53 protein-coding genes and 1 pseudogene (2 of these 54 cut by a window edge) are annotated in these 56269 nt (G+C 61.2%); 29 read left to right on the plus strand and 25 right to left on the minus strand.

Translation table 11 applies throughout. The annotated features are described in order from the left end of the window. From AOA61_RS03840 to AOA61_RS03850, 3 genes are all read left to right on the plus strand, one after another. On the plus strand, positions 1-1053 hold the 3' portion of the coding sequence (locus AOA61_RS03840; RefSeq protein ID WP_032886381.1) for an amino acid ABC transporter permease. The gene continues 45 nt to the left of window position 1, outside the view; 1053 of the gene's 1098 nt are visible here — the last part of the coding sequence; its start codon lies beyond the left edge, outside the window; its stop codon occupies positions 1051-1053. Between the two features lie 11 nt (positions 1054-1064). After that, the gene (locus AOA61_RS03845; protein WP_003171943.1) at positions 1065-1829 is read left to right on the plus strand and encodes an amino acid ABC transporter ATP-binding protein; all 765 of its coding nucleotides are present in this window, start codon (positions 1065-1067) and stop codon (positions 1827-1829) included. Between the two features lie 200 nt (positions 1830-2029). Beyond that, entirely contained in the window at positions 2030-3295 is a 1266-nt protein-coding gene (locus AOA61_RS03850; protein WP_099601166.1) for a CynX/NimT family MFS transporter, read from the plus strand. Here AOA61_RS03850 and AOA61_RS03855 read toward each other — a convergent pair. From AOA61_RS03855 to AOA61_RS03890, 8 genes and pseudogenes are all read right to left on the minus strand, one after another. Next, the gene (locus tag AOA61_RS03855) at positions 3292-3939 is read right to left on the minus strand and encodes a DUF1120 domain-containing protein (RefSeq protein WP_099601167.1); all 648 of its coding nucleotides are present in this window, start codon (positions 3937-3939) and stop codon (positions 3292-3294) included. The genes AOA61_RS03850 and AOA61_RS03855 overlap by 4 nt on opposite strands. A 17-nt stretch (positions 3940-3956) precedes the next feature. Continuing rightward, entirely contained in the window at positions 3957-5075 is a 1119-nt protein-coding gene (locus tag AOA61_RS03860; RefSeq protein WP_099601168.1) for a DUF1120 domain-containing protein, read from the minus strand. 3 nt (positions 5076-5078) lie between these two features. Continuing rightward, positions 5079-7527 (minus strand): annotated as a pseudogene (locus AOA61_RS03865) (fimbria/pilus outer membrane usher protein). An 83-nt stretch (positions 7528-7610) separates the two neighbouring features. Continuing rightward, entirely contained in the window at positions 7611-8306 is a 696-nt protein-coding gene (locus AOA61_RS03870; RefSeq protein ID WP_099601169.1) for a fimbria/pilus chaperone family protein, read from the minus strand. A 28-nt stretch (positions 8307-8334) separates the two neighbouring features. Then, a complete protein-coding gene (locus tag AOA61_RS03875) occupies positions 8335-8958 on the minus strand; it encodes a DUF1120 domain-containing protein (RefSeq protein ID WP_099601170.1) in 624 nt (207 codons plus the stop codon). A gap of 69 nt (positions 8959-9027) precedes the next feature. After that, on the minus strand, positions 9028-9648 hold the full coding sequence (locus AOA61_RS03880) for a DUF1120 domain-containing protein (RefSeq protein ID WP_099601171.1): 621 nt from the start codon (positions 9646-9648) through the stop codon (positions 9028-9030). 30 nt (positions 9649-9678) lie between these two features. Then, positions 9679-10293 carry a DUF1120 domain-containing protein gene (locus AOA61_RS03885; protein ID WP_032886389.1) on the minus strand — a complete coding sequence of 205 codons (615 nt, stop codon included), beginning with the start codon at positions 10291-10293 and terminating at the stop codon, positions 9679-9681. Between the two features lie 45 nt (positions 10294-10338). Further along, positions 10339-10962, minus strand: a complete 624-nt coding sequence (locus tag AOA61_RS03890) for a DUF1120 domain-containing protein (protein WP_032886390.1) — start codon at positions 10960-10962, stop codon at positions 10339-10341. Between the two features lie 521 nt (positions 10963-11483). On the opposite strand from AOA61_RS03890, the gene AOA61_RS03895 reads away from it, so the two are divergent. The 7 genes from AOA61_RS03895 (at position 11484) to dacB (ending at position 18787) form a co-directional block, all read left to right on the plus strand. After that, positions 11484-11840, plus strand: a complete 357-nt coding sequence (locus tag AOA61_RS03895; protein ID WP_050442825.1) for a hypothetical protein — start codon at positions 11484-11486, stop codon at positions 11838-11840. 206 nt (positions 11841-12046) lie between these two features. Further along, complete coding sequence (locus AOA61_RS03900; RefSeq protein WP_032886391.1) at positions 12047-12682, plus strand: response regulator transcription factor; 636 nt, start codon at positions 12047-12049, stop codon at positions 12680-12682. Between the two features lie 96 nt (positions 12683-12778). Next, positions 12779-13249, plus strand: a complete 471-nt coding sequence (locus AOA61_RS03905) for a nuclear transport factor 2 family protein (protein WP_032886392.1) — start codon at positions 12779-12781, stop codon at positions 13247-13249. 36 nt (positions 13250-13285) lie between these two features. Beyond that, a complete protein-coding gene (locus AOA61_RS03910) occupies positions 13286-13561 on the plus strand; it encodes a GIY-YIG nuclease family protein (protein ID WP_032886393.1) in 276 nt (91 codons plus the stop codon). A 76-nt stretch (positions 13562-13637) separates the two neighbouring features. Continuing rightward, entirely contained in the window at positions 13638-14573 is a 936-nt protein-coding gene (locus tag AOA61_RS03915; protein WP_032886394.1) for a glutathione S-transferase family protein, read from the plus strand. Between the two features lie 108 nt (positions 14574-14681). Further along, the gene (locus tag AOA61_RS03920; protein ID WP_032886395.1) at positions 14682-17099 is read left to right on the plus strand and encodes a TonB-dependent receptor; all 2418 of its coding nucleotides are present in this window, start codon (positions 14682-14684) and stop codon (positions 17097-17099) included. Between the two features lie 242 nt (positions 17100-17341). Beyond that, positions 17342-18787, plus strand: a complete 1446-nt coding sequence (dacB, locus tag AOA61_RS03925; protein WP_099601250.1) for a D-alanyl-D-alanine carboxypeptidase/D-alanyl-D-alanine-endopeptidase — start codon at positions 17342-17344, stop codon at positions 18785-18787. Between the two features lies 1 nt (position 18788). Here dacB and AOA61_RS03930 read toward each other — a convergent pair whose 3' ends face one another. Beyond that, complete coding sequence (locus AOA61_RS03930) at positions 18789-19568, minus strand: IclR family transcriptional regulator (RefSeq protein WP_099601172.1); 780 nt, start codon at positions 19566-19568, stop codon at positions 18789-18791. 120 nt (positions 19569-19688) lie between these two features. Between AOA61_RS03930 and hmgA the strand changes: the two genes are divergently transcribed. From hmgA to AOA61_RS03950, 4 genes are all read left to right on the plus strand, one after another. After that, complete coding sequence (hmgA, locus tag AOA61_RS03935) at positions 19689-20972, plus strand: homogentisate 1,2-dioxygenase (protein WP_099601173.1); 1284 nt, start codon at positions 19689-19691, stop codon at positions 20970-20972. Between the two features lie 3 nt (positions 20973-20975). Then, a complete protein-coding gene (gene fahA, locus AOA61_RS03940) occupies positions 20976-22262 on the plus strand; it encodes a fumarylacetoacetase (protein WP_099601174.1) in 1287 nt (428 codons plus the stop codon). Positions 22263-22274: 12 nt separating this feature from the next. Then, on the plus strand, positions 22275-22910 hold the full coding sequence (gene maiA / locus AOA61_RS03945; RefSeq protein ID WP_099601175.1) for a maleylacetoacetate isomerase: 636 nt from the start codon (positions 22275-22277) through the stop codon (positions 22908-22910). Positions 22911-23006: 96 nt separating this feature from the next. Next, positions 23007-24377, plus strand: coding sequence for an aromatic acid/H+ symport family MFS transporter (locus AOA61_RS03950; protein ID WP_099601176.1), 1371 nt, complete (start codon positions 23007-23009; stop codon positions 24375-24377). Positions 24378-24401: 24 nt separating this feature from the next. On the opposite strand, the gene AOA61_RS03955 is transcribed toward AOA61_RS03950, so the two are convergent. Then, positions 24402-25205 carry a SirB1 family protein gene (locus tag AOA61_RS03955; protein WP_032886404.1) on the minus strand — a complete coding sequence of 268 codons (804 nt, stop codon included), beginning with the start codon at positions 25203-25205 and terminating at the stop codon, positions 24402-24404. A gap of 185 nt (positions 25206-25390) precedes the next feature. On the opposite strand from AOA61_RS03955, the gene AOA61_RS03960 reads away from it, so the two are divergent. Continuing rightward, positions 25391-26410, plus strand: a complete 1020-nt coding sequence (locus tag AOA61_RS03960) for a Glu/Leu/Phe/Val dehydrogenase dimerization domain-containing protein (protein WP_032886406.1) — start codon at positions 25391-25393, stop codon at positions 26408-26410. Between the two features lie 54 nt (positions 26411-26464). Here AOA61_RS03960 and AOA61_RS03965 read toward each other — a convergent pair whose 3' ends face one another. Further along, complete coding sequence (locus AOA61_RS03965) at positions 26465-26725, minus strand: YebG family protein (protein WP_003171979.1); 261 nt, start codon at positions 26723-26725, stop codon at positions 26465-26467. Between the two features lie 248 nt (positions 26726-26973). Between AOA61_RS03965 and AOA61_RS03970 the strand changes: the two genes are divergently transcribed. Further along, positions 26974-27462, plus strand: coding sequence for a phosphate-starvation-inducible protein PsiE (locus AOA61_RS03970; RefSeq protein WP_057724703.1), 489 nt, complete (start codon positions 26974-26976; stop codon positions 27460-27462). Here the strand turns inward: AOA61_RS03970 and AOA61_RS03975 are convergent. The 3 genes from AOA61_RS03975 to AOA61_RS03985 form a co-directional block, all read right to left on the minus strand. After that, complete coding sequence (locus AOA61_RS03975; RefSeq protein WP_032886408.1) at positions 27459-27773, minus strand: DUF3509 domain-containing protein; 315 nt, start codon at positions 27771-27773, stop codon at positions 27459-27461. The genes AOA61_RS03970 and AOA61_RS03975 overlap by 4 nt on opposite strands. 299 nt (positions 27774-28072) lie before the next feature. Then, entirely contained in the window at positions 28073-29362 is a 1290-nt protein-coding gene (locus AOA61_RS03980; protein ID WP_099601177.1) for a serine/threonine transporter, read from the minus strand. Positions 29363-29422: 60 nt separating this feature from the next. Then, positions 29423-30799 carry an L-serine ammonia-lyase gene (locus tag AOA61_RS03985; RefSeq protein ID WP_099601178.1) on the minus strand — a complete coding sequence of 459 codons (1377 nt, stop codon included), beginning with the start codon at positions 30797-30799 and terminating at the stop codon, positions 29423-29425. Positions 30800-30936: 137 nt separating this feature from the next. Between AOA61_RS03985 and AOA61_RS03990 the strand changes: the two genes are divergently transcribed. Together AOA61_RS03990 and AOA61_RS03995 are read left to right on the plus strand one after the other, a co-directional pair. Beyond that, positions 30937-31884 carry a LysR substrate-binding domain-containing protein gene (locus AOA61_RS03990; protein ID WP_095183904.1) on the plus strand — a complete coding sequence of 316 codons (948 nt, stop codon included), beginning with the start codon at positions 30937-30939 and terminating at the stop codon, positions 31882-31884. A gap of 213 nt (positions 31885-32097) precedes the next feature. Further along, positions 32098-32508 (plus strand): HPF/RaiA family ribosome-associated protein, encoded by a 411-nt coding sequence (locus AOA61_RS03995; protein WP_027604683.1) that lies wholly within the window; start codon positions 32098-32100, stop codon positions 32506-32508. A gap of 50 nt (positions 32509-32558) precedes the next feature. Here the strand turns inward: AOA61_RS03995 and AOA61_RS04000 are convergent, their stop codons facing one another. Beyond that, on the minus strand, positions 32559-34070 hold the full coding sequence (locus AOA61_RS04000) for an MFS transporter (protein ID WP_099601179.1): 1512 nt from the start codon (positions 34068-34070) through the stop codon (positions 32559-32561). 104 nt (positions 34071-34174) lie between these two features. Here AOA61_RS04000 and AOA61_RS04005 point away from each other — a divergent pair, with 104 nt between their 5' ends. Then, entirely contained in the window at positions 34175-35047 is an 873-nt protein-coding gene (locus AOA61_RS04005) for a LysR family transcriptional regulator (protein ID WP_099601180.1), read from the plus strand. 176 nt (positions 35048-35223) lie between these two features. Here AOA61_RS04005 and fecA read toward each other — a convergent pair whose 3' ends face one another. The 3 genes from fecA to AOA61_RS04020 all read right to left on the minus strand — a co-directional run bounded on the left by fecA (position 35224) and on the right by AOA61_RS04020 (position 39081). Further along, complete coding sequence (gene fecA / locus AOA61_RS04010) at positions 35224-37563, minus strand: TonB-dependent Fe(3+) dicitrate receptor FecA (protein WP_099601181.1); 2340 nt, start codon at positions 37561-37563, stop codon at positions 35224-35226. A gap of 91 nt (positions 37564-37654) precedes the next feature. Continuing rightward, positions 37655-38596 carry a FecR domain-containing protein gene (locus AOA61_RS04015; protein WP_032886417.1) on the minus strand — a complete coding sequence of 314 codons (942 nt, stop codon included), beginning with the start codon at positions 38594-38596 and terminating at the stop codon, positions 37655-37657. Beyond that, on the minus strand, positions 38593-39081 hold the full coding sequence (locus tag AOA61_RS04020; RefSeq protein WP_095183908.1) for a sigma-70 family RNA polymerase sigma factor: 489 nt from the start codon (positions 39079-39081) through the stop codon (positions 38593-38595). The genes AOA61_RS04015 and AOA61_RS04020 overlap by 4 nt, the downstream gene beginning before the upstream one ends. A 170-nt stretch (positions 39082-39251) precedes the next feature. Here AOA61_RS04020 and AOA61_RS04025 point away from each other — a divergent pair, with 170 nt between their 5' ends. From AOA61_RS04025 to AOA61_RS04045, 5 genes are read left to right on the plus strand one after another with little or no spacing between them, the layout of a single operon-like run. Further along, on the plus strand, positions 39252-39554 hold the full coding sequence (locus AOA61_RS04025; protein ID WP_099601182.1) for a DUF3649 domain-containing protein: 303 nt from the start codon (positions 39252-39254) through the stop codon (positions 39552-39554). Further along, entirely contained in the window at positions 39551-41125 is a 1575-nt protein-coding gene (locus tag AOA61_RS04030) for a PepSY domain-containing protein (RefSeq protein WP_099601183.1), read from the plus strand. The genes AOA61_RS04025 and AOA61_RS04030 overlap by 4 nt, the downstream gene beginning before the upstream one ends. Continuing rightward, a complete protein-coding gene (locus AOA61_RS04035; protein WP_099601184.1) occupies positions 41126-41452 on the plus strand; it encodes a DUF3325 domain-containing protein in 327 nt (108 codons plus the stop codon). 9 nt (positions 41453-41461) lie between these two features. Continuing rightward, positions 41462-42040, plus strand: a complete 579-nt coding sequence (locus AOA61_RS04040) for an RNA polymerase sigma factor (RefSeq protein ID WP_032886425.1) — start codon at positions 41462-41464, stop codon at positions 42038-42040. Continuing rightward, on the plus strand, positions 42037-43014 hold the full coding sequence (locus AOA61_RS04045) for a FecR family protein (RefSeq protein ID WP_099601185.1): 978 nt from the start codon (positions 42037-42039) through the stop codon (positions 43012-43014). Before AOA61_RS04040 ends, AOA61_RS04045 begins: the two co-directional genes overlap by 4 nt. Here AOA61_RS04045 and AOA61_RS04050 read toward each other — a convergent pair whose 3' ends face one another. Both AOA61_RS04050 and yejK read right to left on the minus strand, forming a co-directional pair. Beyond that, a complete protein-coding gene (locus tag AOA61_RS04050; protein WP_032886428.1) occupies positions 43015-43365 on the minus strand; it encodes a glutaredoxin family protein in 351 nt (116 codons plus the stop codon). Further along, positions 43365-44369, minus strand: coding sequence for a nucleoid-associated protein YejK (yejK, locus tag AOA61_RS04055; protein ID WP_032886429.1), 1005 nt, complete (start codon positions 44367-44369; stop codon positions 43365-43367). Before yejK ends, AOA61_RS04050 begins: the two co-directional genes overlap by 1 nt. Positions 44370-44766: 397 nt before the next feature. Here yejK and AOA61_RS04060 point away from each other — a divergent pair, with 397 nt between their 5' ends. Further along, positions 44767-45048: an HU family DNA-binding protein gene (locus AOA61_RS04060; RefSeq protein WP_003188840.1), complete on the plus strand. Its 282-nt coding sequence runs from the start codon at positions 44767-44769 to the stop codon at positions 45046-45048. A gap of 65 nt (positions 45049-45113) precedes the next feature. Here the strand turns inward: AOA61_RS04060 and rlmF are convergent, their stop codons facing one another. From rlmF to AOA61_RS04085, 5 genes are all read right to left on the minus strand, one after another. Further along, complete coding sequence (rlmF, locus tag AOA61_RS04065; RefSeq protein ID WP_095183912.1) at positions 45114-46133, minus strand: 23S rRNA (adenine(1618)-N(6))-methyltransferase RlmF; 1020 nt, start codon at positions 46131-46133, stop codon at positions 45114-45116. A gap of 216 nt (positions 46134-46349) precedes the next feature. Next, positions 46350-49196 (minus strand): valine--tRNA ligase, encoded by a 2847-nt coding sequence (locus AOA61_RS04070; protein WP_099601186.1) that lies wholly within the window; start codon positions 49194-49196, stop codon positions 46350-46352. 212 nt (positions 49197-49408) lie between these two features. Then, positions 49409-49798 carry a hypothetical protein gene (locus AOA61_RS04075; protein ID WP_032886434.1) on the minus strand — a complete coding sequence of 130 codons (390 nt, stop codon included), beginning with the start codon at positions 49796-49798 and terminating at the stop codon, positions 49409-49411. Between the two features lie 7 nt (positions 49799-49805). Further along, complete coding sequence (locus AOA61_RS04080; RefSeq protein WP_095183913.1) at positions 49806-50234, minus strand: DNA polymerase III subunit chi; 429 nt, start codon at positions 50232-50234, stop codon at positions 49806-49808. 51 nt (positions 50235-50285) lie between these two features. After that, complete coding sequence (locus AOA61_RS04085; RefSeq protein ID WP_099601187.1) at positions 50286-51776, minus strand: leucyl aminopeptidase; 1491 nt, start codon at positions 51774-51776, stop codon at positions 50286-50288. A 284-nt stretch (positions 51777-52060) separates the two neighbouring features. Between AOA61_RS04085 and lptF the strand changes: the two genes are divergently transcribed. The 4 genes from lptF to lepB form a co-directional block, all read left to right on the plus strand. Next, positions 52061-53179 (plus strand): LPS export ABC transporter permease LptF, encoded by a 1119-nt coding sequence (gene lptF / locus AOA61_RS04090; RefSeq protein ID WP_032886439.1) that lies wholly within the window; start codon positions 52061-52063, stop codon positions 53177-53179. After that, positions 53172-54251, plus strand: a complete 1080-nt coding sequence (lptG, locus tag AOA61_RS04095) for an LPS export ABC transporter permease LptG (protein ID WP_032886442.1) — start codon at positions 53172-53174, stop codon at positions 54249-54251. Before lptF ends, lptG begins: the two co-directional genes overlap by 8 nt. Positions 54252-54402: 151 nt before the next feature. Next, positions 54403-56202 (plus strand): translation elongation factor 4, encoded by a 1800-nt coding sequence (gene lepA / locus AOA61_RS04100; protein ID WP_003210439.1) that lies wholly within the window; start codon positions 54403-54405, stop codon positions 56200-56202. 5 nt (positions 56203-56207) lie between these two features. Beyond that, positions 56208-56269: the beginning of a signal peptidase I gene (gene lepB, locus AOA61_RS04105; protein ID WP_032886444.1), read on the plus strand. 793 nt of this gene lie beyond the right edge of the window; only the first 62 of its 855 coding nucleotides appear in the window; the start codon lies at positions 56208-56210; its stop codon lies beyond the right edge, outside the window.

Here is a 56269-nt window from a genome sequence, read left to right on the forward strand (position 1 = left end):
GTCTTCGGGCCGGTGGCATGGATGCGCGCCAACTTGTTTTCCAGTTGGCTCAACACCCTGCTGACGCTGTTGGCGTTCTACCTGATCTACCTGGTGGTGCCGCCGATCCTGCACTGGGCCATCCTCGACGCCAACTGGGTTGGGACGACCCGCGCCGATTGCACGAAAGAAGGCGCCTGCTGGGTGTTCATCCAACAGCGCTTTGGGCAGTTCATGTACGGCTACTACCCCGGCGACCTGCGCTGGCGTGTAGACCTGACCGTGTGGCTGGCCATCGTTGGCGTGGCACCGTTGTTCATCTCGCGTTTCCAACGCAAGGCGATCTACGGCCTGAGCTTTCTGGTGCTGTACCCGATCATTGCGTTCTTCCTGTTGCACGGCGGGATCTTCGGCCTGACCAACGTGGCGACCAGCCAATGGGGCGGCTTGATGCTGACCCTGGTGATCGCCACCGTCGGTATCGCCGGCGCCTTGCCTCTGGGCATCGTGCTGGCGCTGGGACGGCGTTCGAACATGCCGGCAATTCGTGTGATCTGCGTGACGTTCATCGAGTTCTGGCGCGGCGTGCCGTTGATCACCGTGCTGTTCATGTCCTCGGTGATGCTGCCGCTGTTCCTGCCTGAAGGCATGGGCATCGACAAGCTGCTGCGGGCGTTGATCGGCGTGATCCTGTTCCAGTCGGCCTATGTGGCCGAAGTGGTGCGTGGTGGTTTGCAGGCGATCCCTAAAGGTCAGTACGAAGCGGCTGCCGCGATGGGCCTGGGTTACTGGCGCAGCATGGGCCTGGTGATTCTGCCGCAAGCCTTGAAGCTGGTGATCCCCGGTATCGTCAACACGTTTATCGCGTTGTTCAAGGACACCAGCCTTGTGATCATCATCGGCCTGTTCGACCTGCTCAACAGCGTCAAGCAAGCCGCCGCCGACCCGAAATGGTTGGGCATGGCCACTGAAGGCTACGTGTTCGCCGCCCTGGTGTTCTGGATTTTCTGTTTTGGTATGTCGCGCTATTCCATTCATTTGGAACACAAGCTCGACACAGGCCACAAGCGTTAGGAGTTGTTGTTATGAGCGAAGCAATCAAACAGCCTGTGAGCCCTGAAGGCATTATCCAGATGCAGGGCGTCAACAAGTGGTACGGCCAGTTCCACGTGTTGAAAGACATCAACCTCAACGTCAAGCAGGGCGAGCGTATCGTGCTGTGCGGCCCGTCGGGTTCGGGCAAGTCCACCACCATCCGCTGCCTCAACCGTCTGGAAGAGCACCAGCAAGGCCGCATCGTGGTCGATGGCGTGGAACTGACCAACGACCTCAAGCAGATCGAAGCGATCCGCCGTGAAGTCGGCATGGTGTTCCAGCACTTCAACCTGTTCCCGCACCTGACCATCCTGCAGAACTGCACGCTGGCGCCGATGTGGGTGCGCAAGATGCCTAAGCGCAAGGCCGAAGAAATCGCCATGCACTACTTGGAGCGCGTGCGCATTCCGGAGCAGGCCCACAAGTTTCCGGGGCAACTGTCCGGCGGCCAGCAACAGCGTGTGGCGATTGCCCGGGCGCTGTGCATGAAGCCGAAAATCATGCTGTTCGACGAACCGACCTCGGCCCTCGACCCGGAAATGGTGAAGGAAGTACTCGACACCATGATCGGCCTGGCTGAAGACGGCATGACCATGTTGTGCGTAACCCACGAAATGGGCTTCGCCCGCACCGTGGCCAATCGCGTGATCTTCATGGACAAAGGCGAAATCGTTGAGCAAGCGGCGCCGAATGACTTCTTCGACAACCCGCAGAACGATCGGACCAAGTTGTTCTTGAGCCAGATTCTGCATTGATCGATCGGTGATGCTTAACCATAAACCCGGCCTGGCGCCGGGTTTATTTTTGCCTGTTCAAAAAAACCGTTGCCTTGCCCTCGTAGGAAACTCCGAATAGCCTGTGGGCAAATTCATCCAATGATTGGACGAAGCGCGCAACCCCGCCTTGAGCGAGTTGTACCACTCCTTCTACGCCATCCTCGGCGCCCAGTTGATCCATGAACCTTGAAGCCAAACGCACGACTGAACTTGAAGAACTGTTGATCGACGCCGAAGCAGACGACGACATCGTGCAGCAGGCGCCCGCGCCGCTGAACCGCCCTTGGTTGTTACTGCTGGGCCTGGTCCTGGTGGCGTTGAACCTGCGTCCGGCGCTGTCGAGCATGGCGCCGGTGCTCGGTGAAGTGTCCAGCAGCCTGGGCTTGTCAGCCGCCAGGGCCGGTCTGCTGACCACCTTGCCAGTGTTGTGCCTGGGGCTCTTCGCGCCCCTGGCGCCGATCCTGGCGCGGCGTTTTGGCGCCGAGCGCGTGGTGCTGGGAATTCTGTTGACCCTGGCGGCGGGCATCCTGCTACGCAGTTCGTTCGGTGAAGTGGGCCTGTTCGCCGGCAGCCTGATTGCCGGCGCAAGCATTGGGATTATCGGCGTGTTGTTGCCAGGCATCGTCAAGCGTGATTTCGCTCGACAGGCCGGCGCCATGACCGGCGTGTACACCATGGCGCTGTGCCTGGGCGCGGCGCTGGCGGCAGGCGCAACGGTGCCGTTGAGTCATTACTTCGGCGACAGTTGGCCGATAGGCCTGGGCTTCTGGATCTTGCCGGCGCTGATGGCGGCCGTGTTCTGGTTGCCCCAGGTCGGGCATAAACAGGGCGCGCATCAGGTGGCGTACCGGGTCAAGGGCTTGCTGCGTGACCCACTGGCCTGGCAGGTGACCTTGTACATGGGCCTGCAATCGTCCCTGGCGTACATCGTGTTTGGCTGGCTGCCGTCGATCCTGATCGGTCGTGGCCTGAGCGCCACCGAGGCCGGGTTGGCGCTGTCCGGCTCGATCATTGTGCAATTGGTCAGTTCGCTGGCCGCGCCGTGGCTGGCCACCCGGGGCAAGGACCAGCGCCTGGCGATTGTGGTGGTGATGCTGCTGACCCTCGGCGGGCTGTTCGGTTGCCTCTATGCACCGCTCGATGGCTTGTGGGGCTGGGCGATTTTGCTTGGGCTGGGGCAGGGCGGCACGTTCAGCCTGGCGTTGACCCTGATCGTGCTGCGTTCCCCTGATGCCCACGTGGCGGCCAACCTGTCGAGCATGGCCCAGGGCTTCGGTTACACCCTGGCCTCGCTCGGCCCATTGGCCGTGGGCCTGGTGCATGACTGGACCTGCGGCTGGTCGGCCATTGGCTGGATCTTCGCGGTGCTTGGTGTTGGTGCGATCGCCGCGGGCCTTGGCGCCGGGCGGGCGCGGTATGTGCAGGTGACCAGCGAGAAAATCTAGAGGTACACCACCTCCAGCGTGGCGAGGCCGTCGAGCGCGATGTCGCGGCTCAGGTCGAGGTTTTGCGTGGCGTTGATCACGGTCTCGACCTGCACCGTGCTGGTCAATTCTTGAATCGCCGAAGGGCCGGCCGTGCTGCCGGCGATGTCCGTGAACCCAAGGTAACTCTTGGCGCCGATGTTGATCGGGTTGAGGTTGGCAGTGCGCCAGGCCAGGCCACCGGTGGTGGACTCGGTGCCATACACCAGCGTGCTGCCGTCGACGATGGTCTGGCGCGGGTCGAAGGCCATCGAGTACAGACCGATGCGGTTACCGCTATGGTCCAAGCCCAGGCCGTAGTAAATCTCGCTGTTGACCATCGCCGAACCGTCACGATTGTCCCGCATGCGCAAGGCGAAGCGGTTCGCGCCGTTGCAGGCAATGCTGACTTGCAACGGCTTGATGGGCAGACGCGTGCCCTTGTCCACGTTGAGGTCCTGACGGGAGATCTTGCCGTAGTCGATGACTGCACCGTTGGACAGCAGCGGCGTACAGGCGGTGGGCGTGAGACGGCCTGTGACCGCCAGATCCACCTGCGAGGCCGCCTGAACGGTGGTGCCTGCGGCCAGCAGCAGGGAAAGAAGGGCGATGTTGTGCGTTTTCATGAGGCTGATCCCTTGGGTTACAGGTAAATGATTTCGAGGGTGCCGGCGCCGTTGATGTGCACCATGTTGCGCAAGTCCAGCGATTCCATCGGCGCCAGGTAGGCCTTGATGCGCAGCGTGCCGGAGAGGTTCTGGATCGGCACCGGCCCCAGCGTGCTGGCGGTGCGGTCGGTAAAGCCCATTAGGCTGTTGGCGGCGATGGGGATTTGGCGCGGGCTGGAGCTGCTCCACGCCGCCCCGCCACTGGTGGAGTCGGTGCGATACAGCGGGCCGAGGGCATCAGCGCTGAACTCGGCCGGGTCGATGTTCACGTAGTAGCGCCCGATCTTGTTGTGGCTGTAGTCCACGTCCAGGCCGTAGGCAGTTTCATCGGTGCCGCCGGTGGCGGAACCGTTGCGGTTGTCATGCATTTTCAGGGCGAAGGGCGTGGCGGCGTCGCAGCTCACGGAAAACTGCAAGGTCCGCGTGGGCAGCGGCGTTTCACTGGTGGCGCTCAAGTCCTTGGCCAGCAGCCTGCCGTAATTCACCAGCCCGCCATTAGACAATAGCGGCACGCACGCCACAGGGGCGAAGTGCGCTTGCAGGGTCAGCTCTCGCTCGCTTTGCGGGTGGGAGACGCGGCCGGTCACTTCCCAAGTGGTCGCGTCCCGCACGCGTGTGGCGGCAGCATCGGCCCAGGCGCTCACGCTCAGTTGCAGCGTGAAATGCTTGCCGGTCAGCGGTGTGCCGTTGAGCATCGGGGCGATCCCGTGCCCCGGCCGCCAGCCGAGTGCGGCGCCGGTGGCCACGGGCGGCTGACCGTTGGCGGGCAGCAACCCTAGGTTGACCGCCTGGCCATCCAGCATTCCGTCGCTGACCTGTATGGCGTAGCTGCCGTGCTCGGTGAATTGCAGGCGCTCGGCACTTGCGGCGACAGCGCGATAGAACAGGCTCATGTCGCCGGGTTGCGCGCAGTTGAGCGTCAGGCTCAGACGGCGCTCGCCGAGTAGGCGCTGGGGGGCGCTGTCGTGCTGCGCGGCGCGGTTCATTGAGCCGAAATCCAGGCGCGCCTCGCTGAAGTTTAACTGGCATTCATCCGCGGCCAAGGCGCAGTTGGACACTATCAGCAGCAGGCAGGCAACTCTCAGGATGGGCATCGGTCATTCTCCAGGGGTATGGCAGCGGGCGTCGGCGGTTTCGAAATACACCGTGGGGTCGGGCTTGGTCGGCAGGTCGAAGCGCAGTTCACAGCGCCCGATGTCGGCGTTGCTGACCCACAGCGTGGTGTGCTCCAGCACGTTGGGCAGGAACACCTGGCTTCCATCCTGGACCAGGGTGATGAACTCGCCCTCGGCAGTGCTTACCACCGCGCCGCGCGGCAGCGGTTGGCCCTGATCAGTGCGTGCGGTGAGCAGCAACCGACGGGTGAGCGCCACGCCGAACTCGACACGATCCACCGCACCGCGCCCGGCCGAAATCATCGCCAGGCCGTTGTTGATGTCGGCATTGCGCGGTAGCGAACGGGTCTGCACTTCGACCGGACTGCGGCCATAGGCGTTGACCTGGGACACTACCGCTTGCCCCTGCCAGTCGGTCCAGACCGGGCCGCTGGGGGGTGCTGAGTTTGATGCCGCTCATGTCGCCCACTGACACCAGTGCGAACGTGTCGCGCACGGGATACGGCGAGAAGGTCAGACCGCTACCGTGGGCCACCACGGCGCCGCGCGCGCCGCCCTGGTAGCTCGAACGTTCACTGTCGCTGCGGCTGTAGCTCAGGTCCAACTGGCTGTAGCGGGGCAGGGTGGACACGCCGACGGTGGTCTCGACTTGGCGGTCGCGGGTGTCGTATTCGGCGCTGACGCGGTAGCTGAGTTGATCGTCGATCTGCTCGTTGAGCCCGACTCCCGAGCGATGCTCGCCTCCCGAATTGCGCACCCACGCGCGGCCCCGGCGACGCTCGCCGAGGGGCAGGCTGAGGTTCAGGTACACCGCGTTGTCCTGCTGTTGGCGACCGCCCATCTGCCATTCGGCGCTGGCGGACAGCGATACGCCGCCGACACTGGTGCCCCACGAGGCCAGGGCACGGCTGCTGGTCTCGTCGTCAAAATTGCTGGAACGCGACACCCCGGCGCTGAACGCCCCTAGCGATGGGTGCGACCAGCCGAGAGTGACGCTTTGCTGGTCGCGGTAACGTGAGCGGCGATGGTGGTCGGGTTGGGTGTCGTAAGTGGTTTCTTCCAGATCGCGATAGCCCGGCGTGCGCCAGGAATTGGCTGCGCTGAATGACCATTGCTCACCCAGGCGCTGGGACCATGCGAGGTCGGTCTGCATGCCTTGGGCCTTGTCGTGGGACTGCGCATCGGAGAACTGGCTGGCCAGTTGCACTTGGCTGTCGAGCCCTGGCAGCCAGGCCAGGCTTGCGCCCACGCCGCGATATTCGCTGGCCGCGAGCAGGCCGCCGCCCACCGAGACTTGCGGGTGCACGGCGCCGTTCCAGCCGGCGCTGACGACCCAGGGGTCATCGCCTTTGGCGTCACCTATATTGCGTACGCGACCTGCGCCCACCGAATAACCGGCTGCCGGCAGGCCCAGGCCAAGCATCGCTGCCGGCACGGTAAAACGGCGCTCCTCGCCGGTGCTTTCCCGAACAGTCACTTCGACGTCCGAGCGGGTGTTCAAGCGCCGCACATCGCGCAAGGCGAACGGGCCGTCGGGGACTACCGTTGAGTGGATTAACGCGCCGTTCTGCCGCACTTCGACCTGCGCCGGGCTGTTGGCGATGCCCTCGATGGTTGCACCTTGCTCCTGGTCCAGCAGTGCCTGCTCGGTGAACACCTGCACGCCATTGATCTGCGCCCCGGACAGCACCGGGTTGTAGAGGCTGATCTGCCCGGCTTGCAGCACCGCCTGATGCTGGGCGAAGGTGCGCTGGGCGTAGGCTTCCAGGTGGGTACTGCGCGACAGGCCGTCCTGCCAGGTCTGCACCTGGCGGCTGCGCACGATCCAGTCGCCGGCGTTGAAGCCAACTTCGGTATTGGCCGAGCCGAAGCGGTTGGTGTCATCGCCCAACTGATTGTAGAAACCGCTCAGGTCATAGTTGAGCAAGGCCGCGACGCCGCCGGCTTGATACCCCGAGACATCCTGCTTCAGCGGTCGCAGGGCCTCGGTCGGCACCACCAGCGACACCGTCAGGGTGGCCGGGTCGGGTTCGATCAGGCTCTGGGGAAATTGGGTGAGAAAGTCGTGGCATTTGCCGCTGTCGTCCGGGATCACCAGGTTGGCGGCGTCCAGTAACGTGCGGTCGAAACACAGGGCACCCTGTTGATCGAAACGGGCTTGCAGACGACCACGGTTTTGGCCGTTGACCCGCAGCGTCACCGCGTGTTTGCCAGCGGTAAAGCGCGGAGCTTCCAGCAGCAGGCTGGCCAGTTGCGGATCAATGCCGCGCTGGCTCAGGGTCTTGGAATCGAAACCGGAATCGGCATCGGCCCAGGTCACTTCAGGGAGCAGGGCGCAGGTTAACAGCCACGCCGGCAGGGCAAGGTGGGTGGGTGCGGCGGGCACGGCTTTGCCGTCACGATCATTCACGACTGTTTTCACCAAAGGCATTAAGTGTTGGACGTCTGTGCGTCGCGGTGACGGTCATTGCGCCGTCACTTCGTATTTACAGGCGCGAGCGTCTGTTTTTTTCGTTAGAGCACGGTGATAGGGGCTTCGTAGGCGGCCACCGCGAAGCCATAGAGGGTGGCCGGTTGCAGCCGGACAGTTTGGGCGCCGGTGCCGGTTACCGGTACACGCAATCGCTCGCCCGGCAACACGTAGGTGCGCGGCAGCATCGCCTTGCCGTTACCCGGAAGCAGGCTCAGTTCCTGGGCCAGTCGCACCACATACGGCGTGTCATTACTGACCTGCAATTGGTTGTTCTCAAGGGCCCAGGTCAAACCGGTCCAGGGCGTGCGATTGGGCGCCAGCCCTTCGGGATGAATGATCACCGGCAGGTTCTGACGCACGGTCACGCCGACGCGGGCATGCCCTGCTTTGGTGGCGGCTCGGCCGGTGGGCATGCCTTCGAAAATCACCCGTTTGAGCCGCTGCGCCATCAGCGGCTGCTGCGCCTGCAAAATGAAACGCACCAGTTGCGATTTGCCGGGGTCGACGCGCGCCAGCGGGGGAGTGACCACCAACAACGGCTCTGTGTCTTCCGGAATGTTTTCCAGGGTGACGTGCAGCAGGGCCAGTTGGCTGTCGGTGTTAGTCACCGAAACGCTGGCCTCGCCCTCGCTTTCATGCACGATCACCACGGAGGTGTCGGGGACCATTCCGTCGGCCCTGGCATTCAGGCTGAACAGAAGTGTCAGGGCCGCGATGTTCAAAAGTAACGTCGTCATGACGGGGTTCCATTGGGCAAAAGAAGAATCAGAAGTAGCGCAGATCCAGGACGATCGACCCGTCCAAGGGCACCTCTTGATCCAGGGTCAGGTAGTTTGAAAAGTTGATGGACGTTTCTACGTGCAATTGGGCGTCCAGTTGGCGGATGAAATCCGGCTGACGGTCACCCGGTAGCGCGAAACCGGCGTAGGCCTTTGGCTCGGCGTCGGGCCGCGCGGCCCAGGTTTCACCACCATCGGTGGACACCAGCACCTGCATGGGCTGCCCATCGCCCACCGCGTTGCGATAGGAAAGCGCCACACTGCCCATGCGCTCATCGGGGGCATGAATATTTCGACCCAGGCCGAAAACATCCGGCGTCAGTGCTGATTCCGCGCGATTGTCGATGCCCGCCAGCGCAAACAGCATGGGCCGCGCGCATTGCACGGAGAGTTCCAGTAGCTGGCTTGGCAGCACGGTGAATTCATCGCTGTTGAGGGTATGCGTGGGAATCTTGCCGTGGTCGACAATGCCTTCTTCCGACAGCTCGACGTGGCAGGCGTCCGGGGTGAGCCTGCCGGTCACCGTGACGTCGACTATCGATGCTGCGCTTGTCGGTGCGGCGAAGGTCAGTGTGAGCAGGACGGCAAAAAGATTGGGCTGCAGGTTCATGGGGATCACTGGCTGGAGGACGGTGGCCGTACGTAAAGGCGACCATGCCTGGGCATGGTCGCCCTGGCGTTACAGGTACTTCACTTCCAGGGTGGCCGAACCATCCAGGGTGACCTCGTTGGTCAGGTCCAGGCCGTCGGTGCGGGCGATCGAGGTGTTCACCTGCAGGTCAGCCACCAATTCCGTGGCGGGTACTGGCGTCGAGGTGTCACTTGTGGCTGCTACCGACATGTAGAGGCCAGGGTCCCAGAACCTTTCTTCGTACCACGTCTTGCCGCCATCCTCGGAGGCGATGGTTTTCACTGGGGCGCCGTCGGCGATGGCGTTCTCCAAAATCAGCGTGAACCACCCCAGTTTTTGCGTGCCGTTGATCAGGCCCAGGCCGTACAGCGTGCTCATCAGTGCCGATTCTGCCCGGTTATCGATTGAGTTCAGGGCAAACGTGGTCGGACCATCACAATTCACTTCGATAATGAGGGTGTGCGTGCCGATGAGCGTGGGGTTGTTCGGGCGCAGGTCCTTGGCGGAGATTTTGCCGTGATCGATGATGCCGCCGCCGGATAGGGTGGGCGTGCAGGCACTGGGAACGATCAGGCCCTTGACCGCCAGGTCGACGGTGGAGGCTGCGAAGGCGGTCGCGCCGGTCACCAGCATCACGCTGGCTGCGACGGTACTGAGCAGGGTTTTCATGGCGAACTGATTCCTTTCGATAATGGGTAATTACAGGTACTTGAGTTGGATGGTGGCGTGACCGTCGATGGGGACTTCGTCCAACAGGGTCAAGCGCTCCGAAGGGGCAACGTGGGTATACAGACGGATCTCGGCGTCAAACTCCTGGGCGGCGATGGGCGTCTCTTCACCGCTTTTCGCAATCGTGGTCAGCCACAGGTGATTCAACTCATTGGCGGGTCTCCAGGTGACGCCGCCATCCTCTGAATTAATCATGCGTACCGCGACGCCATCCGCAACGGGGGTGTAAAGGTGAAAGCTTGCCCCACCGATTTTTTCGTCACTGGGCGTCATCCCCAAGCCATGCCACCGATCATGGTTGGCCGACGTGCCGGCGCGGTTATCGATGGTGTTGAGGGTGAAAAAAGTGGGGCCTTCACAGCGCACACTCACATGCATGCTTTGGTTGGGCAGGGAGGTGTGCTGGTCGGCATTGAGCGACTTTGCCGACATTTTTCCGAAGTCGACCATGCCGCCATCGGAAATCAGCGGCGCGCAGGCGCTGGGCGTAATCGTGCCGCTCACGCTGAGGTCGGTATTGCTGGAGGCAAACACGACGGGAGTGAACAGCAATAGCAGCGCAGTGCGAGTGGCACATAGGTTCATAGGGCAATCACCATTTGAGCGGGGTGGAAGGACGTTGGGTGGGCGTTACAGGTACTTCACTTCAAAGGTCGCCGAACCATCCAACTGCACCTCGTTGGTGAGTGTTAGAGATTTGGCCGGCGCGATGGCGGTGTTGAGCACCACTTCCACACTCATGTCTTGCAATGGGTGCGGCAGCCAGCCGTTGGTAGCGTCGAAGCTACCCAGTGCGATCAAGGCGTTAGGCACGACCGCATCGTCTTCATACAGCTCTCCCCAGCGACCTTCGCCGCGCGTACTCAGCAAGGTTGAGGCTACGTCAGCCACTGGGTTGCGCATGGTCAGGAAATACCTGCCCAGTTTCTCGGTGTCGTTGATCAGGCCCAGGCCAAAAGCACTGTTTTGGGTAGAGGAACCGGTGCGGTTGTCGAAGGGCGTGATGGCAAACAGTGTCGAACCCTCGCAACTGACCGACAGTTTTATGGTTTGGTCAGGAAGCCGGGTTTGGACGTCGGCATTCAGGTCTTTGGCTGAGATCTTTCCGAAATCGACAGCTCCCGGCAGGCTGGGCGTACAGGCGCTGGGCGTGATTACGCCCGTTACTGTCATGTCCACGCTGCTGGCGGCAAACGTCGGCAGCGCATTGGCGAGCAGCAGGACAGAGCTCAACAGGGTCAGGGATTTGTTCATTTCAATACATTCCACTACAGGGCTGGCTGATAAAGGCGCGCACACGGCATCGTCCGATCTTTCAAGGAGGACGATGATCAGGGCGGCTGGTTGTGTTTGATTGGGCTCGCCGGTGGCAGCAAGTCCATTCCCTCTTTGCGGGGTGACGGCAATTTAGCTGCCGGGCGGGGGCGGGGAAATACAACTTTTACGACAATCCTGGCCGGCGTTATTCCTACCTAAGTGCGTGGGAATTAATGATCAAATTTGTAGGAAAGTTAGTGTTTTTCGTAGTTGTTGTATCGCCAGGTTCATAGGTAAACCGTTATTTGTCGCTGCTTATTAATGGTCATGTGAGTGTCACGCAAGTGTCGCACGTTGTTCTCGGTTGGCTGTTAAAGCCTTTCACCCACTCACGATGTGTGCCGAGAACCCATGGGCTTGAAAATTAATGTAAGCGCATTGAGGTGAGTCTGGTGACAAGGGTATTTTTTAATCCAGTACCTGTCCTGAAGTTGACACCTTTACTCTCGCCACCGTTGATGGAGGGCCCCGCTGATGGTGCGCGCCATACCGCCTGGCCGACACGCAGCAGCCTGATCGAGATTTTCGGCAGTGATGAGGTGGTGAACCGCGTGCTGGTCAGTCTGATCAACGAAGCACGGGAAGATGACGCTTTGCTTGATCAGGCCCGGGCCAGCGCCGATGCGCCATTGGTGGTAGAGCGCCTGCACCGTTTGGTGGGGAGTCTGGCGTTCGTGGGGGGCGCCGACCTGGAATTGAGTGGCGAGCAACTGATCGCGCATGTCAAAGCCCGAGGCGTCTTGGCCAGTACCCCGCATTTGCAAGCGTTTCAGCGCAACTTGCATGTCTACATCCGTTATCTGAGTCGGTTATGAATAGTGCTGCCTGGAAGTTCGCAAGATGCTGTTCGGATGTGTACTAGGTTTTGGATGTAGGTAATTTCTTTTTATCTTGTAGGCATGAAGTTATTGGCTATCAATTGCTGGGCGCGGTCCGAAACGTGTCACGTCAGGTAGTTGTTGAGCCGCTTGGACAGGGGTATTTTTGCGCGAATTCATTTTGCCATCATTCGTGGGTATTTATGCTTCGTGTAATTGTTGCCGACGATCATCCCATTGTGCGTATCGGCCAACGGGTGGTGATTGAGGCGGGCGGTAAATGCAAAGTGGTTGGCGAGGCCGATGGGCCCGATGAATTGCTCCGGTTATTGGAGACCGTCGCCTGTGATGTGCTGGTGACCGACTTCGCCATGCCGGGCGGTCAGCAGGCGGACGGTTACGGACTGCTGGGCCTGTTGCGCCGCCAGTATCCGGATTTGCCGGTGATCCTGGTCACGATGTTTGCCAATGTCGCGACGCTGCGTGCGTCGTTCGCCCATGGCGCGCGGGCGATCGTCGCCAAGAGCGCGTCGGCCCGGGAGCTGCCGGTTGCGATCAGCACCGTGATCAAAGGCCAGACCTTCGCCAGTGAATGCCTGCGCGCGCAGATGGAGGAGGCAGGCACGGGGGATCAGTCGCAACAGCCGCAATTGTCGAGCAAGGAACGCGAAGTGGTGCGCATGCTCGCCAGCGGCATGACCGTCAGCCAGATCGCCGCGCGGGTCAATCGCAGTATTTCCACGATCAGTAAACAGAAAAGCACGGCCATGAGCCGGCTGTGCATTTCCACCGACGTCGACCTGTTCGCCTACGCCCGCAGTTGCGGCATGGTGCCCTAGGGTTTGGGCCGTCATCACCTGTGCAAATGCCGATAGAGTTTTGCCGGTGCGCAGACTATCTTGAGCGGCCTACAACCCCAGGTTTGGAAGCTGCCCATGAGTGATGCCCACAACGCCTTGATTACTGAGTTTTACAGCGCCTTCCAGCGCCTGGACGCCGAGGCCATGGCCGCCTGCTACACCGACGACGTTGTGTTCAGCGACCCGGCCTTCGGCGAATTGCGCGGCCGTGATGCGGGCGACATGTGGCGCATGCTGACCACGCGGGCCAAGGATTTCTCCCTGACGTTCGACCATGTACGCAGCGATGACACCACCGGCAGTGCGCATTGGGTGGCGACTTACCTGTTCAGTGCCACCGGCAACACGGTGGTCAACGATATCGGCGCGCGGTTCGTGTTCCGCGACGGCAAGATCTGTGAGCACCACGACCACTTCGACCTGTGGCGCTGGTCGCGCCAGGCGTTGGGCATCAAGGGCCTGTTGCTGGGCTGGTCGCCGGCCTTGAAAAATGCCGTCCGCGCCCAGGCACGCAAAGGCCTCAAGGCATTTCAGGCTGGGCGTTGATAAGATTGGCGCTCCTCTGGCTTGCCGACATGACCTGTGACTGATCTTCCTCCACCCAAGCCCTGGTTCGTCTACCTGGTGCGCGCCGCCAATGGCTCGCTGTATTGCGGCATCAGCAATGATCCGCTGCGCCGCTTCGCCACGCACCAGAGCGGCAAGGGCGCGCGGTTCTTCCTGTCCAGCCCGGCCGTGGCGCTGGTATACACCGAGCAATGCGCAAGCAAGGGCGAGGCGCTGCGCCAGGAGCGGTTGATCAAGAAGCTGAAGAAGAGTGCCAAGGAGTGTTTGGCGGCGCAGGGCTCATTGATCTGACTGATGGGTTCCCATCACGCCGCCATAGCCCGTTGCGCGCTAAGCTGCGGGTTCATTTTTCCAAGTGGACCCCGGCATGTCTGAACTCATCCTGCACCACTACCCAACCTCCCCATTCGCGGAAAAAGCTCGGCTGCTGCTGGGTTTCAAAGGTTTGTCCTGGCATTCGGTGCATATCTCGCCGGTGATGCCCAAGCCGGACCTGACGGCCCTCACCGGTGGCTATCGCAAAACCCCAGTGCTGCAAGTGGGCGCCGATATCTATTGCGACACCGCCTTGATTGCCCGTCGCCTTGAGCAGGAAAAAGCCGCGCCGGCGCTGTTCCCGCTGGGCCAGGAAATGATCACCCAAACCTTCGCCACCTGGGCCGACAGCGTGGTGTTTGCCCACGCGGTGAGCCTGGTGTTCCAGCCAGAATCGGTGGCGGTGCGTTTTGGCAAGCTGCCACCGGAAGCGATCAAGGCGTTTCTTGCCGACCGCGCCGCGCTGTTCAGTGGCGGCACCGCGAGCAAGCTGCCGACTGAGCTGGCCAAGCACCAATGGCCGGCGATTATGGCGCGGCTGGAGCAGCAACTGCAGCGTGAGTCGGGGGACTTCCTGTTTGGCGAGCCGTCGATTGCCGACTTTGCTATGGCCCATCCGTTGTGGTTCCTCAAGGCCACGCCGGTAACCGCGCCGTTGGTAGACGCGTATCCGGCCGTATCTGCGTGGCTGGGGCGTGTGCTTGGTTTTGGTCACGGCACGTCCAGCCAGATGACTGCCGAGCAGGCGTTGGAGATTGCGCGCGACGCCACACCGGCGCCGCTGCCGGACGAGGTGTTCGAGGACTTGAATGGCTTCAAGGCCGGCCAGCAGGTGACCATCGGCGCCATCGACTACGGCGTCGACCCGGTCGCCGGCGAATTGCTCTTTGCCGGGCGAGAAGAGCTGATCCTGCGCCGCACCGACCCGCGTGGCGGCACCGTGCACGTGCACTTCCCGCGCTTTGGCTTTCGCATTCAGGCGCAGTAAGAAAAATATTTGCAAATAAACGTGAGGTAAACCGGTGGCCCATCCGTGTAGTGCTTGAAACTGCGATCTATTCGCATTAACAGCGTTTTCTACACGGGTTCTCACAGCATGAAGTCGACGGCGGGCGGTTTGGTTAAACAGTGGCTGGGAGCCTCGGTATTGGCGGTATCGGGGTTGGCCTTGCTGCCCCTTTGCGTGGCTCAGGCGCAGGAGCAGCAAAGCGCTCAGTTCACGTTTGCCCTGGCTGCCAAGCCGCTGCCCCAGGCTCTGAGTGATTTCAGCCGGGTCACCGGAATCAGCGTGATCTACACCGATGAAGCGCCCTACGGCCTCAGCGCCCCGGCCGTGAGCGGGCAGATGAGCGCGACCCAGGCCCTGCAACGCTTGTTGGGCAACTCCGGCTTCACCTTCCGCCAGATCGACGCCCGCACGCTGGCGCTTGAGCCGGTGCCGACCGATGGCGCAGTCAACCTTGGCGCTACCACCATCAGTGGCGTCGGCCAAACCCAGGACAGCACCAGCTACCAGCCGCCACCCACCAGTTCGGTGATGCGCTCCCGTGCCCTGCTGCTGGAAACCCCGCAAACCGTCAACGTGGTGCCGGCCCAAGTGCTGCGCGACCAGACCCCACGCAACCTGGATGACGCCCTGGGCAACATCAGCGGCATCACCCAGGCCAACACCTTGGCCAGCACCCAGGACGCCGTGATGCTGCGCGGCTTTGGCGACAACCGTAACGGCTCGATCATGCGTGACGGCATGCCGGTGGTGCAGGGCCGCGCCTTGAATGCCACGGCGGAGCGTGTCGAAGTGCTCAAGGGCCCGTCGTCGCTGCTGTATGGCATCCAGGATCCGGGGGGCGTGGTGAACATCGTCAGCAAAAAGCCCGAACTGACCCAATCCACTGCCCTGACCGTGCGCGGCTCGACCTTCGGCAACGGCAAGAACGGCAGCGGTGGCGGCCTCGACACCACCGGCCCCATCGGTGACTCGGGCCTGGCCTATCGGCTGATCGTCGATCATGAAGACGAAGACTACTGGCGCAATTTCGGCACTCACCGCGAGACCTTGGTCGCGCCGTCCCTGGCCTGGTACGGCGACAGCACCCAGCTCTTGTTCGCCTACGAACACCGCGAGTTTCTCTCGCCGTTCGACCGTGGCACCGCCATCGACAAGTCCAATCATCCGCTGGACATTCCATCCACCCGGCGCCTGGATGAGCCGTTCAACAACATGGAAGGCCGCTCCGACCTTTACCGCTTCGAAGCCGACCACGACCTGAACGACGACTGGAAAGCCCACTTCGGCTACAGCTGGAATCGCGAAACCTACGACGCCAGCCAAGTGCGCGTCAGCGCGGTGAACACGGATGGAACCCTGACCCGCAAGATGGACGGCACTCAGGGCGCGATCACCACCGATCGCTTCACCACCGTCAGCCTGGAAGGCAAGGTCAATGTGTTCGGCCTGCAGAATGATCTGGTATTCGGCATGGACGATGAGTACCGCAAGATCTACCGCGCCGACCTGATTCGCCAGGCCTCGCGCACGACGTTCAACTACAACAACCCGGTGTACGGCAACGAAGTCGCGGGCACCACGGTCAGCGCCGCCGACAGCGCCCAGACCGACCTGTTGCGCAGCGACTCGCTGTTCTTCCAGGACGCGATTCATCTCACCGACCAGTGGATTTTTGTCGCGGGCGCGCGCTACCAGATGTACGACCAATACGCCGGCAAAGGCGTGCCGTTCAAGGCCAACACCAATGGCAACGGCCAGGCCTGGGTGCCGCGTGCGGGGCTGGTGTATCGCTACACCGATGAGTTATCGTTCTACGGCAGCTACACCGAGTCGTTCAAACCCAACTCCACCATCGCCGCCCTGGCCGATGGCAGCACGCTGACCGGTGACCTCACGCCAGAAGAATCCAAGTCGTGGGAGTTGGGCGCCAAGCTCGATATTCCAGGACGTATCACAGCCAGCGCGGCACTGTTCAATATCGACAAGCGCAACGTACTGGTGTCGGTGGGATCCCTCGCGAACACCATCTACAGCATCGCTGGCCAGGTGCGGTCCCGTGGTCTGGAACTGGATGCCAGCGGCCAGTTGACCGACAAGTGGAGCGTGATCGGCAGCTACGCCTACACCGACGCCGAAGACATCAAGGACAAAGACCCGACCCTGCAAGGCAACCGCCTGCAAAACGTGGCCAAGCACACCGGCTCGCTGTCGGTGGCCTATGACTTCGGCAGCATTTTTGGTGGCGATCAATTGCGCGTGGGCACGGGTGCACGCTACGTCGGCGAACGCGCCGGCGACGCCGCCAACGATTTCGATCTGCCGGGTTACACCGTGGCCGACGCGTTTGCCACCTACGACACCAAGATCGAAGGGCAGAAGGTCAAGTTCCAGCTCAACGTGAAGAACATGTTCGACCGCACCTACTACACCTCCGCGGCCAGCCGGTTGTTTGTGTCCATTGGTGATGCGCGGCAGGTGTCGGTGTCCAGTACCCTGGAGTTCTAAAACCTGACGGGCTCCCTATGGCAAGTGTGCTCCTTGTGGTGGGCAGGCTTCCTGTGGTGAGCGGGCTTGCCCCGCGTTGGGCTGCGAAGCAGTCCCAAAACAGACTCTGCGGTGTTCCTGAAAGAACGCGGCGGCATCAGTAAGGGCGGCTTTGCCACCCAGCGCGGGGCAAGCCCGCTCGCCACAAAGGTACGGAGCTGTTAGCGTTGCGGCCATTAATGGCTTTGCGGAACACAGTACTGATGCACTTTGGAAGATGGCTACACCTGCTGTGCCTGAGCGTTTTACTGGGCGGTTGTGCGAGTGTTTCGCCGCCGTCCACGCCTTCAACACTGGATCACCTGCTGGCCGATCCTGTCCTCAACGGCGCCACGGTTTCCGTCATGGTGCGCGACGCCCGCAGTGGCAGCACCCTGTATCAGCACAACCCGCGCACACGCCTGGTTCCTGCGTCCAACCTCAAATTGCTGACCACGGCGGCGGCGATGGATGTGCTGGGGCCCCAGTACCGGTTCTCCACGCAACTGTTGAGCGACGGCCCGCAACAAGGTGAGCGCCTGACCGGTAACCTGTACCTGCGTGGCCTTGGCGACCCGACCACACAGTTTTCCGACTACCAGGCATTGGCCGCCCAACTGGCGAGCCAGGGCGTGCGCCAGGTGCAGGGTGACTTGGTGTTCGACGACACCTGGTTCGACGCCGAGCGCCTGGGCGTTGATTGGGCCCAGGATGACGAAAGCACCTACTACGGTGCGCAGATTTCCGCGCTGACGGTATCGCCCAATACGGATTTTGACGCGGGCACCTTGATCGTCACGGCCAAGGCGTCGGTCATTTCCGGCCAGCCGGTGAATGTTTCTATAAGCCCGCCTACTGATTACGTACAACTCAGCAACCGCGCCATCAGCGGCCCCGGCAACAGCTATGGCATCACTCGTCAGCACGGCACCAACGTGCTGCAACTCACTGGCGCGCTGGCGCCGGGCAAACAAAGCCGGCAGTGGGTCAGTGTGTGGGAGCCGACGCAACTGGTAGCCAACCTGTTCGAGCAGGCATTGGCGCAGCAGGGCATCCAGGTGATGGGGCGCAGGGTGATTGGCGGTGCAAGCCCGGCGACGGCCAGGGTGCTGGCGGAGCATCAGTCGGCACCGTTGCAGGCACTGATCACGCCACTACTCAAACTCTCGAACAACAACATGTCCGAGGCGTTGCTCAAAGCCATGGGGCGCAAGACCGCCAACGCGGGCACAGCGCAGGCGGGTGTGGCAGCGGTAGCGGCGTTTATGAAACGCCAGGGAATGCACCCGTCGACGCTGGTCCAGGTGGACGGCTCGGGCTTGTCGCGGCGTAACCTGGTGTCGTCGCAGAACCTCACGGACCTGCTGCTCGCGACCGCGAAACAACCGTGGTTCGAGGGCTGGTACAACGCCTTGCCGATTGCCGGCAACGCCGACCGTATGACCGGCGGCAGCCTGCGCTATCGCTTGCGCGGCACCGCAGCTGAAAACAACCTGCACGCCAAGACCGGCTCCATGGCCGGCGTGTCATCGTTGAGCGGCTATATCACCGATGCCGAGGGGCGGCGCCTGGTGTTCTCGATGATCAGCAATAACTACGTGAGTGACGCCGCGCCCATCCGCGCGTTGGAGAACCGTGTCGTGCAGGCCCTGACCCAATGGCACGACTAGCTCAGGGTTGATAGCCCATCCGCCAACTCACGGCCTGGGTCGCCGCCAGCAGACGCTGCGCCGCCGGGCCATCTTCGTCGGCGTGGAACAGCGAGGTGGGGCCGACCACGGTCATCACCGCCGCCACGTTCCCGACCGCGTTGAACACCGGCGCTGACAGCGCGTCCACCCCCGGCATCAGCAGGCCATGCACAAAGTGCAGGCCACGGCGGCGGATCTGCTCGCAGGTGGTGGCGTAGGTTTGGTCGTCCGCCAGGGCATGGGCGATACCGGCCTGGATCTCACGCTCGCGCAATTCCACGGTTTCCCGCGTTGGCAGGAACGCGCTGAACACCAGCCCGGTGGACGAACTGAGCAGCGGCAATACCGAGCCCAACTGCGTCACCACCGTAACCGCACGCACCGCCGGTTCGATGTGCACCACGGTCGCGCCCTGGTTGCCCCACACCGCTAAAAAGCAGGTTTCATTCAAGTCGTCGCGCAACTCGGCCAGGGGCATCGCGCCGACTTTCAGCACGTCCATGCTGCCCAGCGCCGCCAAGCCCACCCGCAGCGCTTCGCGGCCCAGGCCATAGTGGTTAGTGGCGGTGTTCTGTTCGGCAAAACCCGACGCGATCAACGCCTGCAGGTAGCGGTGAACTTTGCTTGCCGGCATTTGCACATGTTCGGCCAGGCGCGACAGCGACGTGGCGGGCGACAACTCGGCCAGGGCCTTGAGGATATCGGTGCCCACTTCGGCCGAGCGGACTTTTTGTTTACCGGTGTCGCGAGGCTTTTCCATGGAAGGGCGAGGATCCGAGAGATGAATGGGCGTCTTTATAGCTTGACGGTCGATAGTGATCAAATTACGTTATGCGTAACTCGATTACGATAAAAACAACTTCCGTACAGAGGATGCTCCATGAACCTCGAATACCTTTCGGGCTTCGGCAATGAATTCGCCAGCGAAGCACTTCCCGGCGCATTGCCGGTCGGCCAGAACGCCCCGCAAAAAGCGCCCTACGGGCTGTATACCGAACTGTTCTCCGGCACTGCCTTCACCATGGTGCGCAGCGAAGCCCGCCGCACTTGGCTGTACCGCATCCAGCCGTCGGCCAATCACCCGGCGTTCGTCAAATTGGAACGGCAACTGGCCGGTGGCCCGTTGGGCGCGGTGACGCCCAATCGTCTGCGCTGGAACCCGCTGGATATTCCGAGTGAGTCGACGGACTTCATCGACGGCCTTGTTGGGATGGTGGCTAACTCCGGGTCAGAAAAGCCTTCAGGCATCAGCATCTACACCTACCGTGCCAATCGCTCGATGGAACGCGTGTTCTTCAATGCTGATGGCGAACTGTTGATAGTCCCCGAGCAGGGCCGCTTGCGTGTCGCCACCGAACTCGGTGTGCTGGATGTTGAGCCGCTGGAAATCGTGGTGTTGCCGCGCGGTCTTAAATTCCGCGTTGAACTGCTGGATGCGCACGCACGCGGTTATGTGGCGGAAAACCACGGCGCGCCGCTGCGTCTGCCGGACCTTGGCCCGATTGGCAGCAACGGTCTGGCCAACCCACGCGACTTCCTCACTCCGGTTGCCCACTACGAAGACCTCAAGCAGCCTACAACCCTGGTTCAGAAATTCCTCGGTGAACTCTGGGCCTGTGAACTCAACCATTCACCGCTGAACGTAGTCGCCTGGCACGGCAACAACGTGCCGTACAAATACGACCTGCGCCGCTTTAATACCATCGGCACCGTGAGTTTCGATCACCCGGACCCGTCGATCTTTACCGTGTTGACCTCGCCTACCAGCGTGCACGGCCTGGCCAACCTCGACTTTGTGATCTTCCCGCCACGCTGGATGGTGGCCGAAAACACCTTCCGTCCGCCGTGGTTCCACCGCAACCTGATGAACGAATACATGGGCCTGATCCAGGGCGCCTACGACGCCAAGGCTGAAGGCTTCCTGCCGGGCGGGGCGTCACTGCACAGTTGCATGAGCGCCCACGGTCCGGACGGCGAGACCTGCACCAAGGCCATCAACGTCGAGTTGGCGCCGCACAAGATCGATAACACCATGGCCTTCATGTTCGAGACCAGCCAAGTGCTGCGTCCCACTCAGTTCGCCCTGGACTGCCCGCAACTACAACCTGCTTACGACGCGTGCTGGGCCTCGCTGCCCAACACCTTCAACCCGAACCGGAGATAACCCATGACTCAGCCCACTTCTACCCGCAGCTGGGTGGCCTGCGCCAACGGTCACCGCGACTTTCCACTGCAGAACCTGCCACTGGGCGTGTTCAGCATCAACGGTTCGGCCCCTCGCAGTGGCGTGGCGATTGGCGACTATATCTTCGACCTGCAGGCCGCTTTGGATGCATTTGAAGGTGAGGCACGCCGAGCGGTTGAAGCGACAGCGGGCGGGCAGTTGAACGCGTTTTTCGAACTGGGCCGTGGCCCGCGTGTTGCCCTGCGGGAACGCCTGTTGGAGTTGCTCGGTGAAGGCAGCCCGCTGCAAGCGCGTGAGGCGCAGGTGCTGCACCTTGCCGCCGATTGCCAGATGCATGTGCCGGCCCGGATCAACGACTACACCGACTTTTATGTAGGCATCGAGCACGCGCAGAACGTCGGCAAGCTGTTCCGCCCCGACAACCCTTTGCTGCCCAACTACAAGTACGTGCCGATCGGTTATCACGGCCGCGCTTCGACCATTCGCGCTTCCGGCGCCGATGTGCGCCGTCCCAAGGGCCAGACCCTGCCCGCTGGCCAGACCGAGCCGACCTTCGGCCCCTGTGCACGGTTGGACTACGAGCTGGAGCTGGGCATCTGGATCGGCCAGGGCAACGCCATGGGCGACTCGATTGCCATCGGCGATGCCGCCGAGCACATCGCCGGCTTCTGCCTGCTCAACGACTGGTCCGCGCGGGACATTCAGGCCTGGGAATACCAGCCGCTGGGGCCGTTCCTGTCGAAAAGCTTCATCACCACGATTTCGCCCTGGGTCGTCACGGCCGAAGCGCTGGAGCCGTTCCGCAAGGCGCAACCCGCTCGTCCCGAGGGCGACCCTCAACCACTGCCGTACTTGCTGGATAAACGTGATCAGGCCGCCGGTGCTCTGGATATCGAACTGGAAGTGCTGCTGACCACCGCTGCCATGCGCGAACAGAAATTGCCGGCCCATCGCCTGGCCCTGAGCAACAGCCTGCATATGTACTGGACCGTCGCGCAGTTGGTGGCACACCACAGCGTCAACGGCTGTCAGTTGCAGGCGGGTGATCTGTTCGGTTCCGGCACTTTGTCCGGCCCTGAGGCCGGGCAGTTCGGCAGCCTCCTGGAGATGACCGAAGGCGGCAAGAAGGTCATCGAATTGCCGTCGGGCGAAGTGCGCAGGTTCCTGGAGGATGGTGATGAAGTCATCCTGCGTGCCCGTTGCACCCGCGAAGGGTTCGCCTCCATCGGCTTCGGCGAATGCCGTGGCACTGTGGTCGCCGCACGTTAAGAGGGCAGGGTGATGGAACTCTATACCTACTATCGTTCCACTTCGTCGTACCGGGTGCGTATCGCTTTGGCCCTCAAGGGCCTGGATTTCACGGCGATACCGGTGAACCTGTTGGCCCCGGCAGGCGGTGCCAATCGTCAGCCGGAGTACCTGGCTATCAACCCGCAAGGCCGTGTGCCGGCCTTGCGCATCGATGACGGCGAGCTGTTGATTCAGTCGCCGGCGATCATCGAGTACCTGGACGAACGTTATCCACAGGCGCCGCTGCTCTCCAAAGACCTGGTCACCCGCGCCCACGAGCGCGCGGTGGCGTCGATCATCGGCTGTGACATCCACCCGCTGCACAACTCCAGCACCCAGAACCTGCTGCGCCAATGGGGGCACGATGAGGCCAAGGTGTTGGAGTGGATCGGCCACTGGATCAGCCAGGGGCTGGGCGCGGTGGAACAGTTGATTGGCGATACCGGGTTTTGCTTTGGCGAACAGCCTGGGATGGCGGATGCGTTTCTGATTCCCCAGCTCTATGCGGCGGAGCGCTTCAAGGTGCCGTTGGCGGCTTATCCGCGCATTGGGCGGGTGGCCGGCTTGGCGGCGCAGCATCCGGCGTTTATTCAGGCCCATCCCGCGAATCAACCTGATACCCCGTGATGTTCAGGTTTGCACAGAACCCAATGTGAGAGGGAGCAAGCCCCCTTCCACATTGGATTTGTGTCACTTCAAATAAAAATAAACAGGTACCTTGCGATGCACAATCAGATTGCCAGCTTTCGCGCGGCACTCGACGCCCGTCCGGTGTCGCGCTATCAGTGGTTGATCCTCCTGTTGCTGGCGCTGCTACTGGTCACCGATGGCTACGATGCCCAGGTGCTAGGTTACGTGGTGCCGGCCCTGGCGTCGGATTGGGGATTGGAAAAAGCCGCGTTCGGCCCGGTGTTCAGCGCCAACCTGTTGGGGCTCACATTGGGCTCGCTGCTGGTAACGCCTCTGGCTGACCGATTTGGCGTGCGGCGCATCCTGCTGGGCTGCGTGTTGATCTATGCCTGCCTGACCCTGCTGATGGTGTTCGCCAACTCACTGACCTCCCTCATGGCTGCGCGGTTTATCTGCGGTATCGGCATGGGCGGTGCGATGCCCAGCGCCATGGCATTGATGTCGGAGTATTCCCCACCGCGCCTGCGCACCCTGATGGTGACCTTGGCGGCGTGTGGTTTCTCGTTCGGCGGTGCGGCCGGTGGGTTCGTGGCGGCGGGGTTTATCGACAACTTCGGCTGGCAGGCGGTGTTCCTGGCCGGTGGCGTCACGCCGTTGCTGCTGTTTCCGTTTCTGGTGTGGCTGCTGCCTGAGTCTTTGCCGCGCTTGCTACGAGATGCTCCACCGTACGTGCGATTGCGCAAAGTGACCGGGCGTATGCTGCCCGACTGGCAGCCGCCGCTGGCGAGCGCGGCAGAAAACCGGCAAGAACAGGGCAGCAAACTGACGGTGGTGGAGCTGTTTCGCAACGGCTATGCGCGTCCGACAGTGCTGATTTGGTCGACCTTTTTTGTCAGCCTGATCCTGCTGTATTTCATGATCAGTTGGTTACCGTCGCTGCTGTTGGAGAGCGGCCTGGCGTTGAAGGAAGCCAACCTGGTGACGTCGATGTTTCTGTTCGCCGGCACCTTGGGCGCTATCGGCATGGCCTGGTTTGCCGACCGGCTCAAAAGCAAGGTGCGCCTGCTGTCTGGCGTATTGGCGGCAGCGGCGGTGTGCACCATTCTGCTGGGGCTGAACCACGACAACCCGCGCTACCTGGTGGCCTGCGTGTTTGCGGCCGGGTTCTGCATCATCGGTGGGCAACTGACCCTCAATGCCTTCGCCAGCAATTTCTACCCCGCACACGTGCGCGCCACCGGTACGGGCTGGGCGTTGGGCGTGGGGCGTTTCGGCTCGATCCTGGGGCCGCTGTTTGGCAGCATGTTGCTGGCGATGCATATTCCGGTGCAGCAGATTTTCTTCTTTTGCGCGATTCCGGCTGTGATGGCGGCATTGTTGATTATTCAGGTGCGTTCGCCAGGGCGCGATGCGCCTGTAAGCCCCCTGCCTGGCGATATTCTGAAAGCGCCGGCGAATCACTGAGGATTCTCCCGATGGTCACGCTATTCAATGCACCACTGAGTTGGGCGGCAGGTGCCCCAGGCGCTCGGTCAGGCGCAGGCGTTGGATCGGGTCTTCGCTGAGCATCAGGGCGTGTTCCAAGTCAAAGCGCTCGGCGTTGGGGCAGTCCAGGCGTTGATACAGACTGGCCCGCGCGAGGTAGTCGGCGGCGTTGGCGCTGCCCAGTTCCAGCACGCGCTCGGCGTCTACCAGGGCGGCCAGCGGGTTGTCGTTGGAGAGATGCAATTGGCGCAGGTTGCGCGAAAGCCTTTGCAGGATCGAACGCGGATCGGCGGTGTGCAGGTGGTCGGCCTGCAACGTGAGGTTGGGACCATATTGGCGTTGCAGCAGCTCTCGGCAATCGTTGGGGTACAGGCGTCGGCCGCCGCACGGGTCCAGCAGGTGATCGGCACCGGGCACTCGCAGCAGGAAGTGCCCAGGGAAATTGACGCCAACCATCGGAATATCCAGGCGTCGTGCCAACTCCATGGCAATCAACCCCATGGCCAAGGGCTGCCCGCGTTTGCGCTGTAGCACCTTGTCCAGCAGGGCGGCGGCGGGGCGCAGCGGTGTGAAGTCATCCTGGGCGAACCCCAGGTCATTCATGCACCGCAGCAGCGGTTGACCCAGTTCATCCGCTGGCAACATGGGCATGCTCAGGCTGATCTGTTGTTGCAGTGAGGTCAGGTTCTGCAGAATCTCCAGCGGCTTCACCAAAGGATCGTGCTCGGCGGCGATCCATAACGCCGCTTCGAACAGCGCCGGCGGCGAACGTTGCAGGCAGGCGAAAAAGGCTTGGCGGGGCTTCATTGCTTTCTCCGGCGGATGCCCTCGTTTTAGCCTTGCTGGGAATATTCGTCCAGTGCCTTAAGAAATTTCCCGCGCGCTTATGTCGCAAGCCCTGCAAAACCGGACGGCTTATTCCAGTGCACTTCGGCAGTTTTCTACCGCAAGCCTATACTTGGCGACACCAGAAGTGATTCGGGAGCTTGACGATGTTTGCTCTCATGCACAGCACCCGCCTTGAATCGCTGCACCTGAGCGTCGACCCGGTCACGGGGCTCAAGGCGGTCATCGCCATTCACAACAGCCGCCTGGGGCCTGCCTTGGGCGGCTGTCGTTATATCGCCTACCCCGACGACGAAAGCGCCGTGGCCGATGCTGCGCGGCTGGCCCAGGGCATGAGCTACAAGGCCGCCCTGGCCGGGTTGCCGGTGGGTGGCGGCACCGCGGTGATCCTGCGCCCCGCCCATGTGGAAAATCGTGCGGCGCTGTTTGAAGCCTTTGGGCGTTGTGTGGAACAACTCGACGGCCGCTACATCACCGCTGTCGACAGTGGCACCTCGGTGGCCGACATGGATTGCATCGCCCAGCACACTCGCTTCGTTACCAGCACCACCGCCGCAGGCGATCCATCGCCCCATGCGGCCATGGGCGTGTTCGCCGGTATTCGCACCACTGCCATGGCCCGCCTGGGCAGCGACAACCTTGAAGGGCTGCGCGTGGCAATCCAGGGCCTGGGCAACGTCGGTTACGCACTGGCTGAACAACTTCACGCCGCCGGCGCTGAATTGCTGGTCAGCGACATCGACCACGGCAAAGTGCAACTGGCCATGGAACAACTCGGCGCGCACCCCATCGCCAACGACGCCTTGCTCAGCACGCCCTGTGACATCCTCGCGCCCTGTGGCCTTGGGGCAGTGTTCAACCGCACCAGCGTCGGGCAACTGCGCTGCGCCGCCGTGGCCGGGTCCGCCAGCGCGCAACTGACCAACCTGCAAGTGGCCGACCAACTGGAAGGGCGCGGCATCCTCTACGCCCCGGATTACGTGATCAACTCAGGCGGCCTGATCTACGTCGCCCTCAAGCACAGCGGGGCCGAACTGCCGACCATCACCGCGCACCTGTCCAACATCGGCAAACGCCTGACCGAAATCTACGCCCACGCCCAGGCGGAAAAACGCTCCCCAGCACGTGTGGCTGATGAACTCGCCGAGCGCCTGCTCTACGGATGATCAGGCATTAAAAAGGCCCTGAATCATTGATTCAGGGCCTGTTCAATTCGGACTTTATTCCGCCGCTGCGTTGAGCAACTCGGACAACGCATCCGGTTGGCTCTTGAACGCCTTGGCAAATACATCGCGATTCTTCGCCATGTAGATCCCGGCTTCTTCCACCTGCTGCTCGCTCAGGGACGGCACGGCTTTTTGCAACACTTCTGCCAGCAACTCAGCGAGTTCAAGCATTTTGTCATGACGGTCAGCTTCGGCTTTATCCATGAACAAACGCTCCAGATCTCGGCTGCTGCGGTATACCACTTCGACGGCCATTCACCACCTCACATGCCTTCACGATAGTTGTCTTTTGCGACTACTGTATTTATATACAGCTAAAAGGGTAAGCCAAACCGTGTGGTTTGGGTAGCAGTTTTTTAATGTAGCCCGTAAATACAGGTTTGGCGTGTCTCATGTCACCCCGCCATCATCTTATCCCTGCCTCTGGCCTTTTTTCTGCATGCAGAACAACCGTCACGTCCAACCCGCATTATCCGGTCGAATCGACCTAAGGAAGTACCCTCGTGAAAATCAACTGGGCCGAAAAGCTGCGCCAGCAAGTCCATGGGCTGGCTGAATCGCTGGGCAATCTGTTTGTGGAGTCGTTCCACTACCTGGCGCTGTTCGCCATTGGTGCGGTGACCGCCTGGGCGGCGGTGATGGAATTTCTAGGGATGCTGGAGAACGGACACATCAAGATCGATGACATCTTGCTGCTGTTCATCTATCTGGAATTGGGCGCCATGGTCGGGATTTATTTCAAGACCAACCACATGCCAGTGCGCTTCCTGATCTACGTGGCAATCACTGCGCTGACGCGTCTGCTGATCTCCAACGTGTCCCACCACAACCCGCCAGACGTGGGCATCATCTACCTGTGCGGTGGGATCTTGCTGTTGGCATTCGCGATTCTGGTGGTGCGTTACGCTTCGTCGGCATTCCCGTCGGTGAAGGTGGAAGGCCCGCGTCGCAAGGGCGAGGCGAGCCTGGAAACCGAGAAGGGCGAGCTTTAAAGCCCGACGCTGAAGGGCAGGGGGCGGGTGGGCGGTCGCTGCAATAATTTGTGATCGCCATCCGTCATCACCGCCAGGATCTCCATGGCACTGTGGCCCTGCTCGATGGCAATGCCGAACTGGATGCTCTGCACCAGGCGTTTGAGCCGTTGCGGGTCGTTGCGTTGTGCGGCGCTGATCATGCGCTTGGCCACCACGCCATCCTCATTCGAAAGGGTGAGCATGATGCTGCCGTCCAGCCGTTGAATACTCAGGTTGACGCGGTATTTTGGGGTGAAGGTGTCGGTGATGATCTGAAAAGGATTGTCCATGGTGCGTTACCGCCTGATAAGAACATGCAGTCATTGACGACCGGTGTCGTGATTAGTTCGCGTCTCCTGACCACCGGCCACTCCGTCGCTGAGGTTGTACAAATTCCGTTTACCTCATGAGCTGTACAGCAAGGGGCGTGCCGTACAGCGGCTTTCCAGGCACCGGGATCCCAATGTGGGAGGGGGCTTGCTCCCGATAGCGGTCCTTCAGTCGAGCATTTATTGGCTGAAGGACCGCTATCGGGAGCAAGCCCCCTCCCACAATTGTTTTGGGTTGTTATTGAAATCGGTGACCTGTTTCAGGGCAGTACAGAGAAAACGATCGCAGACAGCGCAATCAAGCCGATCACCACCACAAATACATTCGACACCTGGCCCGAATACTGGCGCAAGGCTGGCACGCGCTGGATCGCGTACATCGGCATCAGGAACAACAGGCACGCGATAATCGGCCCGCCCAGGGTTTCGATCATGCCCAGGATGCTTGGGTTGAAGGTGGCCACGGCCCAGCAGGTCAGCACCATGAACAGGGCGGTGCTGCGTTCCAGCCACTTGGACGACAGGGAGCGGTTACGCCCGCGTAGAGATTTGACGATCAAGCCCTGGAAGCCTTCGCTGGCGCCGATGTAGTGGCCAAGGAAGGATTTGGTAATGGCCACCAGCGCGATCAACGGCGCGGCGTAAGCGATCACAGGGGTTTGGAAGTGGTTGGCCAGGTACGACAGGATCGAAATGTTCTGCGCCTTGGCTGCCGCCAGGTCCGCCGGGGACAGAGCCAGCACGCAGCTGAAGCAGAAGAACATCACCGTCAGCACCATCATGCCGTGGGCTGTGGCGAGGATGCCGCTGCTTTTGCGCTCGGCCAGCGGGCCGTACACGCGTTTCTGGTCGACGGCGAACGCGGAGATGATCGGCGAATGGTTGAACGAGAACACCATCACGGGGATCGCCAGCCACAGGGTCTTGAAGAACACGGGCAGCGGCATGCCCTCACTGGCAGAAGCGAAAAATGCGCCGTTCCAGTTGGGAATCAGACTGAGCGCAAGCAACAGCAAGGCGGCGACGAACGGGTACACCAGCACGCTCATGGCCTTGACGATCACGCCCTGGCCGCAGCGCACAATCGCCATCAAACCCAGGATCAGCACCAGCGACAGGATCGCCCGGGGCGGCGGTGTCATGTGCAGTTGGTGTTCCATAAAGCTGCCCAGGGTGTTGGTCAACGCGACGCTGTACACCAGCAAAATCGGGAAGATCGCAAAGAAGTACAGCAAAGTGATCAGGTTGCCTGCACCGACGCCGAAATGTTCTTCGACCACTTCGGTGATGTCGCCGGATGTGCCTGACAGTACAAAGCGCGTCAGCCCACGGTGGGCGAAGAAGGTCATCGGGAAGGCCAGCAACGCCAGCACGATCAGTGGCCAGAAGCCGCCGACGCCGGCGTTGATCGGCAGGAACAAAGTGCCTGCGCCGATGGCGGTGCCATAGAGGCCGAGCATCCAAGTGGTGTCGTGCTTGGTCCAGCCGGTTGTTACGGTGTTTTCTACTTCAACAGGATTTTCGGCAGCAGGTGTACGTACATCGGTCATCGTTATTGCCTCGTTATTATTTTTGCGCGGGCTCACGTTGGGGCAGTCAGGGAATGCTCCTCAGCACTCCACCCAGCTCACGGCCAGGCCGCCCCGTGAAGTTTCTTTGTATTTGTCATGCATGTCGGCGCCGGTATCGCGCATGGTGCGGATCACCCGGTCCAGGGAGATGAAGTGTTTGCCGTCGCCGCGCAGGGCCATTTGCGTGGCGTTGATGGCCTTGACCGCCGCGATGGCGTTGCGCTCGATGCACGGCACTTGCACCAGGCCGCCGACCGGGTCGCAGGTCAGGCCGAGGTTATGTTCCAGGCCGATTTCGGCGGCGTTTTCCAGTTGTTCGGGGGTGGCGCCGAGGATGTCGGCAAGGCCGGCGGCGGCCATGGCGCAGGCCGAGCCGACTTCGCCCTGGCAGCCGACTTCGGCACCGGAGATCGACGCATTTTTCTTACACAGGATGCCGACGGCGGCGGCGGCCAGGAAGAAATTGACCACGTCGTCGTCGGACGCGTCGGCGTTGAACTTCATGTAGTAATGCAGCACCGCCGGGATGATCCCCGCCGCGCCGTTGGTGGGTGCGGTGACCATGCGTCCGCCGGCGGCGTTTTCTTCGTTGACGGCAAGGGCGAACAGGTTGACCCATTCCATGGCCGACAAGGTCGAGGTGATGACATTGGGTTTGCCGATTTCCAACAAACTGCGGTGCAATTTCGCCGCGCGCCGTGGCACATCTAGGCCGCCGGGCAAGATGCCTTCATCGCGCAGACCTTGCTCCACGCATTCGCGCATCACCGACCAGATATGCAGCAGGCCGCTGCGAATCTGTTCGTCACTGCGCCACGCGCGCTCGTTGGCCATCATTAACTCTGAAACGCGTAGCCCATGCTTGTTGCACAAGGCCAGCAGTTCGACGGCGCTGGAAAAGTCGTAGGGCAATTCAACATCGCTGGTCGGCGCAATGCCTGACGCGGCTTCGGCAGCTTCGATGATGAAACCACCGCCCACCGAGTAATACGTCTGCTCGCTAAGCAGTCCGCTGTCGCCATAGGCGTGTAGGGACATGGCGTTGGGGTGGTAGGGCAGGCTTTCTTCCAGCAGCAGCAGATCGGTGTGCCAGTTGAAGGCAATGTCCTGGGTGCCTGCCAGCAGTAAGCGGCCGGTCTCGCGCAGTTGCTGGATACGGCTGTTGATCGAGGTGGGGTCAATACGGTCCGGCCATTCACCCATCAGGCCCATTACGCAGGCGCGGTCGGTGGCATGGCCGACGCCGGTGGCGGACAGCGAGCCGTACAAACGCACTTCAACCCGTTGGGTTTCGGTAAGCAATCGCTGGTCGGTCAGGGCTTGGGCGAAGGTCGCCGCTGCCCGCATGGGGCCGACGGTGTGGGAGCTGGACGGGCCGATGCCCACCTTGAATAGATCAAAAACACTGATAGCCATGCTAAACCCTTACAAGCAATGGAGTAGGAATCGCTGCCATGTTTTGTAGGACGAGCGCAATTGGCGCGATACTGAGCCTCTGGATCGGCACTGACCAACGAATTATCCTAAGACACCCTTTAGCAGGACTAAACCCTATGGCTCGCCCTCTCCATGGCCAGACTTATGTCTGGTTGCACGTGTTTTCCTGCGCTGCGCGGCATCTGTCGTTCACTCGCTGCGCCGAAGAACTGCACATCACACCGGGGGCGGTGAGCCAACAAATCCGCCAGTTGGAGGAGCGTCTTGGGTTTCGGCTGTTCCATCGACGGGCGCGGGGTGTGGAGTTGAGTGCGGAGGGGCAGCGGTTGGCGGCTACGGTGGGGGAGGCTTACGGCAGCATTGATGCCGAATTGCAGCGGCTCGATGCGGGGATGATCAGCGGCACCTTGCGCCTACGCTCGATCCCGTCGTTTCTCGGCAAGTGGCTCACCCCACGTTTGCCACGCTTGCAGCAACGCTTTCCGGACATCCAACTGCGCATGGTTGCCGAGGACAGCAGCATTGCGCTGCATGAGGGGGACTTTGACCTGGCTATCGACTTGAACGACGGCAGCTACCCTGGGCTGTTATCCACAGCCTTGCTGGATGAGCAGATATTTCCGGTGTGTGCGCCAAGCCTATTGCGCGGTCGTCCGCCCTTGCATGGCCCGGCCGACCTTGTGCATTTCCCGCTGCTGCACGACATCACCGCCTGGCGTGGGAGTTATGAGTATGCCGAGTGGGAGTTTTACCTGAATGCAATTGGCTACCACGACGCCGATGTTCGCCGCGGCCACACCTTCAACCGCAACCACTTGACCATAGAAGCCGCCATCGCCGGTATGGGCGTGGCGATTGCGCGGCGTACCTTGCTCAACGATGAGCTGGAGCGCGGCACCTTGATCGTGCCGTTCGGCCTCGCGGTGCCCAACCACAAGCGCTATGTGCTGCTGTATGCGCCAGGCGCACTGAGCCATCCGGGCGTGCGCGCGGTGCATGACTGGCTGGTAGAGGAAGCGGGGATTTTTCGCGGATTGCACCCGTTGGGAGAGGGGCAATTATGACGTTTACAGAGCGTAAGAAGATGTAACTAACTCCCCACCCTAACAGCGTTTTTGCCCGTAGTCAGGCTTAATTTGTAATGTAGGATTTATCTTTGCAAAGGGGTTGAATTGTTTGTCCGGCTGCTCAATTGTGTAATCAAGAGGTCATGGTTTCACCACCCCGGTGTTGCAGTTTGTGACCTCTCGCGAGCTAGCTGAAATAAGGGAAGAACTATGCAAATCCAAGTCAATAGCGATAACCATATTGAAAGCAGCATCCGACTGGAGGAGTGGGTACGTACTACCATTGAGAGCACGCTCGAACGTTATGAAGAAGACCTGACCCGAGTGGAGGTCTATCTGCGGGATGAGAACGGCGACAAGCCCGGTCCCCACGATTTAAGTTGCCGCCTGGAAGCGCGGCCAAAAGGCCATCAACCACTGTCGGTATCCGCCAAGGGCGATACCCTGGAACAAGCGATCGACAGTGCGGCCACCAAGCTGGACCACGCGTTGGAGCATCTGTTTGGCAGACTGCAAGGCAAGCCCCGCGCTGCCGCGAAAAACCAGCCAATCAACAAAGTGAATGAAGACGCGCTGGAACAGGAATTCCTGGAAAACGAAAACGCTGTCATCAACGGCTAACTTTCTTTTGACCCCCTCAAACGGGCCTGCATCTGCAGGCCCGTTTTCGTTTAGCGCCTGCGTCGGAAAAAATACCGGCTCAGCATCGCCAGCCCGCCAGCACCCAACCCGGCAAACAGCATCGCCCAACCGGCGCCGTGGCGCAGTGCTGCCTGAGCGTCGTTGGCTGTCAGCCCCATCGACTCGAGTTTTCCTGCGGCAATGTTTTGACTGATAACCGGCCAATCCATTGCCGTGGCAGCGGGCAGCACCTCGGCCAGGTGATGGCTGATCCCCAGCAACAGCACCAACCCCATGAGGGCAATGTTGAGCGCCAGGGTGATCAGCCGCGCACTGAGGTCGATGCCGGAGGCCATGCCTGCGCGATCCGCCGACACCGAGCCGGTGGTGGTGTTGGTGGTGGGCGAGTTGGTCAGCGCCAGGCCTACGCCGGCGATCACGCAACTGAACAGCACCAGCTCGATACCTGGGTGCTCGGCGCCGTTGACGGCGGCCATGGCCAGAAAGCCCGCGCCCATCAGGCCCAGGCCCAAGGGGATAATGCGTTCGGCGCCATAGCGCAGAGCCAGGCGCTCGGCCAGCGGCGGCACCAGCAAGGTCGGCAAGGTGTAGGCGAGTAGGGCTGCGCCGGTGGTCAGGGTGTCGTAACCCAGGCCCGCCTGGAAGTACAACGGCAGGTAGATCATGAACGGCCAGAAGCCGAAGTTCATGCCGATAGAGCCCATCAACGCGCCGTTGAAACGCTGGATGCGGAACACCGAGAAGTCGAACATTGGGTGTGCACTGCGAAGCTCGACCGCGATGAACAGCAGCAAGCCGAGCACCGACAACGCCGCCCAACCGAGCATGGCCGGTGCGACGAAGCCGTGCTCGCTGCCTTGGGTGATGAAGTACACCAGGGCAAACACCGACACGGTCAAGGTGAGCATACCGGCGATGTCCAGGCGACGGGCGGCCGGGTCGCGGGACTCCTGCACGCTGATGTGCAGCAGCACCAGGGTGAACAGGGTGAGCGGCACGTGCACGAGGAACACCCAACGCCAATCCGCCACCGCCAGGATCAATGCGCCGATCATCGGTCCGAAGCCCAGGCCCACGCCAGCAATCACGCCCCATATTGCAAAGGCCCGTGCCCGTGCTACCGGTTCGCTGAACAGGTGCGACAGGATGGCGAACTGGCAAATCATCATCGCTCCGGCACCGATGCCCTGAACAAACCGCGCCGTGATCAGCAGCGAAGCCTCCTCGGCCAGCCCACAGGCCAGCGAGGCGAGGCCAAACACCCACAGGCACAACACCAGCATGCGGCGACGGCCAAAGCGATCCGCCAATGTGCCCGCCGCCATCAGCACGCTGGTACAGGCCAAGGTGTAGGCGTTCATGATCCATTGGGCGTCCTGGAAGCCCGTGCCCAACTCTCGCTCGAGCGTCGGCAGGATCACCGGGACGCTGGAAATCTCCAGGCCGAACATCAGCGCGACGAGGCACACGGCAGTGAGGGCCAGCCCATTCCTGGCGGTGCGCGGGCGGCTGGTGGCGGTTAACGTGGCGACGGGTGGCATGGGATTCTCCTGTGGATGGGTATCGGGATATTTTCAGGGGAATAGGGTTCGTTATTCGTGATAAGTTTTCTGCTAATAGGGGAATCAAGGGCGACAATAGAGCCATGGCCACACCGCGTTTTGATGGCGTTGAGCTGTTTCTGCAAATCGTCGAAAGCGGCAACCTGACCGAGGCCGCCGAACGCCTGAATCTCACACGCTCGGCGGTTGGCAAGGGCCTGGCGCGATTGGAGGCACGCTTGGGCACGTGCCTGCTGCAGCGCTCCACCCGCCGCCAGCGTTTGACCGAGGACGGCCAGGCGTACTACGAACATTGCCTGCGGGCGTTGGCGGAACTCGAGGCTGCCGAATCGGTGCTGGAAAGCGGCCGGCAACAGCCACGCGGCCGCTTGCGGGCCAGCTTGCCGCTGGCCTTCGGGCACCACTACGCGGCCCCGGCATTGTGGGGATTGATGGCGCGTTATCCGGAACTGGAAATCGAGATCAGCTTCGCCGATCGGCTGGTGGACCTGGCACAGGAAGGCTTCGACGTCGCCGTGCGGATCGGCCCGCTCCCCGACACCGACCGCCTCAGTGCGCGTCGGCTGGGCGAGCAGGCCGTGGGACTGGCGGCGTCACCGGCGTACTTGCAGCGCGTTGGGCCGATTGAATGCATCGAAGACCTTGCCGGCCATCGCGGCATCGCCTACCGCAGCAGCACCCCGCACCGCAATCGCGTGGCCTCGCCGTTAATGATGGACGACCTCCAGGCTGTGGCCGATGCCGCCATCGCGGGCGTCGGCCTGGCCTGGTTGCCGAGTTGGTTGATTGCGCACTATGTGCTGCGTGGGCAGTTGGTCGCAGTATTGCCCGACTATCGCGAGCAACCTGCGCCCATCCATGTGATCTGGCCCACTGCCACGCATATGCCGGCCAAGACACGGTGTGCAATCGATGCATTGGTCGAAGCCACCCCCAGTTGCCTGGCGGGCAGTTAGAACCGACAGGTCAGGGCGAGCATGCCGTTGAGGCAAACGGGTTTGTTGTGGCGAGCGGGCTTGCCCCGCGTTGGGTTGCGAAGCGACCCCAGCTCTTTGTTTAAAAAGGCCGGGCCTGCTACGCAGTCCAACGCGGGGCAAGCCCGCTCGCCACAGGTGGTGTGTTGCTTGGGCAGTTAGAACGCGATGGAGGTCTGCACGTACACCGTGCGTGGCTCACCGACGTATTTGCCCTTGTTGTTATCGTCAAACGAGCGGGTGAAGTATTGCTTGTTGAAGATGTTCTTCACGCCGACCGCCACGTTCAAATCCGACAGTTGCGGGCCGAAATCATAGGCCGCGCGGCTGCTGAACAGCATGTAGCCGGGGATGCGTCCGTTGGCACCGTCGGCGGTCTCGGCCTCGGTGTTGGCGTTATCGGCGAACTGGCTGCTCTGGTAGCTGCTGTCCACATTGAGTTTCCAGCGCCCTTCGGTGTAACCCACGCCGAGGGTGCCTTTGTGCTTGGACGAGAAGGGCACGCGGTTGCCTTTGTTCGGGCCGTCTTCGCGGATGGTGGCGTCGACGTAGGCGTAGGTGGCGTACACATCAAAACCGGCCAACGCCGGGCTCAAACCATCGAGGGCGTAGTTGACGCTGGTTTCGATACCCTGGTGGCGTGTCTCACCCCGGGCGATTACCGAGTCGTTGGTCTGGTTGCTTTCATACTGGTTATCGAAGTTGATCAGGAACGCACCGATCTCCGCGCGCAAGGTGCCGTTGTCATAGCGGGTACCCAGTTCCCAGGTGCGGGCTTTTTCCGGTTTGACTTCACCGCTGGTGACACGGTTGGGCATCTGGCTGTACTGCACGCTGCCGAATGAACCTTCGGTGTTGGCATACAGGTTCCAGTCGTCGGTCAGGTGATAGAGCACGTTCAACGCCGGCAGCGCGGTGTTGTAGTCGCCTTTGTATTTGACGTTGGTCAGGTTATTGCTCTGCTGGGACTCGATCATCTCGTAGCGAATGCCCGGGGTGATGGTCCACTTGCCGATATCAATCCGGTCATCGACGAAGAACGCATTGGCTTCTGTGCCGCCACGGGTGTCGCGGTCGTTGCGGCTGTCAGTCGTGGGGATTTGCTGGTTGTTGGCCGAGATCGGCGTGCGGTAGCGCAACTCGTGACCCGCTTCGTTGATGTAGCGGTAGCCGACGCCCACTTCATGGCTGGTCGGGCCGAGGTCAAAGCCCTGGGCGAAGCGGGTTTCCACGCCGCGCACCCAATACTCACGCGGTGACAGCGACAGGAACGTGCCCTGGTCCAGATAACCGCTGCGCAGGGTCTTGGTGAAGAAACTGTTGACGGTGAATTCTCGACGATCCTGTTCGTAGCGGTAGCCGACGTTGAACATCGTGCGGCGGCCCCAGAATTTGTCGTAGGGGCGGGTGGACTGGTACGGATCGGCCTTGTAGTTCGCCACGTTCAAGCCGCCGGGCATATCGGCCTGGCCTTCGTAGTACTGCGCCATGGCGTTGAAGCTATTGGCGTCGTCGAGCTGGTATTTGCCCTTGAGGATCAAATCGTCGATGCGCGTGTTGCTGTTTTCGCGCCAGTCGCCACCCCGGGTGCCGGAATACAGAATCGCGCCGCCAAGGCCATTGTCGGCCGTGCCGCCGGCCAGCAGGTTGCCGGTAGTCTTGAAACCGTCATGGCTGGATGACGGGCTGGTTTCAGTCTGCAAGCCGCCCTTGACCGTGGGCGCATCCGGGATCGCGCGGGTCACAAAGTTGACCACGCCGCCGACGTTCTGCGGGCCGTAACGCACGGCGCCGCCGCCACGTACCACGTCCACCGCGTCCATGTTGCCCATGCTGATCGGTGCGAAGGACAGTTGCGGCTGGCCATACGGCGCGAAGGGCACCGGGATGCCATCCATCAGCACGGTGGAGCGCGACGCCAGGCGCGGGTTGAGTCCGCGAATGCCAAAGTTCAGCGCCATGTCGTGGCTGCCGGTGCCGTTGTTGTCCGGAGCGTTGACGCCGGGGATGCGGTTGAGCACGTCCTTGGCCTGGGTGGCGCCTTGGCGTTCGAACTCTTCGCGGCGGATCACATCGCGGGCGCCGGGGTGTTCGAACACATTGGTTTGTGCCGCATCGCCGAGCCAGTCGCCGACCACGCTGGAAGTCGCCAGCTCTACCGCAGCCGGTGCGTTTGCCGGTTGCAGGCTGAAGGCGTTGTCACCTTCAGGGCGGGCCTCCAGGCCTGTGCCTTCCAGCAGTTTTTGCAGGCCTTCGGTGGTGCTGTAGCTGCCGGACAAACCACGGCTCTGCATGCCCGCCGTGATTTCGGAACCGAAGGAAATCAATACGCCGGCTTCGCGACCAAACTGATTGAGGGCCGCTTCCAGCGAGGTCGGGGCAATGTGATAAGGCTTGGGGTCGGCGGCCATCACCGGGGGCAATACTGCGAAACTGAGGCTGGCGCCCAGTAACAGTTGGCGCAAGGTGCGGGCGATTAGGGTCGGCTGCTGGGGCATGAAGAGCGGTCCTGAGAAGGAAGGATCAAGGTGGCTTTCCTTCTCTGTCACGCGAGGTGTGGAAAACGGCTCACAGGTACAGAAAATAATTTCAGGCGCGCGCCTGCACTGTCACCCAATAGCGGGTAAAGCGCCGCACTTTCACCGGCAGGCTGACTTCCAACAGGTTGAGAATGCGTTCGCTGTCGTCCAGCGGGTAGCTGCCGGAGATCAATAAATTGGCAACCTGCGGATCGCAATTGACCTGGCCGCGACGATAGCGGCCCAGTTCGCCGAGGAAATCTTCCAGGCGCATGTGTGCAGCCACCAGCATGCCGTCGGCCCAGGCGCCGCTGTTGGCGTCGGTGGGGCGCGGGGTGTCCCAGCCTTTGCGGGTGAAATTGACTTGGCGCGCCGCTTCGACTGTCAGCGGCAGGCCGCTGTAGGTGTTGGGCATCACCTCGACTTGGCCGTCGAGCACCGCCAGCTGGGTGTGGTCGTTGAACTGACGTACGTTCAGGCGCGCCGCTTGGCTGCTGAGCAGGCCCTGGCCGGTAAGGACGCGCAATGGCGTGTTGCCGGCGATGCCGTTCAGCATGATCTCGCCTTCGAGCAGTCGGATCAGCCGTTGCTGGCCATCAAAATGTACATCTACGGCACTGCCGGTATTGAGCTGCAACTGGCTGCCGTCGGCCAATTGCACCTTGCGGCGTTGGCCCACCGGGCTGCGGTAGTCGGCGGTCAGGGGCGGCAGAATATGCTGCTGGCGCAGGCTCCAGGCGGCTGCCGAGCCAGCGCCGAGGATCAACAGCAACTTCAGCGCCTGCCGCCGGCTGGTAGACGTCGGCGCATTCAACGCGGCGTGAGCCAGGGGCGAGGGCATGCCGCGCAGGCGCTGGTTAACGCGCTGGATATGGTCCCAGGCGCGCTGGTGCTCGCTGTGGGCATTCAGCCAGTGTTGCCAGGCGGCCTGTTGGCGTGGGTTGAGCGCGCCTTGCTGCATTTCCATCAGCCAGCGCACGGCCTGTTCAGCGACTTGGGTCGAGACGTTCATAGGGCAAAGTAGCAGCGCATGGCGGCTTTATTCAGGTGGCGTTTGACGGTGGCAATGGAAATGCCCAGTTCAGCGCCGATCTGCGCGTAGGTCAGGCCATCGAGCTGGGCCAGCAGGAACGCGCGCTTGACCTGTGTGGGCAAGCCGGCGAGCAGTTGATCCAGCTCGACCAGGGTTTGCAGGATGATTGCGCGTTCTTCTTCCGACGGCGCCACGTGTTCGGGCATTTGTGCGAGGGCGTCAAGATAGGCGCGTTCGAGGTCCTGGCGGCGATAGAAGTTGAACAGCACGCGCTTGGCCACGGTGGTGAGAAACGCGCGCGGCTCGACCAGCGTGGGCGTTTCCCTTGCAGTGAGTACGCGGACGAAGGTGTCCTGCGCCAGGTCGGCAGCACTTTCCGGACAGCCGAGCTTGCGTCGCAACCAGCCGGTGAGCCAGTGGTGATGGTCGTTGTACAGAACTTCGACGGGGTTGGACGGGCTCAACGCAAACACTCCGCAAATATCGGCATGCTTTAGAGAACAAGAATTGTTCGCATTGTATGTCCCGGGACACGGTTCGGCAATCCGGCAGAGCAGGTGTTTCATCCGTTCTCTTTTGCTTATGAGAATATTTATCATTAATATTGCGCGCTGATGAACCTGGCGCCTCTCGCATGAAAAGCAAAACTTCGCTTCCCGCGCTCTACCGCTTGGCTGTCACCTCCCGCGTGCTGGCGGCCGTGGTCGGTGGCTACCTCATGGCCTCCCTCGCCGCCATCTGCCTGGCATTGTGGATGCCAACTTCTCGCGCCGACGCCGTGATCACCGGGATGATGAGTTCATTTGTGTTCTATTTGCTTGCCGTACTCTGGTGCTTCGCCTGCCGTACGGCTTGGCGCGCCTGGTTTGGCGTGATGCTGCCGAGCGCACTCTTTGCCGCTTTGGCGGGTGTGGGCTTGTGGATGGTGCGCACATGAAAGAGGGATTTCGCCAGGCCATGGCCTGGCTGCATACCTGGGCGGGCTTGATCTTCGGCTGGCTGCTGTTTGCGATTTTCCTGACGGGCACGCTGTCTTACTTCAAGGATGAGATCAGCCACTGGATGCAGCCCGAGGTCCAGGCTCATCCGTTGGACAATGCGCGCAGTCTCAGCGTCGCGCAAACCTACCTGCAGCAGGTGGCACCCACAGCGGCACGCTGGTTTATCGCCCTGCCGGATAGCCGCGACCCCGGCCTGTCGGTCATGTGGCAAGACAAGCTCGACCCCGGCCGCCGCGGCAATTTCATGCGCAAAACCCTCGACCCCGTCAGCGGCCAAGCCGTAGAGGCCCGCGAAAGCATGGGCGGGGATTTCTTCTACCGTTTCCACTTCCAACTGCAAATGCCGCACCCCTGGGGCCGCTGGCTGTCCACCCTCGCTGCGATGGTGATGTTCGTGGCGCTGATCACCGGCATCATCACCCATAAGAAAATATTCAAGGACTTCTTCACCTTCCGCCCCCGTAAAGGCCAGCGCTCCTGGCTCGACGGGCATAACGCGGTGGGTGTGCTCGTGCTGCCGTTTCACCTGATGATCACGTACAGCAGCCTGGTGATCTTTATGAGCATGGTGATGCCGGCGCCGATCATGGCCTCCTATGGCAACGACATCCGCGCATTTTTCAACGAGATATTCCCCGCGACCAACAACGCGCCGGCGTCGGGGCAGCCGGGCGAATTGGCGCCGCTGCTGCCGATGTACGAGCAAGCGCGGGCGCAATGGGAGGGTGGCCACGTAGGGCGGATCGGGGTGAATAACCCCGGTGATGTCAACGCGTCGGTCAATGTGTTCCGCGCAAGTTCCGACAGCGTGGTGCATGAATTCGACAGCATTGTGTCGTTTAACGGGCACACCGGCGAACTGTTGCGGGCCAGCGACGGGCAATCGTTGACCGCCATGGTCGGCGGCAGTTTCTACGGCCTGCACATGGGCCATTTCGCTGGGCCGGTGCTGCGCTGGTTGTACTTCATCTGCGGCCTGGCAGGCACTGCGATGATCGGCACCGGGCTGGTGATCTGGCTTGGCAAGCGCCAACTCAAACATGCCAAAACCGGTGTGATGCCGTTTGAGTTGCGACTGGTGGAAGTGCTGAATATCGCCAGCATGTCCGGTTTGGTGATCGCCATTGCAGCGTTCTTCTGGGCCAACCGCCTGCTGCCCGTGAGCCTCGCCGAACGCTCCGATTGGGAAGTGCAGACCTTCTTTATCGCCTGGGGCCTGAGCCTGTTGCACGCCATTGTGCGTCGTGGGCGCCAGGGTTGGGTCGAGCAATTGAGCGTCGGTGCGTTGTTGTTTGCCGCGGTGCCACTGCTCAACGCAATCACCACCGACCACGCTTTGGGCGTGTCCCTGGCCCGTGGTGACTGGGCGATGGCCGGCTTTGATCTGACCTGTCTGGGCAGCGGCGTGTTTCTCGCCTGGGCGGCGTGGAAGATGCACCACCGCACGGCACCGCAGCCCAAGGCTGAACGGGCGCGTCCGCTCAACCTCAAGCAAGAGGCCAATTGAATGCTCCTCGCGCTGCTGATGTGCTATGCCGGGTTTACCGCTCTGTGCTTGTCCACCGATCGCCATCACGGCGAACTGCTGCACAGCAAGCCATCACCTCGTCGACGCCTGGGTTTGCGTGTGGCTGGCGGTTTGCTGCTTGCCGTCGCGATCTGGCCTGCCGTGAGCGTGGCTGGCTGGGGCCTGGGATTGGTGGAGTGGTGCGCTGTATTGATGCTCAGCGCGCTGCTGCTGGTGTTGCTGTTGCCGTATCGGCCAAGGCTGGCCTTGATCCTCGCGGGCGCCGGCCTGCTGGCGAGCCCCGTTGCGGCCTTTGCCACCCTCTGAGCCCAAGCCATGATGATCAGCACCCCACCCGAATCCCAGGACAGCTCGCAAGCTGATGCGGCGGGTGGGCGTGCGCATTTTCTGCAGGTGTTTCTGTCCCAGCGTTCGCAGATGGAAGCCTTGGTGAGTCGACGTGTAGGCTGCCGCGCCACGGCGGCTGATCTGGTGCAGGATCTGTTTCTACGCTTCTGGCGCCGGCCGCTGGTGCAGGTCGAAGAGCTCAGCACCTACCTGCTGCGCTGCGCCGGCAATATCGCCATCGACCACCTGCGCAGCGAAGGCGCGCGGGTGCGCAGCAGCGAAGGTTGGTTGCCCGAGCAGCAGGACAACCAGGGCTCTGAACCCCAGGCCGCACTGGAAGCGGGTAACGACCTGCGCCATGTCGAAGCCGCCTTGCGCAGCCTGCCCGAGCGCACTCGGCAGATTTTCCTGCTCAACCGCATCCATGGCCGCAAATACGCGGAAATCGCCAAGGCCATGGGCCTGTCCCAAAGTGCCGTGGAAAAACATATGATGCGTGCCCTCGAAGCTTGCAAGGCCAGCCTTCGCGACCCATCGCCTCCACGCACGCCAGGGAAAGCACCGTGAACGTCACCCCCACGCCCGAGCAGGAACACGCCGCACTGGCCTGGCTGAGTCTGTTGCACGACCAACCCAGCAGCGGCGACCAGGCGACGTTCAGCCACTGGCTGCGCGCCAACCCGGCACACGTCGAGGCCTACGCCCAGGCCCAGGTGCTCTGGGAGCTAAGCGAAGTACCTGCACGCGCCCTGGCGGAAGAAGAAGCCCTGGCATTGCAGGGCTACCTCAATACGATGAACACCGCGAAACGTTCACGTGTCGTGCGCTGGTCCGGCGCCCTGGCCATGGCTGCCTGCCTGCTGTTGATGGTGTCCATGGGCGTAGGTTGGCAGCCATCGCGTTGGGTCGATGATTTCGGCGCCGATTACGTGACGGCGCCAGGAGAAATAAAAACCGTCACCCTGGCGGATCAATCTCAAGTCACCCTGGATGCCGACAGCGCGATTGCCGTGGATTTCAGCCATGGCGAGCGGCATATCCAGCTGCGTCGCGGCGCCGGTTTTTTCAGCGTGACCCACACCGGCGAGTCCTTTGTGGTGGGGGCGGGCAGCGGTGAAGCGCGGGTGCTCGGCACACAATTCGAAGTGCGCCTGCAACCAGCGGGCGCTCAAGTGACGGTGTTGTCGGGGCGGGTCGGCGTGACGCCGTCGGAGCAGGGCCAGCAGCAGGTTTTGACGGCAGGTCAGCAAGTGGCTTACGCCGATGGCATTGCCGATCCCCTGCACGCGGTCGACAGCGAATCGCGCCTGGCCTGGCGCGACGGCTGGCTCAACTACTACAAGGCACCGCTCGCCGATGTGGTGAAGGATTTGGGGCGTTACTACCCTGGCCGCATCCTGCTGCTCAACGAAGATATGGGCGCCAAGCGGGTCAGTGGCAGCTTCCCGAGCAAAGACCCGCAGGCCGTGCTGAACGCGTTGCAGGCAGTGCTGGGGTTTGAACAGCACAGCCTGCTGGGACGGGTGATCGTGGTGCGCTGATTATTTCAACGCCGCCATGATCGCCTCAGGGTTGTAATCCCGAATCAGCGTCCCATTCACATCCACAAACGGAATCCCGCCACCGCCCAGCGCCTCATACGCCTTGCGCGCAGGGGCGTCCTTCTCGATGTCGAAGGCCTGGTACGGAATGCCTTTCTGATCCAGGAAGCGCCGGATCTGCTTGCAGTAGCCACACCACTCGGTGGCATAGAGCACCACCCGCGCCGAAGTGCGGACCTGCTCTGAAACCACCTGCGAGGGGTTGAATAGCCGTTCGATCTTGCCCCAGTTCTGGATAACCACCACCACCAGCAACACCAACAGGACTTTCTTGAGAACCCCGCCGAGCATCAGTTACGGCGCTTGAGCTGGTCAGTCAGTTGGGTCGGCAGGCCCTTGATGATCAGGGTGCCAGCGGCTTCGTCGTACTCAATCTTGTCGCCCAGCAGGTGCGCTTCAAAACTGATCGACAGCCCTTCGGCGCGCCCGGTGAAGCGGCGGAACTGGTTAAGGGTGCGCTTATCGGCGGGGATTTCCGGCGAGAGGCCGTAGTCCTTGTTGCGGATATGGTCGTAGAACGCCTTTGGCCGATCTTCATCGATCAAGCCCGACAGTTCTTCCAGGCCCATGGGCTCGCCGAGCTTGGCCTGGCTGCTGGCGTAGTCCACCAGGGTTTTGGTTTTCTCGCGGGCGGACTCATCCGGCAGGTCTTCGCTTTCCACGAAGTCGCTGAAGGCCTTGAGCAGGGTGCGGGTCTCGCCCGGACCGTCGACGCCTTCCTGGCAGCCGATAAAATCGCGGAAGTACTCCGAGACTTTCTTGCCATTCTTGCCTTTGATAAACGAGATGTACTGCTTGGACTGCTTGTTGTTCTGCCACTCCGACACGTTGATCCGTGCGGCCAGGTGCAGTTGGCCCAAGTCCAGGTGGCGCGACGGAGTCACGTCCAGCTCGTCGGTTACCGCTACGCCTTCGCTGTGGTGCAGTAGGGCGATGGCCAGGTAATCGGTCATGCCTTGCTGGTAGTGGGCGAACAGTACGTGGCCGCCGGTGGAGAGGTTGGATTCCTCCATCAGCTTCTGCAGATGCTCAACGGCGGTGCGGCTGAAGGTGGTGAAATCCTGGCCACCCTCGAAATATTCCTTCAACCAGCCACTGAACGGGTGCGCGCCGGACTCGGCATGGAAGAAACCCCAGGCCTTGCCTTGTTTGGCGTTGTAGCTCTCGTTGAGGTCGGCAAGCATATTCTCGATGGCGGCGGATTCGGAGAGCTCCGAGTCGCGTGCGTGGAGAACTGCGGGCGTGCCGTCGGGTTTTTTGTCGATCAGGTGGACGATGCAATGACGGATCGGCATGGGCTTCTCGGCTGGTTGAAGGGGAGCGGTTGGCCTCCCCGAAAAGTCGCCCAGTGTACCGCACCCATTGGTCAAGACGCGCTTCGAAGGGCGTTTTGGGTGGGGTCCGACCGGGTATATTCCTTTTTTTGACGGTTTAGAGCGATAAAGCTGACCAAATGGGTAGGTAGAGGCGGATATTTCCCCGTCTCTGTGCTAGTTTTGCCCCGTCTTACGCCAAGTCTCGGCGTTAAGCGTGCATTCAGCATCTGTCAGGTCGAACCAATCCCCGTTTCAAGCATCTATAACCCCGTTCTCCGAGGTTATAAGCCTGGGGTGCCAGGCCTAGACGGTCGGGCTCGACGGCTGACACTGCACTCTGCAATCCATATGAATTTGATAGGGAAGGAACACCACAATGGCTATTACTAAAGACCAACTGATCGCTGACCTGGCTGAAGCAGTAGACGCACCGAAAACTACCGTGCGCGCTCTGCTGGACCAACTGAGCCAAGTTGTTGCTGATCAGCTGGAAAACGGCGGCGAAATCACTCTGCCAGGCGTTGGCAAACTGAAAGTGACCGAGCGTCCAGCCCGTACTGGCCGTAACCCTTCGACTGGCGCTGCCATCGAAATCGCTGCCAAGAAAGTTATCAAGCTGGTTGTGGCCAAAGGCCTGACCGACGCTGTTAACAAGTAAGACGCAGCAAAAAAAAACCGTGCTCCGGAGCAATCCGGGCACGGTTTTTTGTTGCCTGCGATTTATTAATCGCGAACCCAGCGTTGGCGCCAGATCTGCTGCTCGTTCTTGGTCTGGAAAGTCCAGGCCACGAAACGGCTTTGCTTCTGGCCCTGGGACATCTCCACCACCTGGCTTTCCAGCACGCCGGCTTTTTTCAGGGCTGTCTCAATGGCGGGCAAGTTCGACGCTTTTGATACCAGGGTGCTGAACCACAGCACCTTATGGGCAAAATTCGCGCTTTCAGCGATCAACTGCGTCACGAACCGCGCTTCACCGCCTTCACACCACAACTCGGCCGACTGGCCACCGAAGTTCAGCACCGGCAATTTGCGCTTGGGATCAGCCTTGCCCAGCGCGCGCCACTTGCGTTCGCTGCCCTTGGTGGCTTCGTCCATGGACGCATGGAAGGGCGGGTTGCACATGGTCAGGTCAAAGCGCTCGCCAGGTTCCAGCAGGCCCAACAGGATGTGCTTGGGGTTGTTTTGCTGGCGCAGTTGGATGACCTTGCTCAGGTCGTTGGACTGCACGATGGCCTTGGCAGCGGCTACGGCGATAGGGTCGACTTCCGAGCCAAGGAAGTTCCAGCGGTACTCCATGTAGCCAATCAGCGGATAGACGCAGTTGGCGCCCATGCCGATGTCCAACACCTTGACGATGGAACCACGGGGAATCTTGCCGTCGTTGACGCTGGCCAGCAGATCGGCGAGGAAGTGCACATAGTCCGCACGCCCCGGCACCGGCGGGCATAGGTAATCCTGCGGGATATCCCAATGCTGGATGCCATAGAACGACTTGAGCAACGCCCGGTTGAATACCCGCACGGCGTCAGGGCTGGCGAAGTCGATGCTTTCCTTACCGTAGGGGTTGAGGATCACGAATTTCGCCAGTTCCGGCGTGGTCTTGATCAGCGCCGGGAAGTCGTAACGGCCTGTGTGGCGGTTGCGCGGGTGCAGGGTGGCCTCTTTGCGCGGCGCGACGGGTTTGGCCGTGGCAGCGGTTTTAGGCTTCTTGCGCGGAGGTTTGGGCGTAGTGGGGGCGGTCATGTTGATTCTGGTGTTGGCTCAAAGTGGTGGGCATTGTCACACATCTTGAGCCTGACCCGGGCAAATGTGGGAGGGGGCTTGCCCCCGATGGCGGTGTGACAGTCAAAGATATTCAGGCTGATGCACTGCTATCGGGGGCAAGCCCCCTCCCACATTGACCGGGTTCGCAAATAAAAAAAGAGACCCGAAGGTCTCTTTTTTCACGCTGATTCCACCTTACAGGCTGGAAATCCGCGCATGTTGCTCCGCCAGCTTGCCCAGAGCCTGTTCGGCCTCGGCGAGCTTGGCGCGCTCTTTCTCGATCACTTCAGCTGGCGCCTTGTCGACGAATGCCGCGTTGGACAGCTTGCCGCCCACCCGCTGCACTTCGCCCTGCAGGCGCGCAATTTCTTTGTCGAGACGGGCCAGCTCTGCGCCCTTGTCGATCAAACCGGCCATTGGCACTAGCACTTCCATGTCGCCAACCAGCGCGGTAGCGGACAACGGTGCTTCGGCGCCGTCAGCCAAGACGGTGATCGACTCCAGCTTCGCCAGTTTCTTGAGCAGTGCATCGTTTTCGGTAAGGCGACGCTGGTCCTCGGCACTGGCGTTCTTCACGAACACCGCCAACGGCTTGCCCGGCCCGATGTTCATCTCGGCGCGGATGTTGCGCGTGCCGAGCATCAGGGTCTTGAGCCATTCGATATCGCTTTCAGCGGCTTCATCGATGCGTGCTTCATTGGCCACCGGCCAAGGCTGCAGCATGATGGTCTTGCCTTCGATACCGGCCAGCGGCGCGAGGCGCTGCCAGATTTCTTCGGTGATGAACGGCATGAACGGATGCGCCAGGCGCAACGCCACTTCCAGCACGCGTACCAGGGTACGACGGGTGCCGCGCTGGCGTTCGACCGGTGCGTTTTCGTCCCACAGCACGGGCTTGGACAGCTCCAGATACCAGTCGCAATACTGGTTCCAAATGAACTCGTACAAGGCTTGCGCGGCCAGGTCGAAACGGAACTGGTCGAGTTGGCGGGTCACTTCGGCTTCGGTGCGTTGCAGCTGCGAGATGATCCAGCGGTCGGCCAGGCTCAGCTCATAGGCTTCGCCGTTCTGGCCGCAGTCTTCACCTTTATCCAGCACGTAGCGCGCGGCGTTCCAGATCTTGTTGCAGAAGTTGCGATAGCCTTCGACGCGGCCCATGTCGAACTTGATGTCGCGACCGGTAGACGCCAGCGAGCAGAAGGTGAAACGCAGGGCGTCGGTGCCGTAGCTGGCGATACCGTCAGCGAACTCGTCGCGGGTCTGCTTTTCGATCTTCTTCGCCAGTTTCGGCTGCATCAAGCCCGAAGTGCGCTTCTGCACCAGGGTTTCCAGGTCGATGCCGTCGATGATGTCCAGCGGGTCCAGGACGTTGCCCTTGGACTTGGACATTTTCTGGCCCTGGCCATCACGCACGAGGCCGTGCACATACACGGTCTTGAACGGAACCTGCGGCGTGCCGTCCTCGTTCTTCACCAAGTGCATGGTCAGCATGATCATCCGGGCAACCCAGAAGAAAATGATGTCGAAGCCGGTCACCAGCACGTCGGTGGAGTGGAATTTCTTGAGGAATTCGGTCTGCTGCGGCCAGCCCAGGGTGGAGAACGTCCACAGGCCAGAGCTGAACCAGGTATCCAGTACGTCGTTGTCCTGTTGCAGCGCCACGTCCGGGCCGAGGTTGTGCTTGGCACGCACTTCGGATTCGTCGCGGCCTACATAGACCTTGCCCGACTCGTCGTACCAGGCCGGAATGCGGTGGCCCCACCACAGTTGACGGCTGATGCACCAATCCTGGATGTCGCGCATCCACGAGAAGTACATGTTTTCGTACTGTTTAGGCACGAACTGGATACGGCCATCTTCTACGGCAGCAATCGCAGGCTCAGCCAGCGGCTTGGTGGACACGTACCACTGGTCGGTCAGCCACGGCTCGATCACGGTGCCGGAGCGGTCGCCCTTCGGCACTTTCAGGCCGTGGTCGTCAACGCTGACCAGCAGGCCGGCGGCATCGAAAGCGGCCACGATCTGCTTGCGTGCTTCGAAACGGTCGAGGCCGGCGTATTCGGCCGGGATCTTGCCGTCGATGCTTTCGTTCAGCGTGCCGTCCAGGTTGAACACCTGGCAGGCCGGCAGTACGGCGGCATTTTTATCGAAGATGTTCAACAGCGGCAGGTTGTGGCGCTTGCCGACTTCGTAGTCGTTGAAGTCGTGGGCCGGGGTGATCTTCACGCAGCCGGTGCCGAATTCGGGATCGCAGTAGTCGTCCGCGATGATCGGGATGCGACGGCCTACCAATGGCAGGTCGACGAACTTGCCGATCAGTGCCTGGTAGCGTTCGTCGTTCGGGTTAACCGCGACGGCGGCATCGCCGAGCATGGTTTCCGGACGGGTGGTGGCGACGATCAGGTAGTCGTTGCCTTCAGCGGTCTTGGCGCCGTCGGCCAGCGGATACTTAAGGTTCCACAGGAAGCCTTTCTCGTCGTGGTTTTCCACTTCGAGGTCGGAAATCGCCGTGTGCAACTTGGTGTCCCAGTTGACCAAGCGCTTGCCGCGGTAGATCAGGCCGTCTTCATGCAAGCGCACGAAGGCTTCTTTCACGGATTCGGACAGGCCGTCGTCCATGGTGAAACGCTCGCGGCTCCAGTCGACGGACGAGCCCAGGCGACGGATCTGACGGCTGATGTTGCCGCCGGATTGGTCTTTCCATTCCCAGATCTTTTCCAGGAATTTCTCACGGCCCAGGTCGTGACGGCTCTGGCCGGTGGCTTCGAGTTGGCGCTCCACCAGCATCTGGGTGGCGATACCGGCGTGGTCGGTGCCCGGTTGCCACAGGGTGTTACGACCCTGCATGCGGCGGAAACGGATCAACGCATCCATGATCGCATTGTTGAAGCCATGGCCCATGTGCAGGCTGCCAGTGACGTTCGGTGGCGGAATCATGATGGTGTAGGACTCGCCCGCACCTTGCGGAGCGAAATAGTTCTCGGACTCCCAGGTGTTGTACCAGGAAGTTTCAATAGCGTGCGGCTGGTAGGTCTTATCCATGCGCGGCGGGACCCTAGTTGGCATATATTCAGGAAAGCCGGCAAGTATAACGGGGGATAGGGCGCAGGGCGAGGCGAAGACGGGCTAAAGACGTGCGCCGGTCAATGTGGGAGGGGGCTTGCCCCCCGATGGCAATGTGTCAACCATACATGGGCTGACTGATACACCGCGATCGGGGGCAAGCCCCCTCCCACAGGGGATCTATGCACGGTTTAAGACTGGTACTGGCTGAGCAACCGTTCCATTCGCGCATCCATTCGGCGCTTGATCTCGGTTTCGATATGCGGGGCAAAGTCGTCGATCACGTCTTGCATGATCAATTGCGCGGCGGCGCGCAGTTCGTTGTCTAGATGCAGCAGCAGGGCGTCGGGGGTTTTCTCGGCGGCGGCGGCAACGGGGGCTGGTTCTACGACGGGCAGTTCGACCGGTGCCGGCGCAGGTTTGCCGCCCACCATGTCAAACAGCAACGGAATCTGTACCTCGCCGTCGACCGGTTCGGTCAGCAGCGGCGGTTGCAAGCCGTCATCACCCAGCAACTGACGGATCGACTCCAGGTCGTCCAGCAGGTGGTCATCTTTTTTTACAGGGTTGGAAGTGTCCATCGTGTGCTCAAAGTCGTTGTAGCCGGTGATCTTGCAAAGGATAGCCCTGTTCGCGGTAGAAACGGAAACTCTCCCGCGCGGCCTGACGAATAGCCGGATCTTCCACCACCACTTCCGCCACACGGGCGAAGGCCTTGGCGAACGGCGGTACTTTCAGGTCCAGGTTGACCAGCAGGTCATGGTGATCGCCGCAGCTGTCACCCAGCCCCAGCACTATCAGACCTTCAGGTTCTGATTCGGCAGGGCCGTGTGGCACGAAGCTTTCACCCTTGAAGCGCCACAGGCGGGCGTCGAGCTCGTCGCGTTGAGCGGCATCGCTGCAGTGCAGGTAGATGCGATGGCCCATGCGCCAGGCTTTTTCGGTGAGTTTGCAGGCAAAGTCCAGGCGCGCGAGCGGGTCGGCGCTGGGCAATATATAGAAGTCGACTTGGGTCATTGCGGTTCCTGAGACCGGAGCGGCGTGATGGCCGCCCCGGCATCTTCAGTTTCAGGCCTTTGCGCGATCCAGCAGGTACTGGGTCAGCAGCGGAACCGGACGGCCAGTGGCGCCCTTGTCCTTGCCGCCGCTGGTCCAGGCCGTGCCGGCGATGTCCAGGTGCGCCCAGTTGAAGTTCTTGGCGAAGCGCGACAGGAAGCAGGCAGCGGTGATGGTGCCGGCTTTCGGGCCGCCGATGTTGGCGATGTCGGCGAACGGGCTGTCCAGCTGTTCTTGGTATTCATCGAACAGCGGCAGTTGCCAGGCGCGATCGTCGGCAGCCTTGCCCGCGCTGAGCAGTTGCTCGATCAGCTCGTCGTTGTTACCTAGCAGGCCCGACGTGTGGGAGCCCAGGGCAACGATGCACGCACCGGTCAGGGTGGCGATGTCGATTACGGCTTGCGGCTTGAAGCGCTCGGCGTAGGTCAGGGCATCGCACAGCACCAGGCGGCCTTCGGCGTCGGTGTTGAGGATTTCGACGGTCTGGCCGCTCATGGTGGTGACGATATCCCCTGGGCGGGCAGCGCCGCCGCTCGGCATATTCTCGGCGCAGGCCAGGATGCACACCAGGTTGATCGGCAGCTTGAGCTCCAGTACGGCACGCAGGGTGCCGAACACGCTGGCGGCGCCGCCCATGTCGTACTTCATCTCATCCATGCCCGCGCCCGGCTTGAGGCTGATGCCGCCGGTGTCGAAGGTGATCCCTTTGCCGACCAGGGCGTAAGGCTTCTCGGACTTCTTGCCGCCGTTGTATTGCATCACGATCAGGCGTGGTGGCTGGTCGCTGCCCTGGCCCACGGCGTAGAACGAGCCCATGCCCAGTTCCTTGATCTTTTTCTCGTCCAGCACTTCAACTTTCAGGCCCTTGAACTCTTTGCCCAGCGCCTTGGCTTGCTCGCCCAGGTAGGTCGGGTGGCAGATGTTCGGCGGCAGGTTACCCAAGTCGCGGGTAAACGACATGCCGTTGGCAATCGCGGTAGCGTGGGTTACGGCGCGCTGAACTTCAGCCTGCGCGGCCTTGATGGTCAGCAGGGTGATTTTCTTCAGGGCGCGGGGTTCGGCTTTCTGGCTCTTGAACTGGTCGAAGATATAGCCGCCGTCCACCAGGGTCTCTGCCAGCAGGCGCGTCTTGCCGTAGCTGTCGCGGCCTTTGACCACGATTTCGTCGAGAGCCAGTGTCGCATCGCCACCGCCCAGGCCCTTCAGGGTGCTGAGGATGCCGCTGATGATCTTGCGGAACGGGCGGTCGCCCAGCTCAGCGTCTTTGCCCACGCCGACCAGCAAAACGCGGTCGGCCTTGAGGTTAGGCAGGCTCTGCAACAGAAGGCTCTGACCGACTTTGCCGGCCAGGTCGCCGCGCTTGAGCACGGCGCTGATGGCGCCGCCGCTGAGTTCGTCGAGTTGCTTGGCGGCCACGCCGAGCTTGCGGCCTTCGCCGATGGCGACCACGAGGGTGGCGGTTTTCAACGTTTCGGGGCTAACGCTTTTTACAACCAATTCCATTTTCGGGTCCCTTATAAAGGTCTGAGAGCCTGGTATTTGTATCCAGGCTTTAAAGCGTGGCAGCTGTGTAAACCGCCAGCGACAAAGGCCGCAGTTTGAACCTCGCCGGCGGAGCCTGACAACCCTTCGTACGCGCTTTGTACCCGCGTGTAAGGTTGCGCAGTGACAGGCGCGGTCAATCACAGGATAATGCGCCATCTTTTTAATCGGCCCTGCGTAAAGGGGCTGACTCGGTATGCTTGCTTGTTTGGCCGCCTTAGCCTGACAACCCTGGAGTGTCTGGTTTGATTGTCTTCCGTTATCTATCCCGCGAAGTCCTGTTGACCCTGAGTGCCGTGAGTGCGGTCCTGTTGGTCATCATCATGAGTGGTCGTTTCGTCAAATACCTGGCCCAAGCCGCTTCGGGCGCCCTGGATCCAGGCTCGTTGTTCCTGATCATGGGCTTTCGCCTGCCGGGGTTCCTGCAACTGATCCTGCCGCTGGGCCTGTTCCTCGGGATCCTGTTGGCCTACGGTCGTTTGTACCTCGAAAGCGAAATGACTGTGCTCTCGGCCACCGGCATGAGCCAGCAGCGTCTGCTCGGCATGACCATGATCCCGGCAGCCGGCATCGCGCTTATCGTTGCCTGGCTGAGCCTGAGCCTGGCCCCCCAGGGCGCCATGCAGTTCCAGCTGGTGCTGAACAAGCAGGACGCGATGACCGAGTTCGACACCCTTGAACCGGGCCGCTTCCAGGCACTCAATGACGGCACGCGGGTCACCTATACCGAAACCCTGACCGAAGACCGTGCCAACCTGGGCGGGGTGTTCATCTCCGAGAAGCGCCTGGGCCAGGACAAGAAAGACCGTGGCATCTCCGTGCTGGTGGCCGAGTCCGGTCGCCAGGACGTGCGTCCCGATGGCAGTCGCTACCTGATCCTGGAGAACGGCTATCGCTATGACGGCAGTCCCGGCCAGGCCGACTACCGCGCCATCAAGTACGACACTTACGGCGTGTTGCTCGCCCGTCCGGATGTCAGCGACGAGGTGACTGACCGCGACGCCATTCCCACGAAGGATTTGTTCGGCAGCAAGGAACTGCGCTCCATTGCCGAGCTGCAATGGCGTATTTCTCTGCCACTGCTGGTGTTTATCGTGACCTTGATGGCCGTGCCGTTGTCGCGCGTCAACCCGCGTCAGGGCCGCTTCCTCAAGCTGTTGCCGGCGATCCTGCTGTACATGGCTTACCTCACCATTCTGATTTCCGCCCGTGGCTCCCTGGAAAAGGGCAAGCTTTCGCCGACCCTCGGGTTGTGGTGGGTGCACGGGATCTTCCTGGTGATCGGCCTGGGCCTGCTCTACTGGGAACCTATCCGTTTGAAAATGTTGAGCCGTCGCGGCCAGAAGGAGTTGGCTCGTGGCTAAGCTCGATCGCTACATTGGTAGCAGCGTCCTGATCGCCATTCTGGCGGTTCTGGGCATCATCCTGGGCCTTGCCTCGTTGTTCGCCTTCATCGATGAAGTGGGCAACGTCAGCGACACCTACACCGTGTGGGATGTACTGAGCTACGTGGCACTCACCGCGCCGCGTCGGCTCTACGACATGATGCCGATGGCTGCGCTGATCGGCTGCCTGATCGGCCTGGGCAGCCTGGCCAGCAACAGCGAACTGACCATCATGCGTGCCGCCGGGGTGTCCATCGGCCGTATTGTCTGGGCGGTGATGAAGCCCATGTTGCTGCTGATGCTGTGCAGCGTGCTGATCGGTGAATACGTCGCACCGCCGGCCGAAACCACCGCCCAAGCCAACCGCGCCCTGGCGCAGGGTTCGGGCGATGCGCAAAGCGCCAAGCATGGCCTGTGGCATCGCCAGGGTGATGAGTTCATCCACATCAACGCCGTGCAACCGGGCGGCCTTTTGATCGGTGTGACGCGTTACACTTTTGATAAAGAACGTCACATGCTGTCGTCCAGCTTCGCCAAACGTGCGCAGTACAGCGGCGAAAAATGGCAACTGACGGACATCACTACCACTCACTTCCGCAATGTCGGCCAAGGCACCAAGGCCAGCACCGAAGTGATCAATGAGCCAAGCGAAGAGTGGGACATCGCTCTCAAGCCGGAATTGCTCAACACCGTGGTGATGATTCCGGAAAGCCTGCCTATCTCTGGGTTGTGGAGTTACATCCACTACCTCAAGGAGCAAGGGCTGAACAACGGTCGTTACTGGCTGGCGTTTTGGGTCAAGGTGTTGCAGCCAGTGGTAACCGCCGCGCTGGTGTTGATGGCGATCTCGTTCATCTTCGGCCCATTGCGTTCCGTGACCCTGGGTCAGCGTGTGTTTACTGGCGTGTTGGTGGGCTTCACATTCCGCATCGCCCAGGACCTGCTGGGCCCGTCGAGCCTGGTATTCGGTTTCTCCCCGCTGTTTGCGGTGCTGGTGCCGACCGCCATCTGCGCCCTGGCCGGGTTCTGGCTGCTGCGCCGAGCTGGCTGATACCGCGCTTATGCACAAAAAATGCCCCGCTCGAATGAGTGGGGCATTTTTGTTCTGGTCAGCAAAGATGACGTCTGGCCGAAGCTTCAGGTACAATTGCCGGCTATTTTTCAGCGGGCAATCTGCCTGCAGCCTTTTTGAGTGTTGATCCGTGAGTGATTTGAGTCATATCCGCAATTTCTCCATCATCGCCCACATTGACCATGGTAAGTCGACGCTGGCCGATCGATTCATCCAGATGTGCGGCGGCCTTGCCGAGCGTGAAATGGAAGCCCAGGTACTGGATTCCATGGACCTCGAACGCGAGCGCGGGATCACCATCAAGGCCCACAGCGTTACTCTGTACTACACCGCCAAAGACGGTATCAAGTACCAGCTGAACTTCATTGACACCCCGGGCCACGTCGACTTCACCTATGAAGTCAGCCGTTCCCTGGCGGCCTGCGAAGGTGCGCTGCTGGTGGTGGACGCGGGTCAGGGCGTTGAAGCCCAGTCCGTGGCCAACTGCTACACCGCCATCGAGCAAGGCCTGGAAGTGATGCCGGTGCTGAACAAGATCGACCTGCCACAGGCCGATCCGGACCGCGTCAAAGAAGAAATCGAAAAAATCATCGGCATTGACGCCACCGACGCCGTCGAGTGCAGCGCCAAGACCGGCCTGGGCGTTGACGAAGTGCTCGAACGCCTGGTCAAGACCATTCCTGCCCCCACCGGCAACTACGAAGATCCGCTGCAAGCGTTGATCATCGATTCCTGGTTCGACAACTACCTGGGGGTTGTTTCCCTGGTACGTGTACGCCACGGCCGTGTGAAGAAGGGCGACAAGATCCTGGTCAAGTCCACCGGCAAGATCCACCTGGTGGACAGCGTCGGTGTATTCAACCCGAAACACACTGCAACCACTGATCTGAAAGCCGGTGAAGTAGGTTTCATCATCGCCGGTATCAAGGACATCCACGGTGCGCCGGTGGGTGACACCCTGACCTTGAGCTCCACCCCTGACGTCGACGTGCTGCCTGGCTTCAAACGCATCCAGCCGCAGGTTTACGCCGGTCTGTTCCCGGTCAGCTCCGATGACTTCGAAGACTTCCGCGAAGCGCTGCAGAAGCTGACCCTCAACGACTCGTCGTTGCAGTACACCCCGGAAAGCTCCGACGCCCTGGGCTTCGGTTTCCGTTGCGGCTTCCTCGGCATGCTGCACATGGAGATCATTCAGGAGCGCCTTGAGCGCGAATACGACCTGGACCTGATCACCACCGCGCCAACGGTTATTTTTGAGCTGGCGCTGAAAACCGGTGAAACGATTTATGTAGATAACCCGTCCAAGCTCCCAGACCTGTCTTCTATCGAAGACATGCGTGAGCCGATCGTGCGCGCCAATATCCTGGTGCCGCAGGAACACCTGGGCAACGTCATTACCCTGTGTATCGAAAAACGTGGCGTGCAGCACGACATGTTGTTCCTCGGTACCCAGGTGCAAGTGACCTACGATTTGCCGATGAACGAAGTGGTCCTGGACTTCTTTGACCGTCTCAAATCCACCAGTCGCGGCTATGCTTCGCTGGATTACCATTTCGATCGTTATCAATCGGCTAATCTGGTGAAACTGGATGTGTTGATCAACGGCGACAAGGTTGATGCCCTTGCACTGATCGTGCACAAGGACAACGCGCACTACAAAGGTCGCCAGTTGACCGAGAAGATGAAAGAACTGATTCCGCGCCAGATGTTCGACGTCGCGATCCAGGCCGCTATTGGCGGGCAGATCATTGCACGGACCTCCGTCAAGGCTCTCAGAAAGAACGTACTGGCCAAATGCTACGGCGGTGACGTAAGCCGTAAGCGCAAGCTGCTTGAGAAGCAAAAGGCCGGTAAAAAACGCATGAAGCAAGTGGGCAACGTGGAAATTCCACAAGAAGCCTTCCTTGCGGTGCTCAGGTTGGATAGTTAGGTCCTATGTCGCTAAATTTCCCGCTGTTGCTGGTCATCGCCGTTGCCGTTTGTGGTCTCCTGGCGTT

Origin of the sequence: Pseudomonas sp. 2995-1 (assembly GCF_002742505.1) — a bacterium.
In the GTDB taxonomy this organism is placed as follows: domain Bacteria; phylum Pseudomonadota; class Gammaproteobacteria; order Pseudomonadales; family Pseudomonadaceae; genus Aquipseudomonas; species Aquipseudomonas sivasensis.

Excerpts from the sequence above, each read along its gene's own strand:
- AOA61_RS03845 (WP_003171943.1), top strand. The coding sequence starts at position 1,065 with ATGAGCGAAGCAATCAAACAGCCTGTGAGCCCTGAAGGCATTATCCAG.
- AOA61_RS03850 (WP_099601166.1), top strand. The coding sequence starts at position 2,030 with ATGAACCTTGAAGCCAAACGCACGACTGAACTTGAAGAACTGTTGATC.
- AOA61_RS03855 (WP_099601167.1), bottom strand. The coding sequence starts at position 3,939 with ATGAAAACGCACAACATCGCCCTTCTTTCCCTGCTGCTGGCCGCAGGC.
- AOA61_RS03860 (WP_099601168.1), bottom strand. The coding sequence starts at position 5,075 with ATGCCCATCCTGAGAGTTGCCTGCCTGCTGCTGATAGTGTCCAACTGC.
- AOA61_RS03870 (WP_099601169.1), bottom strand. The coding sequence starts at position 8,306 with ATGACGACGTTACTTTTGAACATCGCGGCCCTGACACTTCTGTTCAGC.
- AOA61_RS03875 (WP_099601170.1), bottom strand. The coding sequence starts at position 8,958 with ATGAACCTGCAGCCCAATCTTTTTGCCGTCCTGCTCACACTGACCTTC.
- AOA61_RS03880 (WP_099601171.1), bottom strand. The coding sequence starts at position 9,648 with ATGAAAACCCTGCTCAGTACCGTCGCAGCCAGCGTGATGCTGGTGACC.
- AOA61_RS03885 (WP_032886389.1), bottom strand. The coding sequence starts at position 10,293 with ATGAACCTATGTGCCACTCGCACTGCGCTGCTATTGCTGTTCACTCCC.
- AOA61_RS03890 (WP_032886390.1), bottom strand. The coding sequence starts at position 10,962 with ATGAACAAATCCCTGACCCTGTTGAGCTCTGTCCTGCTGCTCGCCAAT.
- AOA61_RS03895 (WP_050442825.1), top strand. The coding sequence starts at position 11,484 with ATGGAGGGCCCCGCTGATGGTGCGCGCCATACCGCCTGGCCGACACGC.
- AOA61_RS03900 (WP_032886391.1), top strand. The coding sequence starts at position 12,047 with ATGCTTCGTGTAATTGTTGCCGACGATCATCCCATTGTGCGTATCGGC.
- AOA61_RS03905 (WP_032886392.1), top strand. The coding sequence starts at position 12,779 with ATGAGTGATGCCCACAACGCCTTGATTACTGAGTTTTACAGCGCCTTC.
- AOA61_RS03915 (WP_032886394.1), top strand. The coding sequence starts at position 13,638 with ATGTCTGAACTCATCCTGCACCACTACCCAACCTCCCCATTCGCGGAA.
- AOA61_RS03920 (WP_032886395.1), top strand. The coding sequence starts at position 14,682 with ATGAAGTCGACGGCGGGCGGTTTGGTTAAACAGTGGCTGGGAGCCTCG.
- dacB (WP_099601250.1), top strand. The coding sequence starts at position 17,342 with ATGCACTTTGGAAGATGGCTACACCTGCTGTGCCTGAGCGTTTTACTG.
- AOA61_RS03930 (WP_099601172.1), bottom strand. The coding sequence starts at position 19,568 with ATGGAAAAGCCTCGCGACACCGGTAAACAAAAAGTCCGCTCGGCCGAA.
- hmgA (WP_099601173.1), top strand. The coding sequence starts at position 19,689 with ATGAACCTCGAATACCTTTCGGGCTTCGGCAATGAATTCGCCAGCGAA.
- fahA (WP_099601174.1), top strand. The coding sequence starts at position 20,976 with ATGACTCAGCCCACTTCTACCCGCAGCTGGGTGGCCTGCGCCAACGGT.
- maiA (WP_099601175.1), top strand. The coding sequence starts at position 22,275 with ATGGAACTCTATACCTACTATCGTTCCACTTCGTCGTACCGGGTGCGT.
- AOA61_RS03950 (WP_099601176.1), top strand. The coding sequence starts at position 23,007 with ATGCACAATCAGATTGCCAGCTTTCGCGCGGCACTCGACGCCCGTCCG.
- AOA61_RS03955 (WP_032886404.1), bottom strand. The coding sequence starts at position 25,205 with ATGAAGCCCCGCCAAGCCTTTTTCGCCTGCCTGCAACGTTCGCCGCCG.
- AOA61_RS03960 (WP_032886406.1), top strand. The coding sequence starts at position 25,391 with ATGTTTGCTCTCATGCACAGCACCCGCCTTGAATCGCTGCACCTGAGC.
- AOA61_RS03965 (WP_003171979.1), bottom strand. The coding sequence starts at position 26,725 with ATGGCCGTCGAAGTGGTATACCGCAGCAGCCGAGATCTGGAGCGTTTG.
- AOA61_RS03975 (WP_032886408.1), bottom strand. The coding sequence starts at position 27,773 with ATGGACAATCCTTTTCAGATCATCACCGACACCTTCACCCCAAAATAC.
- AOA61_RS03980 (WP_099601177.1), bottom strand. The coding sequence starts at position 29,362 with ATGACCGATGTACGTACACCTGCTGCCGAAAATCCTGTTGAAGTAGAA.
- AOA61_RS03985 (WP_099601178.1), bottom strand. The coding sequence starts at position 30,799 with ATGGCTATCAGTGTTTTTGATCTATTCAAGGTGGGCATCGGCCCGTCC.
- AOA61_RS03990 (WP_095183904.1), top strand. The coding sequence starts at position 30,937 with ATGGCTCGCCCTCTCCATGGCCAGACTTATGTCTGGTTGCACGTGTTT.
- AOA61_RS03995 (WP_027604683.1), top strand. The coding sequence starts at position 32,098 with ATGCAAATCCAAGTCAATAGCGATAACCATATTGAAAGCAGCATCCGA.
- AOA61_RS04000 (WP_099601179.1), bottom strand. The coding sequence starts at position 34,070 with ATGCCACCCGTCGCCACGTTAACCGCCACCAGCCGCCCGCGCACCGCC.
- AOA61_RS04005 (WP_099601180.1), top strand. The coding sequence starts at position 34,175 with ATGGCCACACCGCGTTTTGATGGCGTTGAGCTGTTTCTGCAAATCGTC.
- fecA (WP_099601181.1), bottom strand. The coding sequence starts at position 37,563 with ATGCCCCAGCAGCCGACCCTAATCGCCCGCACCTTGCGCCAACTGTTA.
- AOA61_RS04015 (WP_032886417.1), bottom strand. The coding sequence starts at position 38,596 with ATGAACGTCTCGACCCAAGTCGCTGAACAGGCCGTGCGCTGGCTGATG.
- AOA61_RS04025 (WP_099601182.1), top strand. The coding sequence starts at position 39,252 with ATGAAAAGCAAAACTTCGCTTCCCGCGCTCTACCGCTTGGCTGTCACC.
- AOA61_RS04030 (WP_099601183.1), top strand. The coding sequence starts at position 39,551 with ATGAAAGAGGGATTTCGCCAGGCCATGGCCTGGCTGCATACCTGGGCG.
- AOA61_RS04035 (WP_099601184.1), top strand. The coding sequence starts at position 41,126 with ATGCTCCTCGCGCTGCTGATGTGCTATGCCGGGTTTACCGCTCTGTGC.
- AOA61_RS04040 (WP_032886425.1), top strand. The coding sequence starts at position 41,462 with ATGATGATCAGCACCCCACCCGAATCCCAGGACAGCTCGCAAGCTGAT.
- AOA61_RS04050 (WP_032886428.1), bottom strand. The coding sequence starts at position 43,365 with ATGCTCGGCGGGGTTCTCAAGAAAGTCCTGTTGGTGTTGCTGGTGGTG.
- yejK (WP_032886429.1), bottom strand. The coding sequence starts at position 44,369 with ATGCCGATCCGTCATTGCATCGTCCACCTGATCGACAAAAAACCCGAC.
- AOA61_RS04060 (WP_003188840.1), top strand. The coding sequence starts at position 44,767 with ATGGCTATTACTAAAGACCAACTGATCGCTGACCTGGCTGAAGCAGTA.
- rlmF (WP_095183912.1), bottom strand. The coding sequence starts at position 46,133 with ATGACCGCCCCCACTACGCCCAAACCTCCGCGCAAGAAGCCTAAAACC.
- AOA61_RS04070 (WP_099601186.1), bottom strand. The coding sequence starts at position 49,196 with ATGGATAAGACCTACCAGCCGCACGCTATTGAAACTTCCTGGTACAAC.
- AOA61_RS04075 (WP_032886434.1), bottom strand. The coding sequence starts at position 49,798 with ATGGACACTTCCAACCCTGTAAAAAAAGATGACCACCTGCTGGACGAC.
- AOA61_RS04080 (WP_095183913.1), bottom strand. The coding sequence starts at position 50,234 with ATGACCCAAGTCGACTTCTATATATTGCCCAGCGCCGACCCGCTCGCG.
- AOA61_RS04085 (WP_099601187.1), bottom strand. The coding sequence starts at position 51,776 with ATGGAATTGGTTGTAAAAAGCGTTAGCCCCGAAACGTTGAAAACCGCC.